The sequence below is a fragment of the Saccharothrix sabaoui genome, assembly GCF_051756985.1.
GTDB lineage: Bacteria > Actinomycetota > Actinomycetes > Mycobacteriales > Pseudonocardiaceae > Actinosynnema.
In genome coordinates this window covers 1-57671 of record NZ_JBPKJK010000036.1, presented here as the reverse complement: position 1 = coordinate 57671, position 57671 = coordinate 1, and the positions used below count along the sequence as shown (strand labels likewise).

The following is a 57671-nucleotide window of genomic DNA, read 5'->3' as shown; positions in this document are numbered from 1 at the left end:
TGACGTGGCCACGTTGGACGCCCGGCGCGGTGAAGTCGCCCTGGACGGCTGCCGCGTGTCCAGCGCGTCGTGGGCGGCGGTGCTGGCCCGGGCGCGGGGCAGGGTCTCGCTGCGCGGCTGCGCGCTCACCGCGACCGGGGGCGCGGGGCTGGTGGTCACCTCACCGGACCAGAGCAGCGCCGAGGACGTCGAGATCGCCGATGCCGCCTCCTCCGGCGTCGTCGTGACGGAACAGGGCGCGTTGGTGCTGCGCCGCGTCCAGGTCCTGCGCGCGGGCGGCAACGGCATCTGCGTCAACGGCAACGCCCGGGTGACCGTCGAGGACTGCGAGGTCACCGGTACGAGCAAGCCCGCGGTGGTCGTCGAGGGGGACGCCGACGCCGAGATCCGCAACCTGGTCGTCACCGGCAGCGGCAGCCTCGACCTCTACCTGACCAGTCGCGGCAGGGTGAGCGTGGTCGACTCCGGGTTCAGCGGCGCGGGAGCGCAGGCCGTCCACCTCGCGGGCGACACCAAGCCCGTGCTGCGCGGCTGCGGGTTCACCGGGGCCGGTCGCAACGCCGTCCAGGTCACCGGCTCCGCGGCACCGCACTTCGAGGACTGCCGCGTCGACGACAGCCCGATGGGCGTCGTCGTGGACGGCGAGGCCCGTCCCAGGTTCACCAAGCTGTGGGTCGGGGGGTCGACGCACGGCGCGGTGCTGCTGCGCGCCGACGCCCGCGCCGAGGTGCGGGGCCTGCGGGTCGAACCGGCGACCGGCCCCGTGGTCGTCCTCAAGGGGCGGTCCACGCTCGTGCTCGCCGACGCCGAGATCACCGCGGGCGACGGTGTCGGGCTCGACCTCGCCGAAGCGGTCAGCGCGGAGGTCACCGACCTGAGGCTCGCGGGCCGCGCCGAACACCTCGTCACGCTCTCCGGCGGTGCCCGCGGCACCTTCGCGTCCACGCTGCTGCGCGGCGGGGGCCTGTGCGTCGCCGCCGGCGGCGAGGCGGTCGTCCAGGACAGCGAGGTCGTCGCCGCGGCCGGCGACGGCCTGGAGGTCGCGGGCGGCGCGCTGCGCGCCACCCGGTGCAGGGTCCGCGACGCCCGTCGCCACGGCGTCCACGTGCACAGCGGCGGACGCGTCGAACTCCGGGAGAGCGAGGTGACGGGCAGTGCCGGCGACGGCGTCCTGCTGGACACCCACGAGGAAGCCGCCGTCGTCGGCTGCACGGTCACCGGGGCCGGCGGCGCGCCCGTGCACAAGCGCGTCGACCACGACCGGCTCACCGTCACCGACCTGGTCACCGACGAGCGCCGGCTCGCGGCCGGGGTCGGCGCCGCGCCCACGCGGTCCGGGTCGACGGGGCTGCCCGGCCTCCCGTCCCCGGGCGCCGAGGGCGGTGGGACCGGCGCGGTCGCGCTGGACGGCCCGTTGGCCGACCTCGACGGCCTGATCGGCCTGCACGGCGTCAAGCAGGAGGTCATCGGCCTGATCAACCTCATCAAGATGAGCCAGCGCCGCCAGAAACTCGGTCTGCCGATGCCGCCGATGAGCAGGCACCTCGTCTTCGCCGGACCGCCCGGGACCGGCAAGACGACCGTGGCGCGGCTGTACGGCTCGGTGCTCGCCGAACTGGGCATCCTCGCCAAGGGCCACATGGTCGAGGTCGCGCGGGCGGACCTGGTCGCCCAGTACATCGGCGCCACCGCCATCAAGACCGCCGAGGTGGTGAACAAGGCGATGGGGGGCGTGCTGTTCATCGACGAGGCGTACACGCTGAGCAGCCAGTCCGGCGGGAACGGGCCGGACTTCGGTCAGGAGGCCATCGACACGCTGATGAAGATGATGGAGGACCACCGCGACGAGATCGTGGTCATCGTCGCGGGCTACTCCGAGCTGATGGAGAAGTTCCTCGCGTCCAACCCCGGTCTGGCTTCCCGCTTCACCCGGACCATCGAGTTCCCCAACTACAGCGTCGAGGAACTCGTCACCATCACGGTCAACCTGTGCCGCAAGCACTACTACGAGCTGTCCGACGACGCCGTGGGAGCGCTGCACGACTACTTCGACCGCGTCCCGAAGAACGACACGTTCGGCAACGGGCGCGTGGCCCGCAAGCTGTTCGAGGCGATGGTCAACAACCAGGCGTCGCGCCTGGCGAACGAGCCGCCCGCCAAGGACTCCGACTTCAACCGCCTCACCGCCGCCGACCTGGCACCCGAGCTCGGCGCGCTGGGCCAGGCCGTGCCGTCCTCGGACGCCCCCGACGTGAACACCGACCCCGTCGCCGCCCTCGCCGCGAGCCGGGCGTGGGGGAGGCTGTCCGAGCTGTACGGCCTGGACGACGTGCGCGAGAGCCTGGGCCGCACAGCTCTGCGGCTGTGCGGCCTCAAGCAGCGGCGCAGGCCCGTCGCGCGCCAGGGCAGCGCGGTGCTGACCGGCCCGCGCGGCACGGGCCGCAGCGAAGTCGCCCGCCTCTACGCGCAGGCGCTGGCCGAGCTGGACCTCGTCGGCGCCGGGCACGTCGTCCGCGTGCGCGTCGGCACCGATCTGTGCCCGCGCTGGCCGGGGCAGGCGGCCAGCCTGGTCGGGCGGGCGTTCGAGGACGCGGCGGGCGGCGTCCTCGTGCTCGACGCGGACGCGGGGTGGCCGACCGACTCGGCCGAGCGCCGCGCGGAGACCGCGGAGGCACTGGTGCACGCCGTCCGCCGCGACGCGGACACCGTCGTCGTGCTGCTCGTGGGGGAGCGGCACGCCGTACGCGAGCTGATCGGCCTGGACCAGTCCCTGGCCGGCTGCTTCGCCGAGGCGTGGGAGTTCGCCGAGCCCTCGGTGGACGACCTGCTGCGGATGACCGTCCGCCACCTGTCGCGTCGCGGTCACGAGGTGCCCGACGACGCCGTGGTCGCACTTCGCGCCCGCATCGAGGGATCGGCGGACCGCACCGCGCACGGCGCGCACCGACTCGCCGAGCACCTCGCCGCCACCGCCGCCTCCCGCACCCTCACCGCGGCGGACCTGCGTTCCCCCGTGTCCGGCGGTCTCGCCGCGGTGGGCTGATCGTGCACGAGGCCGTGCGCCAACGGGTCTTCCGGACCGGTTGGCGTTGTCGGGGTGCCGTGCGCCGCTGCACATTCGGATCAAGGAGGTCACCATGTCCGACGCGCACACCGAGCAGCTCGGCCGACTGCTCGCGGAGTACCGGGAGCAGCAGCAGGCCTTGCTGGACGTCCAGAGCAGGCTCAAGGACATCCGCGCCACCGCCACCGCGCCCCGCAGGTCGGTGTCCGTCACCGCCGGGCACGGCGGTGGCGTCGAAGAGATCAAGTTTCCCACTGCCGCGTACAAGCGGATGGCCCCGGCGGAACTGGCCGCCGCCCTGGTCGACACCATCGCCGCCGCGCAGCGCAAGGCGGCGGACGAAGCCGCCGACCTGATGGCGCCCCACATGCCGCCGGGGTTCGACGCGAAGGCGGTGGTCGCCGGCGAACTCGACCCGGCGATGTTCGAGATACCCGAACTCGGGCCGAACCGGTCGCTGAACGACCTCTTGTCCGGCCCACCGAACTGAGGAGACGACCATGACGACACCGCGCCCCCAGAAGAACGGCGGCGGGAACGCAGGCCCGGACCGGCCGTCCACCAGTCCCGATCCCGGCAACGGGTACTCCGGCGCCGACGGGGAGTTGAGGGGCGACAGCCGCAAGCTGCGGGTGATCGCCGACAGGTACGACAACGCCGGGGAGAGCCTCGGCCAGTTCCACCTCGCCCAGCACCCGGTCCTCACCCACAAGCCGATCAAGGGCAGTGAGGCCGACGCCCTGAAGGACCAGGGCTACCGGATCATCTGGTCGGGGCTGAACAAGGTGAACACCGAGTTCTTCACCGTCCTCGAAGAACTCCGGAAAGCCGTCGGAACCATCGGGATCGGCCTCCGCGGGCTCGCCAAGGCCCAAGAGGTGACCGAGGAGAACAACATCAAGATCAGCCAGGGCATCACGGGCGAAGTGCCTCCCGTCGCTTAGCCCGGGCTGAACGGCCCCCGTCAAGAGCTCCGCGGTCGGAGGAGCACTGCCGGTCCCCGCTTCGCCCGACGATCATCTTTCCGCTTCCTGCCTGCTTGGAGTTGTTGGTGTCTTTCGAATCGGGTACCGGTGATTTCGAGACGGTGTTGTCGGTGTTGTTCGTGGGGCAGATCCCGCCGGAGTTGTCGGTGGGCGCGTGTCGTGCGTTGGCGGGGGCGTGGCGGGCGGCGGGGCGTGGGCTGACGGGGTGGGGGGAGCGGTTCGGGGGGTTGTCGGGTTCGGTGGAGGAGGCTGTCGGGGAGGGGGTGGCGGCGGCCTTCAAGGGTCGCGTGGGGCGGTTGGCCGGGGCCGCGGCGTCGTTGGCGGGTGTGGTCGAGAAGCCGGCGGGGATGTTGGAGCAGGCGGCCCTGCAGGTGGAGCAGGCCGAGTACGGGTTGTTGGTGGAGGTGTCGTTCTTCACGTCGGCGATCGTGTGGGCGATGGCGAGCCCGTTCACGGCGTCGTTGGTGCCGCAGATCGTGGCGGCGGGTCGGCTGCGGGTCGCGATGCGGTTGGCGAACCTGCACTGGGCGAACCGGTTGTTGGTGGAGGCGGCGCAGGAGGGTGTGGAGGAGGTCCTGCAGGACGCCCTGGTGCAGGTGGTGCAGTTCGGGGAGGGGAATCGCCAGGCTTGGGACGACCAGTCGTCGATGTTGTCGTTCGTGGGTGGCGGTGCGGCGGGCGGGTTGATCGGTGGTTCGAAGCAGCTGGGTGGTCGGTTCACGCCCGAGTTCTCGAAGACGCCGTGGTTCGACGGGTTGGCGGAGGGGGGTGCGGAAGGTGTTGTCGGCGCGGGTATGGCCGGTGCGATGGGCCAGGACATGGGGGATGTGTGGGCAGGTGTTGTCGGCGGGTTCTTCAGCGGGGTCGTGCAGAGCGCGGTGGATCAGGCGTTCGGTGAGGATTTGGAGGATGTCGAGGGGGCGGACCTGACCGGTCTGGACGACATCGAGGCTTTGGGCGATACCGGTGGTGCCGAGCCGGAGGCGTCGGTCGACGGCGGGGTGGTGGGCGAGGACGTGCCCGAGGACGGCGCTCCCGAGGACGTCCCCGAGGACGGCACCACCGAGGAGGTCCCGGTTCCGGTCGGCGTGGCCGGGGACGAGGTGGCGGACCAGGTGCCACCGGGCACGGAGGACACCACCGCCCCGCCGGCGCCGGCGGGCGAGGAGGGGGCCGCACCGGCCGAAGGGGGCGGCGGTGGCCAGGGGGAAGGGGGTTCCGGCGGTCTTGGCCGCGCCATCGGCACCGGCATCGGGATCGGCGCCGCCGCGGGGTTGACCGCGGGCGGTCTGGCCGCGGGTGGTGTCGCCCTGCACAACTCGTCCAGCTCCGGCACCACGCCTCCGGGCGGTGCCCCGTCCACCGGAGCGGTCACGTCACCCGACCCGTCCGGCCCGAACAGCCCTCAGCACGGTGGTCCGGCGCCCGAGCACCACGCGCCCGATCCCGAGGGGCAGAACCCACCGGGACCCGCTCCCCTGCACGGTGCCGACGACACACCGCGGACCGAGCAGCAACCGACCGACGAGGACCCCGGTCCGCTCCGCAGGTACGCGGAGGTGACGGGCCAGCAGCCGCAGCCGCAGCCGTTGCCCGTGTCCTCACCGGAAACGACCCGCATCCTGGCCGGCTGGGAGTCCTCCCACTCGGAAGGACCCGGATCCACCACCTCAGGCGCCACCTCGCCGGGCAGCGCACCGCCCGCGCCGTCCGCGCCCGCGCCCGCGCCGCTCGCACCGGCACCGGCACCTGCACCCCTCCAATCGACCTCACTCCAACCGCCCACCGCCCAGAACCCCCAACAGCCGGGCCCGACGAGTCCGGCATCCCGCGAGGGAACCGGTGTCGCGCCCGGGCAGTCCTCCCAGACCACCGGCCGGGTGGGCACCCACCCGGAGGTCGACGCGCCGCCGGTGGACCTGTCGTCGTACGGCGGTCAGTTCGGCGGCCGCGAGCCCGAGGACCTGTTCGACCCGGAGCACGTCCTGGACGAGGCACGGCAACAGGACCTGAGCCCGGCGGAGCCGGCCACCCTGCTGATGGGCGGACCGCTCTCGTCGCCGTCCGCTGTCGACGACCGGCTCGCCCCTGACGAGCGCTCGGCCGCCTCCACCACCGACGCCGCTGCGGCGCCGTGGACCCGTGCGTCGTTGCGGGACGGGGCGCGCGCGGCCGACGAAATCCTCGAGGGCCGTGGTCCGGGCGCGGTGGAGCAGGCGCGGGCGATCGTGGACGTGGAAGGGGTGACCGACGACGAGCTCTACGACGACCTGGTGTCGATCGTCGCGGTCGACCTCGTCAGGGGAGGGGACCCCGCCGCCGGTGGTGCCCGCGTCCGGCGCATCCTGGGCGACCTGGCCCGCGCGAACTCCTCCTCGGGGGGACGCGACGAGGCCGCGGAGAGCAGGCTGTCGGTCCCCCGACTGCCTTTCTACGCCCCCCCGACCGGACCGACCGGCCATGCGTTGGGCACCCCGTCGGACCTGCCGGTGGTCGATCACCCGATCACCTTCCCCGACCTGGTCGGCAAGGCACTGCCGGTACCGGGGAAGGACCCGTCAGGACCGCCGACCAGTGCGCGGGTCCACGGCAGTGGCGAACCCGGGCCCGACGGTGGTCGTCCGGGTGTCGTGCCTGCCGGCGTGGAGGTCGGTGGTGGTTCGGTGGCGTGGACGGTGGCGTTGGTGCGGGCTGATGCCCGGGTGGCCCGGTCTGCTGTGGATTCTTTGCCGCCGGCGGCTCGTGCGGAGGTGGTGGGGCGCGCGCGGGGGGTGGTGGTCGCGGGCTTGGTGGCGGATGACGTGCGTGATGACGTGGTGACGTTGGTCGCGGCGGAGTTGGCGGACAGCGAGGACCCGGTGGGCAGCGCGGCCCTGGCGCGCCGGATCGCGAACGACCTGGCGAACGACCTGGCGAATGACGTGCCGGGTGACCCGGGTCCACGGCCCGGCACGACGACCACCACGTCGGGGGTCGAACTCGACCGCCGTATCGCGCAGGTCCGGAACACCACGCCGCCCAGCGGCCGGGTCCGGAGCCGCGACTCGGTGGACGGGGGCGGCCTGATCGACCACGACGTCCGGCGGTTCGACGTCGACGGTGATCCCGTGCTCGACCTCACCGTGAGGTTGCACCTCCCGGGGAACGCCCGGATGCGCGACCGCGTGCGCCGAGGTGTCGCGAAGCTGTACAACCAGGGCAACCGGTTGCCCGGCGGTGAGCGCTTCCACGTCACCGTCGAGTTCACCGACCGCGCGGACGACGCCCACGGCTCGATCGACGTCCTCCCGTCCGGCGCGGAACCCAGCGGGCTCGGCTGGCCCGTCGACGCCGACGCGTCGGCGCTGGCCGCCTCCGTCGGCTCCCTCCTCGGCATCTCCGCCGGTCGTGACCTCCGGGGCGGGGTCCCGGCGCACGAGCTCCGGATGGTCGAGACCCGGGTGCTGACGTCGGAGCGGAGCGCCCGGTCCTCCGACGCGCTCGACCGCCGACAAGCGCCTCCCGGGGCCGTCGACCTGCCCCCGCAGGGCAACGCGACAGCCGGCCTGGTGTTCCGCTCGTCCCCCGAGGACGTCTCCCCCTGGTGGCACGACCACGGCTTGGTCGACCTGCCGAAGTCCTCACGGGCCTACTACGTCTTCGCCCGCACCACTCACGACGGCGGGTTCCTCGTCGCCGGCGAGCGGATCGGCGGTGCTGCGCTGGCCGCTCGAACGCGTGAGGCCGAGTGGTTCCGGGACGTCGGTCCCGAAGCGCGGGTGCTCCTGATCACCGACAGGCCGGGGGAAGCCCACCTCACCGAGGCCAGGGCGTTCGCCGAGGCGTTGCGGGACGCGGGCCCCCACCCCGCGGTGCTCACCAGGACAGGGCACGACCGGACCGCGGCCTCGTACGAACTCGTGTCCGACCCGGACCCGGCCGAACTGGTCTGGCAGCCGTTGGTCGACGTGCACGGTCGTGAGTACGGCATGGCCTTCGCGAGCGACGACCAGCGGGCGGCGGCGTGGAGGGAGGTCGCGCGCAACGCCAGTGCGCACACGCACGGGGTCGTCGCCACGCGGGACTCCGGTCGACCGGACCACCGGGACGGCAAGAGGCAGGAAGCCGCGTTGTGGTCCCGCAGCGTCAGGTCGGGCGGGACGCAGCCGGTCCACCTGGCGCTCCAGGGCCAGGACCGGCGGTTCACCCTCCGCACGACCACCGGCTGGCGGTCGCGCCCCACTCCGGAGCAGCTCGCCCGGTTGCTCGTGCGGCACGAGCCCTTCCAACGGATGACCGGTGGAACGATTCGCCCCCCGTTGGCGCTCCTGACCGACGACCCGATCGGTGGCGGTGACGCGAACCGCCGGCTGCTGGCGGAGCTGCGCGACCTCACCGGGCCGCGCGCGACCTTCGAGCACTCCGGACCGGTGACGTTCGCCAGGAGCGGGTTCGGGCTCCCCGTCCTGGCCGAGGGCGCCCGGTACCGGCAGGGTCCCGGCCTGGAACCGGGCGACCTCGAACTGACCGGCCACGGCGACGTGTTCGGCTTCCCGACCGACGAGCGCGCCGCCGCGGCCGTCAACGCGTTCGCGGACGCGGTGGGCCGAGGGGGCGCCCCTGCCGGGGCGTGGTCCGAGCCTCCCCTGTTCGTGGTGGTGGACGGTGGGCCGGGGAGCGCCACCGTGGCCACGGCGGACGGTGCCCGCCTGAAGGTCGACGGTCGCGCACTGGCGGAGTACCTCCTGCGCGACCCCCGGTTCCGCCGCGCGGTCGGGACCGGGAAAGAACGCCCGGTCGTGCTGGTCGGCGACCACGGCGCGCAGCGGGTCGACGTCGGAGGGTTCGGTTTCGACTTCGCCGGGGCACTGCACGCCGAGAACGACTTCAGGGACGTCTACGCGACCGCCGGAGGCTCCTGGCCCGAACCGGACGGGACGGTCCGGCACCCGGACACCCCGTTCACGAAGGTCTCCCGCCTGCGCGGCGACGACGTCCGGACGAGCCGGCTGGCCGCGGCCGACGGCAGCATGACCCTGCTCGTGGTGCGCGCACCCGGTGACGAGGTGGAGTTCCGCCGGTTGGAGGAGTGGGCGGCCAACACCAGCCGGACCGCCCTGCTCCGCGTCAACCGGGTCGACGGTGGCACGTGGCCCCGGCTGTGGGTGCCGGAGGCGATGCCGGTCGGGATCGTGGTCACCCGGAGCGGGGGCGACCTCCACCAGGTGCTGCGCCGCGACGGCGCGGAACTCGCGGTGGGCCCGGAGGTCCTGGCGCAGGTGCTCCGCGAGAACCGGGACCTGCGCGCGGCGGCGGGGCACAACCCCTACGTGCCGATCTTGTTCGGCACGCTCGACGGGCCGACGACCGGCTTGCGCGAGCTGGCCGAAGGCATGGCGGAAGGCGGCTACTCCCGTCGCTTCTTCTCACCGGTCGACAGCCTGCGGTTCGACCCGGACGGCGGGATCACCGTCGGTGAAACCGGGTTCCGCCACGTGAAGCCGATCCCACCCCGCCCCGATCAGCTGATCGGCCACCCGCACGTGCACCCCGCGACGGGCGAGGTCTACGGGCAGTTCTTCCCCGCCAAGGACTTCGACGCGGCGATCCTGGCCGTCGTGGGCGTCCGCGAGGCGGAAACCGGTCGAGACCACTACTTCCGGGGGGAGACCGCCAGCGCGCGCACCACGGCCGCGGTCCGCTCCCCCTGGCACGGCACACTGCCCTGGTTCGTCGACGGTCACGGCAGCACCGACGCCCTGCACTTCCGGATGGCCACCAACGACCCGGACGTCCCGGGTGACGTCGTCCGCCTGGACGGGGACTCCGCCGCGGACGCCATCCACGGCAGCGCCGTCTTCCAGAGCGCCGGCGTCGACCCGAGCCGGCCGATCGTGCTCAGCCACTGCCGCGTCAACGGCGTCGACCCGGGCAGCAAGGTGGCCACCACCACGGCCTACCGCCTGCGGCGCAGGTTGGAGGACCTGCGAGGAGGCCCGGCCACGGTGTACGCGGCGGACGGAGATGTCTCCCGGTCCGTGTCCGACGGCGCACGGGCAGTGCACGACGGCGGGCGCTACGGTGAAGCGCTCGGCCCGGGGGAGCAGCAGCGGCCGGTCGAGACCTTGTTCGAGCGCCGCCGCACCGGCACCGCCGGCGCGGCGATCACCATGTCGGCTCCCGCTGCCGGCTCCGCGCCCGATCCGACCGGCACGCCGGACACCGCGCCGGTCGTCTTCACCTCGCGGAACATGCCGGACTACTTCCAGCGCGGTGAGGCGCTGGGCGCCGTCGCGGCCGTCGAGGCGCGCGGGGTCGCGCACGTCATCGCGGCCCTCGGGAACCTGCTGCCCGCCACCGGGCCCGTCACGGGCACCGACCGGGTGGAACGCGCCATCACCACCCGGTTCGAGTCCCTGATGGGCACCGGCCGCACGTTCCCGGTCCAGGTGGGGAAGTCCTGGTACGAGGCGCACGTCAAGGCGGTCCTCGAACGACCCGACGACGAGTCCCGGGCGCTCACCGTCCCCTCCGCGCCGCTGAACTCGGACACGCGCTTCCAGAACGACCTGACCTCGACGAGCGTCACCGCCGAGGGCACCGCCGCGGACCTCACGGTGGCCGTGATGGTGAGCCAGGGCGCGGGCGCCTACGGAACCGTGGCGGTGCGGGTCCCCCGCGCCCACCCGCACGTCTACACCACCGCTGCGGCGGGCGTGCAGGACCAGCACTACCTGCGGTCCGGGTCGTTGACCGACGCGGTGGTCCCGGTGGTCTACACCATCACGCTCAAGGACGCGACCGGGGCCGTCGTCGGCCGGGACGTGGTGGACAGCACCACCACCGGTGGCGAGCCGGTCGACGTGCTCCTCGGAGTGCCGGACGACCTGAGCACGTTCGTCGACTCCGTCGCCCGCAGCGGACCGGTGGTGCCGGCAGACCCGGAGTGGGGGGAGAAGGTCGAGCACCCCTTCCCGGAAGCGGTCACCGGGTACGACCTCGACCGCGTCTTCGACGACGTCGCGAGCAGGCTCCACCCGTCGATCACCAAACCGGGCGCCGACGGCCGCACCGCGCTGCACGACTTCCTCAACCACACGACCATCCGCGACAACCTCATCACCATGCTCGGCGGCTGGGTCACCTCCCCGGAGCTGACCAGTCCGCACGGCGCCCACTCGGACGCGGTGCGGATGCGGGTGAGGTTGTCCGACGTCGAGTTGGTCGGGACCCACAGCGGGGGACGGCTGCGCAGCCGCGGCCAGGTGACGCACGACAGCAGAACCGCCGCGGGCATCGACTCGGGCGTCGCCCTCCGCGTGACGGCGGGGGGCGGGCTGGGTGTGCCCGTGCCGGTCGTCGCCCAAGCGGGCCTTGTCACCGGGTACTCGGCGCGCACGGTCGACAGCTCGTCGGCCGGCACTTCGGCCACCACCCGCAACGGCGTCGAGGTCACCGAGGACATCGGGCTCTACGAGGTCGGGGCCGAGGTCCTGGTGCGGCCCCCGACGGGCGACGACCTGGTCGTCCCGGTGACGACCTACCTGCGCATCCCGCTGGGCGAGGCCGCGGCCCGCGGCCTGCCCGTGCCCGCGGGCACCACCCCGTCGCCCACCACACCGGGCACTGCCGGCACCCGCTTCGAACTGCCGCACATCGCGCACGGCCTGGCCTCGGGCAGCGCCCTCGTCGGCGAGTTCGCCCTGGCGAGCCGGGTGCAGCCGCAGGTCGAGGAGGCGCTGCGCGCGTTGCCGGACTTCGAGCACTTCCTGCCCACCTGGAACCAGGAGGGCGTGCACCCGCTCAAGAGCGGGCGGAGGTTCGTCGACTTGGCCGAACAGCTGAACAACCTGCGCGAGCTGACCGCCAGGCTGTCACCCACGGCGTTGCGGGCGAGCATCGAAGAGCTCCAGGGACCCGGTGTGGCGGTCCAGCTCAAGCGGCGGGGCCTGTTCTCGACCGACTACGTCAGCGTCGTCGTCACGATCGCCCTGGGCTCCGGGGAGCACCTGGGCGAGGCAGCGGCGCACCACGTCCGCCACTACACGGCGGCCGGTCCGAAGCTGGGCACGTCGACGTCCACGACCAAGTCCGGGAGCGTCGGGTTGGAGGGGCGGTTCGGCCTCCTGCGGCGGTCGGCGGCCAGCGTCACCTCCACCTTCCAGGCCGCCGCGAGGCTGCACCGCACCAAGGGGGTGCGGACCGGGGCCGGACCGGTCGTGGAGAGCACCTCGCTGAACATCGGCCACCCGGTCGCGCAGGTGTTCCGCCACGACGCCGCCTTCCACATCACCGTCACCTCGTTCAGCCGTCCGCGTTCGTGGGTGCGCGGTGTCACCTTCGGCCTGCCCGGCCACCAAGCGCCCGAACCCCGGCTCGTCGCCCGGACCGCGCCGCCCCGCGCCGAGCACCCGGCGGGGAGCGGCGCCGCCACCGGCGGTGTGTCGGACCTGGCGCCGATCGACGGTCCCCTGCACCTGTGGCTGGAGGACGGGGCCACGACCCCGGTCGACCCGGCGGCGTTCGCACCGGGCACCCCCGAGGGAGGGCCGCTGGGAGCGACCACGACCATCGCCTCGATGCTCAACCCGGCCTCGCCGCCCCCGGCGTCCTTCGACTGGCTGCACGTCGAGGCCGTGGCGCACAACCGCGAGCTCCAGGACACCGCCCGGCGGCTGCTCGACCAAGCCGCCGGCGGTGACGCCTCGCTGACCGTGCGCGGCACCGATGCGCGCCGGCAGCTCGACCTGCTGCTCAGCCCGTCGAACGTCAAGGCCAACCTGCACCGCATGGCAGAGCGGGCCCTGGTGCACAACCAGTTGCACTACGGCCGCAGGGTCAAGGACCGGATCGGCGCCCTCGGTGTCTCGGTCGGGCTGAGCAACCCGCGCCTGGTGTCCGTGTCCGACAGCACCGCGTCGGAGAACTCGGTGACCGGCGGCTCCTACGCCGGCAGCCTCCAGGTCATCACCAGGGCACTGGACTTCGTCCTCGCCGTCGGGGGCACCGCACGTCCCAACAACTCGTCACCCAAGGGGCTGGGCGGAGCCAACCTGCTGGTCAGGGTCGTGCCGTGGCTGCGATCGCGGTTCAGCGCCACGCGGCTGGTCGGCGTGGTCGACCGCAACCGGCTCACCCCCGGCGACGCGCGCACCGTCCTGGTCCAAGCGGACGCCGAGTTCACCCTGGTGGCGGAGAGCCGGAACGTGAACACGTTCTCCCGGGGGGTGCTGGGCCGCGCGGGCGAGTACCTGCGCGTACCGGGGGGCGTGTTCGTGCGCGTCACCGAGCAGACCGCGGTCGAGATGGGGCTGCTGCCGGACCCGGAACCGGAACCCGTCGTCCACCCGCACCGCGACACCGATCCCTCCGGCGAGCCGGAGGGGGGCACGCTCGGGCCGTCCCCGCTGCTGGCACCCGGCAGGCCGGGTGCGCTGGGGTTCGACGTGCTCGAACCAGGCGGGCAGACCGACTTGGTCGACGTCGTGCGGAACCTGGTGGAGGAGACCAACAGGAAGACCGCCGGCTTCCTGAAGTCCCCCGTCATCCCCGACTCGGTCCTGGACGACCTGATGAACAACCTCCAGCGCCTGGTCGACTTCTCCTCGCCGACCAGCGTGAAAGCGCTGGTCGACGGTGCGCTCGACGGTGGTGTGCAGCTGCTGCTGCACCGCCCCGGCCGACTGGTGGGCAAGGACGTCTACCAGGTGACGTTGAGGGCGCGGCTCGTCGGCGAGCCCGAGTTGGTCGACGTCGTCAACGACGGCGTGGGCATCGAGCACCTCGTCATGGGCGTGCGCAGCACCGTCAAGGGAACCAGCAGGGGATCGAGCTGGAACGTGGTGCTGCGCACGCCCGCCGCCCACGCCTTCGACCCCGAACGGGGCGGGCCGGCCAACTCGCTGGGGGTCCTGCCCACCGCGGGTCTCGGTGGCGGTTCCGTCGAGAGCGCTTACCGGACCACCACCGACACGGTGATGCACCTGCGCGGCATGAAAGGCCCGATGGCCCGTCGCACGGTGCCCCTCCGGTTCGAACTGGTGGTGGAGAAGGGCGGCAAGGGCGTCGCGAGCGCGACGAGCGAGCGGGTGGAACTGCTGCTGCGCGGACCCGCCGGCCTCCTCCGGGCACACGCCGCGGACCGCCCGGAGCACCGTGCCGGCACCGGGAACCCGTCCGAGGCCGCACCCGATCGCCTCGAGGAGTGGCGGTCGGACGCGGTCGCCGCACCGCCCAAGGCGTCGGTGGCCGGCGTGGTCGGTGTGGACGACCTCAGGAAAGCCGCGATCGACGCGTTGCGCGCAGCGGCGGTCGCCGGACCGGGTGATCCGGACGCGGCACCCGCCGACGTGCGCGCGACGCTCCTGCCGGGGCTGACGGGGAAGGGCACCGCACCGCTCAACGCGCTGCTGTCCGGGCTGGGCAAGGAGCAGTTGCAGGCCGCCCTCCCGGTGCTGAGCCGGGGCGGGGAGTGGGAGGTGCCCGGCCTGCACGAGGCGTCGGTGGGGCCGTCCGACGACGCGAGCGTGAAGGTGTACGCCAAGTTGCGCGAGCCGCGGCTGGGCAGCCTGGTCGACGGCATGTACGACGTCGACATCAGCAGCGGAGCGGAGACCACCGGGAACACCGTCGTCCGCCTGGAGTCGGGCGAGACCTCCGTCGGCATCGGCTTCGGCAACTACTACCAGGTGGAGCGCAACGCCGACGGCGGCCTCGACCCCCAGCAGTCGCTGCACGTGCTGGGCAACGGGGTGGACGTCCGCGGGGTCGTCGAGGCCCTGGGCGTGTCCGCCGGCGAGGTGGGCGACCACAGGCAGTCCGACATGATCAAGCTGGGCCGCAGCGCCCTGGTCGGCTTCGACGTGGAGTACCGGGTCGTCGCGGACCTCGGCGGCGGTCGCACGGCTGTCGAGGACGTGGCCGTCCCGGGCGGCGCGGAGCTGGTCATGCCCGTCCAGGAGGCCGAGGCGCTCCTGGGCAAGCCGGTGGGCGGTCCCCTGGCGGAGGCCCAGGACGTCCTGCGCGCCGCCGCCGCGTCGTGGCGGACCGCCGAGCAGGCCGCGGACCGGGTCCGGCACCGCGCCCAGGACCTGATCCTCGAAGAAGACCGGACGAAGCAGGACGTCGAGGCGGGCGAGCGCACGCTGGCCGCGGCCGAACTGGAGCACGTGGCCGACGTGGCGGCGGTGTCGTCGTCCGCGGACGACCTCGCCGCCCGGCGGGAGCACCACGCCGAGGCCCACGCCGAGCTGGCGCGCCGACGTACCGCCTACGCCGTCGCCCTGCGGACCTGGACCAGTCGGCAGGACGCGTTGACCGATGCCCGCCGGGACCTGCCGCAGGCCCGGCAGGCCCTCGCCGACGCGCGGCAGCGGGTCGACGAGCAGCGCACCCGGGTGACCGACGTCGAGCAAGGGGTGTCGGACGTCGAGCGAGCACTGGCCGAGCAGCAGGACGAGGCCGTGCGCGTCCCGCTGCTCGCGGACCGGCACCAGCAGGAGCAGGACGCGGAAGAGGCGCGCGAAGAGCTCCGCCGACGGGAAACCCGCCTGACCGCCGCCCAGGACCGGCTGCGGGACGCCGAGAACGCGGCGCACGCGTCGGAGCAGGAGGTCGGTGCGGCGGCGCAGGTGCTCGCGGACGCCCGCGGGTTCCTCGACGCCGCCCGGGAAGCCGAGGCGTCGGCCGAGTCGGTGTCGATCGGCGCCGAGCGGACCGCGCGCGAGGCCGAGGACGCGGCCGAGCGGTCCAGGCACGAGTGGTCCCGCGCGAGGGAGGCGCACGAGGCCGCCGTGCACCGCATCGAGGACCTGCGCGCCCGGATCGACGCGGCGAAGGACGAACTGCGGCGGGCCCGGGAGGCGGCTCGGCACGAGCAGCGCACGTGGTGGTCGGCCAAGGCGGCGGTGGACCGCGCGATCGACGGGTACAACGCCCGCCCCGTGACGGCGGTCGACACGCCTGCCGTCAGCCTGACCGGTGCCGAGGACGAGCCGGTCGGCGTCGGCTTCCCGGCACCGGCCACCCACCTGGCGGACCGGCTGCCGCTCTACCGGCCACCCGCCCACGACGGCGACCGCGCCCTGGGCGTCCCCGACGTCCGACCGGGCACCACGCCTGGCGGTCCGCCGGCGCAGTGGCGCCCGTCCGTTCCCGCGCCCAGGGCACCCCGGCGCGCCCCGGCCCCGACCGATTTCAACCCCGGCCCCACCTCGGCCGGTGGCACCGCCTTCCCCGGAACGGGAACCGATACAGGGCTCTGGCAAGCGCACTACGGCACCCTGCCGGTGCCGGGCACGTCCGTGCCGCCCTACTACGTCTACGTGCGAGGCACGCCGGACGGCGCGTTCGTCACGGGTGGTGGAAGGGTCGACGGGGCGGCACTGGCCCGGTCGCTGCGCGCCCGGCCCGCGTTCCAACGGATCGATCCCCGGGTGCCGGTGCTCCTGGTGGTCGACCGGAGCCCCGACGCGCAGACGTCCCCCTTGCCGGGGGGCACCGGCCGGGTGCACGACTCCGAGGCGCACCACGTCGAGGCGCGGGCGTTCGCCGAGGAACTGCGCGGCGGTGGTCCGGCACGTCTGGTGATCACCAACTCCGAGGCCGGTCTCACCGGTGCGGAGTACGAGGTGGTGTCCGGGGTGGGACCGGGAGACATCGCGCCGCTGGTGCTGCGGGACGCGGAGAACCGGGTGTTCCTCGTCGGTTTCCCGGGGGACCTCGAACAAACCCGCCACGTCGACCACTACGCGCGTCACACCAACGTGCAAGGTCATCGCGTGACCGCCGGTGCGGACCCCCGCACCGGGCAGGTGCGGTGGAGGGACGCGCCGTGGGCCGACAGCACGGACGACGACAGGGCGCTGCCGCTCCAGGTGGTCATGCACAGCCGTCGGGGCAGGTACACCGCCCTGATCAACAGCGGCTGGAAGGCCCGCTTCGACCCCGACCCGCTCTCGCCGCTCGTGCTCGCCGCCGCCGCGCAGATCCGGCAGTGGGATGGAGCTGTGCGCAGGCCGCTGGTGGTCTTCACCGACGACCCCCTGGGCGACTACGGCCTGAACCAGCGCTTCCTGTCCTCGCTGCGCCGGTCGGAAGGTGTGCGCCGGACGTTCGAGTACTCCGGTCCCTTCACGTTCGACAGCGCCCACTTCGGCTTTCCCGTCCTGAGGGGCGGGGGCGGCTTCCGCACCGGGCCGCCCCTGAACCCGGGCGACGTCGACCACGTGGTGCACGGGGACGTCATCGGGTTCCCGACCAACCGGGCCGACATCGCGCCGATGACCGAGTTCGCCGTGGCGGTCAACACCGGCGTGGTCGAGGTCGACGGGCCGTGGCGCGGTCTGCGGCCGATCTACCTGGTGGTCCCGGCAGGCGGCGAAGGACACGCCCTGGTGCGGGAGAGCGGCGGCGGGGTCCTGGAACTCAACGGGCACGAGGTCGCGGCCTACCTCGACCACGTTCCCGAGGCGCGCGCGCTGCTCGCCACCGATCCCGACCGGCCCCTGGTGCTCATCGGACCGGGTTCCAGGAGGGTGGGCACCGGCGCGTTCGGCTACGACGTGGCGAGCGCGAGGCACCGGCAGCACGACTTCCGGCCGGTCTACACGTCCACGGCACGATCGTGGGTCGGCCGCCACGGCGTCCACCTGGAACCGGGTGCGGAGTTCGTCCCGGTCTCGGACCTGCGCGCGGGAGACGTCCGGATCACCCCCCTCACCTCCGCCAATGGTCAACCCTTCATGTTCCTGCTGCGCAAGACGGGTGACGAGGCGCTGTTCGAACAGCTTTCGGCATGGGCTTCGCAGGTCACCCCGCAATCCCTGCGGGAAGTGTCCTGGGCGGACGGCCGCTCCAGCCTCACCCCGTGGCTGCCGGGCCGGTTGCCCGTCGTCGTCCTCGGCCACCGGAACGCGGACGGCTTCCACACCGAGCGCGTCGACGGGCTCGTCCTCGACCCGGTCTCGGGCACGCGGCTCTCGGACTTCCTCGCCGACGACCCGCGGTTGCGGGCCGCCGCAGGAAGCGATCCCACCCGTCCGGTGGTGCTGTCGGCGTTGGACGGCTCGACGGTCGGCCTGCGGGACTTCGCGACCGGCATGGCCAGAGGGGGCTACTCGCGCGAGTTCTACCAGTCCGACGGCCCGCTGAACTTCCTCGCGAACGGGCGGCTGGGCGTCGGCGGTGTGGGTTTCCACCGCATGGCCCCGGTCCCGCCCGGCGCTGACGACGTGCAGGTCATCCCGATCGTCCACCCGGTGACCGGTGTCGTCGAGGGACAGATGTACCCGGCCGACGACTCGGACGCCTACAAGTTCACCGTCACCAGTCGAGCGGAGACCGCGAGGCGAGGGGGCCACTACTTCCAGATCGCGAGAACCGGTGACGGAGGCTCTGCGCTCCGGGCGCTCCAGAACCCGTGGGACACCCTCTCCTGGCGATTCCTGGGGCACGGCACTCCCGACGGCTTCGTCGTCCGACTGCGCACCGGCCATCCCCACCGAGGCGGTGACACCTTGCAGGTGCCCGGCGAGGGGGCGGCGGTGCTGTTCCGCGGCGCGTCGGTCTTCCAGACCGCGCGACCCGCGCCGGAAGGCCCCTTCCTGCTGACGCACTGCTCCATCGACCGCCGCACGAACGAATCGTTCAGCCATGCCTACCGGTTGCGGCAGAAGTGGGAGCAGGACAGCGGGACCCGGACGACCTTCTTCGCCGCCGACGCCGCCACCGCCATGTGGAGCAACGGGTGGCGCGGGGTGGACGACCCCGGGCATTACAGGGAAGTGCTGCACCCCGATGACGAGCTACCCCCCGTCGTGCCCCTGCCCCACTTCGACACCGCGACAGTCGGCAGCCTCCTGCCCCGCGTGACCAGCTCGGTCGACCCGAACCCCCGGGCGCAGGACGACGGGCCGCGGACCGCACAACCGGTCCCGGCGGACGCCGATCGGGCGTCCTCCGGCACGAGCCCGTCGCCGGTCCCCGCATCCGGGGAGTGGACGGCGGAGCGACTGCGCTCCCTCGCGGACAACGTGGACGAGGCGCTGGGCGGCACGTCCACCGAGTTCCGCGACCGCGTGTACCGGCAGGCGCAGGACGTCCTGGCGAGCGTCCTGGACCCGGCCGTGCTCGAACCGGACCTGCTCGCCACCGTCGTCGACGTCGTCGCGGCCACGATCGGCCTGCACAGCGCGGAAACGGGTCCCGACCGGGAGACCGGGGACCTCCCGTCCGAGCCGCGCGAGGAGGGCAGTGCCCGCCTGGAAGCCCTGCGGGTGGCCAGGGAGATCGCCCACGACCTCGGTGTGGCGTCCCTCGCCCCGCTGACCGACGTCTCCGAGCGGACGCCCGGACCGGAACTGTCACTGACCCACGAGCCCGGTGGCGTGCTGGAGCGGGAGCAGTTGAGGGAGGTGAACGCCCTCGCAGACCGCTTGGCGGAAGCCGCCCGAACCCGTTCCGGCCGGTACCGGGCGCCGGTGGTCCACGTGTCCGGTGACCGTGTCGTGGCCCGCTTGGTGGGGCACGTCCTGAGCGTTCGCGCGAACCGCCGAGCCGAGGCCGCCGGGGAGGTCGAGGTGGGCTTCGGTCCCGCCGCGGCGACCGGACGGGTGGACGTGCGCGTGGACTGGTCGCTGCGCCGGCTCGACACGACCTCGCGGGACCTCGGTCCGGCAGCTGTGGAGCAGGCCGGTGGCGGGGACCGCGTCGCGAGGAGCCCGCTGACCCCGGAGCGCCTCGGCCGGGACCGGGCGCTGGAGCGGGCCCGGTTGATCCTGGACGACGAGGGCTGGAGGCACAGCCGGGAATCCGACGCCGACTGGTTCACCTCCGTCGCCCCGGTGCCGACGGAGTCCGTCCGCACCGCGGTCGCCCACGCCGACGCCGCCGAGCAGGTACGAGGCGAGGACCCCTACGTCCTCGACTCGTCGACGCTCACCCCCCGCGGCATCGAGCTGCGCGCGGGCAGCGCGCGCATCGCCTACGAGACCACCGCCGTCGACGTAGGCGGTGTGCCGGTCCGCGACTTCACGGTGAAGCTGCACCTGGACCCGGCGGACGCGCAGGACCGAACGCGGGTCCACGCGAGCCCGACCCAGGTCGAGGAGGTGCGTCGTCGCGTGGAAGAGGGCGTCGCCGAGCTGTTCGGCCGGGGCAACCGCCTGCCCGGTGGGGAGCAGTTCCACGTCACGGTCCTCTTCACCGACGGGACGACCCCGGCGCACGGCCGCATCGGGGTCGTCCCGGCCGGTGAGCGGGCCGACCAGACGACCTGGCCGGTCGACATCACCCCGCAGCTCGCCGCCCACGAGATCGGCCACTTCCTCGGCCTGCGCGACGAGTACGTCGAGCACGACGACGTGAAACCCGTCTTCCAACGCCGCGAGGGTCGCGGCGCGGTCGTCTCGGACGAAGGGCTGATGGGAGAGGCGGTGCTCGACTCCTCGGCCGTCCTCAAACCCCGGCACCTCTGGCGGGTCGAGAACACCAGGCTCCAACTGGGCGCCACCCGGTTGGAGCAGGACGCGGACGACCTGCCGGCACCGCACGCGCCGGCGTCCGGCGGGTTGCAGCGCCGAGGCGCGGTAGTGCGCCGTCCACCCGGCTCCCGGGAGCGCGCCCAGGACGGGGCGCCGTCCGGGGTGCCCGATCTGGTGGTGTCGCCTGATTCCCATCAGGTCGTCATGTTCGTGGCGGGCAACGACGACGCCCTCGTGTGGGGGGCGTTGTCCGGCCGGTGGGCGGGCGTCGCCGCGTTGGCCGGAAAGATCGTCGTGTTCGTGCACGTCGCCGGCGGTAGCTTCCAGCTCGACGGCACATGGGTCGAACCGTCGAGGCTGGCTGCGGCATTGGTCGGAACCGCCGCGTACCGCGACGCGGGGCCAGGCGCACCCGTGGTGCTCGTCGTGGACAACCCGACGCGGGCGACCGACCTCCTCCGCACCTCGACGGCGTTCGCTGCCGCGCTGCACGACGGCGACGGCCCGTTCCCGGAGGTCTACTTCAACCCGGCACGGGTGAACATCGCGGACAACATGGGCGATACCCCGGTCTCCACCCAATTCGGGAGAGTGCCGAGCCCGACCGATTCGCGGTATGAAGCTCTCCCCGTCCTCACGGTGTCGACCTCCCCGGCTCCGTCGGGTGAAGTGCGTCGCAGGAATGCGGTGCGTCATCCTGGAAGACGTTCGATCTCGCCGCTGCGGCAGCGGTCCGAAGACTTGCCGGAGGTTGCGAGTCCAACGCTCTGGGGAATGCCCCAGGTGGTCAGCACGTCGTTGGGGAACGCGCCACAACTCGTGATCCCGCCGTTCGGCGATTCCCTCCAAGTGGTCGGCTCGCCGTTCGGCGACGCGCCTGAAGCAGGGCAGCCGCCGACGTGGGGGTCGTCCGGGAACGCCAACTCCCCGTCCCCGGGAGGGGGCAGCTCGCCGCACCTCGAGGTCGTGCCGCAGATCGACTACCCGTCAGGGGGGCGGCAACGGGAACGTTGGTGGCATCGCCAGATCGCCCAGTTGCGTCGTGGGTTGGGTATCCGCCAAGCGCCGCTCCAGGCACCTCCCCGTGCTGAGGGCGGTTACGGCGCCGAGTTGCCCGCCGAGATGCAGGCCGGGTACGCGAACACCGCCTTCACGTCGGGTGTGCGAGGTGAGCTGGAAGGCGCGCCGGAGCGGCACGAGTTGGCGGCCTGGAACACCGGCACTGGCACCGGGGCGAACGCGAACGTGGTGAGCGAACTGCCCACGGGGACCGATCCGACGCGCACGGGGTGGACCGAGGAGCAGGTCCACCGCGAAGCAGCTGTCGCTCGTAACCGGATGAGGTCGGCGGTAGCTCAGGACGAAGGCTGGAGAACGGCACAACAACAGGCCGAGTGGATCGTGGATCTCGTCAGCGACCACCGTTTGGCCGGCAGGTCCGCCCTGCGTGCCGACGTGGGGTACCTGGTGGCCGACCAGTTCGTGGGTACCGGTGGCTATGCCGGCGCGGTCGCGCTCGCCCGCAGGCTGGCGAACGAACTGGGCTTCGCCTCCGCGGAAGAACACGGGCGGCACGAGGTGAACGAACTGCCTTCGCCTGCTGCGCCGGACCGCTCGGGCCGCTGGACCCTGGAATCGCTCAACCACCGTGCCCTGCGCGACTTTCCCCGGCTGGGCAGGATTTCCCCCGCCCAGGCGAATGCGCTTCTGGAATCGGGCACCAACCTGCTGCGCTCTGTCGTCGATTACCGCGCGGTCTCTTCCGCCGTCGATGAGCAGATCGTGCGTTCCGCCCACGAACAAGGGCGTCAGCCGACGGACCTGTTGATGTTCCGGGTGCTCGTGGTCGTCATGGCCGAGATCGAACGCCAAGGTGACGAGCGGTCGGCGCTGCTGCTGGCGTACGGCATCGCCAAGGACCTGGGCATCGCGTTGCCGGAACCACGAGCTTTGCGCGAGGCCGAGATCAGCATCACCTACGCCCCCGGGGCCGCGGAGATGTCGGCGCAGCAGGGCGCGATGGTGCGTGCACGGTTGTCCGACCTGGTGAGGGAGGTCAACGTACGTGCACGACGCGGACCTCTCGATCTGGTGGTCAGGGTGGGCGGCCACCCCTCGGGGGTGAAGGTCGTGCTCGACCTGCTGAACCGCGACGCCCCGCACCTCGACGTCCGGCTGGTCCTGGGTCGGCCCGACGGTTTCGACGTGCACGTGGAGCGGCCTTCGAGGCTGACGCCCACCCCTTCCCCGGTGAGCGCCCGACCGGGCACGCCGTTGGCCGAACCGGACTTCGTCACCCTGGTGGGACCGGCTGGTGACGCAATCGGTGTCGGGTTCCTCTCCGGGCCGGATGCGGGAATCGTGCGCGATTCCTTCGAGGCCGGGGTCGCAGGACACCTCGTGAACGCGGCCCGGCGCGACGCGAAGTACTTCGTCGCGGTACACCACGACGCGCGCGGGTTCCATGTCCCCGATCGAACCGGGGGAGGCGGGCAGTGGCTGGACGAGGCGGGCATCGCTCGTCTGGTCACGACGCTCGTCACGACTCCGCAAACATCGGTGATGTTCGTCGCGTGCCTGTTGTCCGAACCCCGCAGACTCGAAGAAGCAATGCGTGGTTACGGCCACCAAGGAATGGTCGTGACTTTCTCGCAGAAGATCGAGTTGTCGCGCGCGGGCACCCTGAGGTTCTGGTCGGAGGATTCTGAGACACCGCCGGTGTATGACTCGGTGTTCCTGGGCGGGGAGCCGCTCGGGATCGACCTCGGGCCGAACGCCGCTTCGGCCGGCGGTATCGCCTTCTACCCCGGGTTCGCCGTCGCGGCGGGATGGAATCAGATGCACTCGCGCATGACGCCGCGCGTGTCCGGACCGAATCCCGTTCACGTGTACGCGTCGACCCGACAGGGCAGGTTCAACGTTCTCGGGAGCCCGTTCACCGGAGCCGACGTGGCCTCGGCGGTCAGTCGGTCGACCGGCGTGCTCGCGGCGGACCTGCGGACACCCGTCGTGCTGGTGGTCGTCCGGTCGGACGACGCGGACCACCTCCCGGTGGCGAGCGAGTTCGCCGGGACGCTCCGCGCACTCGGGTACGAGGGCCGGATCGAGATGACCACCACGGCGTTGCCGACCGGACTCGACCCGATCGACGTCGACGTCGACGACCGCGACCTGGTCGTCCTGTCGGCCGGTGCGGAGCCGGACGACGACGTCATGGACTACGACGACGTCATGGACTACGACGACGTCATGGACTACGACGACGTCATGGACTACGACGACGTCATGGACTACGACGACGTCATGGACTACGGCGCCGTCATGGACTACGGCGACCTGCTCGCGGATCTGGACGGCTTCCGCGCCTGGGGTGTGGAGGGCGCCGCGCCCGTCGTGGGCCTGGGGGACGGGTTCGGTCGTGGCTTCGGGCTGAGGCTGGTAGCTGATCCGGCGCTGGCCGCGCTGGTGGAGGAGTCGGCGTTGTCGTCGACCGATCACACGTTCCGCTACCTGGGTTCGGTGGCGGGCGACGGTTCGGTGTCGACGGTGTTGGCGCCGTGGGCCGCTTCGCTGGACGGCGAGGGGCCTCGGCCGTTCGTGCTGTACCTCTCGACCGAAGGCGGGATCTTCTCGGTCGGGGGAGCGTGGCTCACACCGGAGGAGGCGGCCGACGTCGTGGTGGCCCGGCCTGAGTTCGCCGCTCTGGCGAACGCGGCGGTGCGCCCCCCGCTGGTGTGGGCGTTGTCCGGTGACGCGGACGAGGCGACCGTGGTCCGGTTGCTCGACGCGGTCGTCACGTCGAGCGACGGCCTGTGGGACATGTACTGGTTCGCGGGTGACATCGGCGTCCGCCCGGGGCACGCGTTGTTGGACATCCCGGCGGGTGGGTTCTTCCGGCGCCGGTCTCCCGAAGCACTGGGGGAAGTGCTCCACATGGTCTCCGACGCGGGTGACGCCTTCGTCTTCCCCCGGTTCGGGTTGAGCGCCGAGCACGAGCGGCTCATCGGACTCCTCGTGGGCGGTGCCGGGTTGACCGACTCGTGGCTGCGCTCGCGGCCGGTGGTCGTCGTCGTCCCGACGGTGGGCGGGCGTGGCGTGATCCACGGGTTCGACGGCTCGGGGGTGGAGGTGGACGGCGCCGATCTCGCGAAGTTGCTCCTCGGGGCGGGCGGTTTCCAGGCCGGGTTGAGGGACTTGGACAGGCCCGTGGTGGTCGTGGGGGACGGGATGCGCTCCCGCCTCGATTTCGGCGGGTTCGGGTTCGACTTCGCCGGTGTGCTGCGCGAGCGAAACGATTTCCGCGATGTTTTCGTGGCGGACCTCGCCGACCTGGTCGGCGGTCCGGCCGGCGTGCGGTGGTCGCCGCAGCACAGGCCGGTGCTGGCGTCGGTGACGCGGGCCGGCGATCTTCAGACCACGGTGCTGGTCGGCGCCGACGGCGAGGCCATCGGCCTGCTGCTGCGCTCGTCCGATGACGACGAGCACGTGCGGCAGGTCGAGCAGTGGGCCGCCCGGGTAACTCCTGGGTCGTTGCGATCGTGGGTTCGGATGGTGGACAGCGCACAGGTCGACGCGCCGTGGTCGGGCGACACCGCACCCGTAGTCGTCATCCTGCCGAAGAAGGACGCGGACAAGAACCGCTTCAGCGCCGTTCTCCGGAACGGCGATCACTTCCAGGCGTCCGGGGAGGAGGTCGCCGCCGCGTTGAGCGGCGATCTCCGTTTGCGCGAAATCGCGGATTCGAATCCCCGGTCGCCACTGCTGCTCCTGGACACCGCCGTCGGGTTCGTCCACTACGAGTCCTTCGTCAAAGAGATCCGTGCCGGGGGTTATGCGCGACCGATCATCTCGCGGAACGAACCCGCCCACCTGTTGCCAGGCGGCTTGCTCGGCTTCAGCGGTCTGGACGACTGGTCGGTCACGACCTCGGAGGGCAGTTACCACTCGCGCATGATCGTGACCTACCCGCACATCGACCCCGGCACGGGGAAGGCGCACGGGCAGATCATCCCCGACCGGTTGGAGGACGTTCCGGTGCGCGCCAGTGCGCAGTCGAACGCCCTCAGGTTCCAGGTGGACCACTACGTGGAAGTGGACTTCGTGCCGGACGAGCGGGGTGTTCCCACCCGCCGGGAGCGGCAGGTCGAACTTCCCTGGAAGGGGTCGTTGCGCCAACCGTGGCAAGTGACCGTGCGGATGGACGCCGACTCCGTGTCGGCAGTTTATCGAACTCGCCGACCGCACATCTTCGGTGACAGGGTCGAAATTAACGCAGGAGGCCTGTCCGGGCTCTTCTTTCAAAATGAGCACTATCGGGGGACCGGCCCGTCGGACAAGAGGGGGCCGATCGTCTTCGACGCGTCCTGGGATGGGAGAACCGGCACGGGTAGAAACCCGCACGTCCGCCTGTCGGACAGAAAGAAAGTGCCGGTCTGGATTGTCCGGGGAGAGAGAAGCGTCGATCCGCTGACCGGGGTGTGGACGCTGGGGAGAAGCGCTGCCTTCATGCTTGGGGGCAAGCAGTATTTGACGGAAGCGGAGTCCGTGGAATTGACGGACGAGCAGGGCGCACTGATCGGTGTCGGCTATCTGGCAGGCCCTGCGGCTGCCGTGGTGAAACCTGCGTTCAGCGCCGGTGTCGCGTCGCGGATTCCGAACTTGGACGGCGCCGCCAATTTCTTCGTCGTGGTAGCGGACCACGACGAGGACGGCTTCCGCCTGCCCGTGAAAACGGGTGGTGAGGTGGTGTTGAGCGATGCCGATTTCCTCAAATTCGCCGTGAGGAGGGGAATCGCTCCGGATGCGAGGTTGGTGTTGCTGAGCTGTTCGATCGCGGATGGCGCTCCGCTGCGCGCGACGGTGCGGGGTCTCGGCCGCCGTGGCGGGTTCGTACCGTTCCCGGGCGAGGCGGAGTTGACGGCCTCAGGCGGCTTCCGCGTGCTGGAGCCCGCCTGGTCTCCACTGCGGCCCGCCGACGCGCTGGTGCTCGCCGACGCCCCTCCGGACATGGCCTCCCAGGAGGCGTCACCGGCGCACGACTCGATGTTCTTCGACGACGAGCCCATCGCGGTTGCCCCGAGGTCGAACGCCGCTTCGGCCGGACGCGATCACCGCGGCTCGTCGGGATCGACGGAACCCGGGATCGACTTGAGCGACCTGGCCGCCTCAAGTGGTCGGCACGACCCGGGCGTGTTCGACGATGTGGCTGAGCTGGTCGCCCCCGGTGTCGTCGATGTGCAGGGTCCGATGTTGGTGGACGGTTTTGGTCGTGGGTTCGGCTTGAACTTCGTGGTCGATCCGACCTTGGCCGGTTTGATCGCGGGCATGGCGGGATCGGCGACTGTCCACACGTTGCGTTATGTGGGTTCGGTGGCGGTCGACGGTTCGGTGTCGGCGACGGTGGCACCGTGGGCTGCGTCGTTGGACGACGGGCGGTCCAAGCCTTTTGTGGTGTTCGCCTCGGTGGAGGGCGGGAGTTTCCTCGTCCGAGGGCCGGAGGGGGCGACGAGGGTCTCGGCCGAGGAGATGTCCGGGCTGGTGGTGTCGCGGCCTGAGTTCGAGGCGGTGTCGGGTGCGGCGGTGCGCGGCCCGTTGGTGTGGGTGTTGTCCGGGGACGCGGACCGCGGTCTGGTGGATCGCTTGTTGGACGAGGTCGTGCGCCTGACCGGTGGCCCGTGGGACATGTACTGGTTCGCGGGTGATGTCGACGTCCGCCCGGGCCGCGTGGTGGCGGACATCCCGGAGGGTGCGGAGTTCCACCGCAGCGTGTTCCTGGACCTGGCGCACGTCGATCATCACGCGTCGGACACCGGTGATATCTTCACCTTTTCCACGCCGAGTGCCGATGAAGCTCATCGACAGCGGATGGCGACCGTGCTGGGCGCTGTCGCGGAGAGGCCGCTCAGGAATGGGGAAAAGCCGATCATCCTGAGCATCCCGACGGCGGAGCGATATGGTTTCGCCTACTCGCTCGAAGGGCGGGGCGGCGAGTTCGGCGGGGCGGACTTCGTCGATCTGATGTTCCAGTCGGAGGTTTTCCGGGAAAAGATGTCGTCACCTGGTCGACCGGTGGTCATCGTGGGTGCGAAGGCGGCGGACCTGATCGATTTCGGCGGGTTCGGGTTCGATTTCGCCGGCGCCTTGCGGACGCGTGGTGATTTCCGGAACGTCTACGTGGTCGACCCCGGCCGCCTGGTCGAAACGCCGACAGGGTTCGACTGGATGTCGGTGCTGGTATCGGTGTGGCGGGCAGGTGACCTCCGGACCGAGGCGCTGGTCAACGCCGCGGGAACGATCCGTGCCCTGCTCATGCGCTCACCAGGTGACGACGAGTACGCCCAGCAGGTGCGGGACTGGGTCGCCGGGGCCACCCCCCGCTCGCTGCAGGCATCGATCCGGGAAGCGGGCGGAATCAGAGACGACGAGCAGCGGCTCGACAACCCGCCCATCACCGTTTTCCTGTCGCCCCTGCTGGTCGGGCAGGTGAACTTCGACGTGATCGGTCGGGACGGCGAGCAGAAGAGAGTCCACAGGGTCGATGTCGCCACGGTGTTGAGCGGTGACCGGGACTTGCGCGCAATGGCTGACGCTGCCATGCGGTCGCCACTCCTGTTCGTGGGGCCCGCTCGTTTCACCCTGAACCCCGCTTTCATGGAACCTTTGCGTCGCGGTGGTTATATGCGTCGATTGTTCTCGCGAGTCGACTCCCCGGATTGGCTGCTGCAAGGGCGTCCGACCCGTGGTCGGGACAGGTGGACGGTCAGTAATGCCCGGCTGTCCGTGTACGTCGATAAGATCATGACTTATGCGCATGTCAACCATCGTGATGGCAACGTGTACGGGCAGATCGTCACCAGTCGTCCGGGTGATGCGGCGGAGTTTGCCAGTGCGCAATTGAACGCGGCTCGTTCGGGGGTCGAACACTACGTCGTGGTGGATTCTGTCCCCGATGGCCGGGAGGGCTCCTCCGAGTCTGTCGTGACATTCGATTCGCTCTGGATGCGGTCATCCGGGAGGAGATGGTTCGTCGACGGTCAGGGAGGCACCGGTCACGTCTTGGCCACTGTTCGCACTCGTTATCCGCACGTTCCGGGCGATCTGGTGGAGCTGAAGGGGGATTCGCTGGCCAATCTCATCAACATTGATGTCGATTACCGCTCGGTCGCGTCGTCCGGTGAAGATTTCTCCATCATCTTCGGTTCGTCCGCGAGCGCAATGCGAAGCGAAACGAATGGTCACAGCGTGCTCAACGTGATCGCCCACCGTCTGGCTGTTCCAGCATGGGGAGCCCGGGGCGATGTGGTGAAGGACCCGCTGACCGGGATCATGACCGTGAGGAACGGCACAGGTTTCACCGTCGCCGGGGCCCACTGGGCCAGCAGCCCATCCCGACCGGCCGATCCGTTGCCGGACGCCGCACCACCGCCGGGGACCAGGCCGGGGGACGTGGTGTTCGTCGACCTGAAGGACCACGAGGGAAACGGGGTGGGGATCGGTTTCCTGGCCGCCGAGGAGGGCGTGATCGCCCGACAGGCATTTGACCGGGGCGCAGGCCGCGGGTTTTCCGGGGGTGCGGCTGCGCCCGACTTCTTCGTGGCGGTCCACCACGACGCGGAGGGCTTCCGCGTACCGCTGAAGTCGGGCGGCACGGCCTTGATGGGACCTGCTTCGTTCACGCGGCTGCTGGCGTCCCTCGACGTGGTCGAGAACGGCGCGCCGTTGGTCTTCCTGAGCTGCGACATCACCGATGATCAAGCTGGTGAGTTGCGCCTCTGGGGGCAGAGGCACCTCCCCCGCAATTCCGTGCGCACTCTTCCGGGCAGGGTCGAACTGAACCGGTCGGGTGATGTACGGATCTGGTCTGCGGAGGAGGTGCCGCCGCTGTCGGAGGGGTCCGTGCTGCTCTTCGGCGGGATGGCCCCGCTCGCCTTCGGCGCGAATGCGGCTGTGGCCGGGGGGATCGTGTTCCCCAGTGGTCCGGAGGATGCCGTCCGGTGGCGGAACGTCCATGACGGTCTGCTGCCGATGTGGACGTCGTCCCCACGGGTGTGCGTGTACGTGACGTTCGAGGACGGGGCGTTCACGGTGCGCGGGAACCGGGTGGACGGGGCCCGGTTGGCGGCCGAGGTGGCGGCGTCACCCGGACACCCGCTCGGAACCCCCGGAATGCAGGTCGTGCTGGTCGTGGACCGGCGGGGAACGGGCGATCACGTGGTCGCGGCGCGGGAGTTCGCCGTCGCGCTGCACCGCGCCGGTCTGCACCGGTACGCCATGGTCACCGATCGACCGGTGGTGGTGGACGAGCACGGACGGGTTGACCTCCACCGTGGTGAACTGATTTCCCTTGTGCCGCCGCGGACCGAGGACATCTTCTGGGAGCCTCTCCACGACGGGCACAACCGGGAGTACGGCATGCAGTTCCCCGTCGATCGGGATCTGAGTTTTGAACTTTCGGACAGCGTCCGAGTGGCCACCGACCACTCGCTGCGCGTCGTGGCGTCGCCGACGGGCTCGGGGAGTATTTCGGTTTCCCCGGCTCCCTGGGCTGCTGCTGCGGACGGGAACCGTGCCAGGCCTTTCATGTTGCACCTGAACGCGCGGAATGGGGAAGTCCTGCTCTTGGTGGGCACTCGCCTGTTCGCCGTGACACCCGAAAAGGCGGCCCACCACGTCGCGGAGCACGAGTTCTTCCGGCGCTTCGCGGACGGAGCGGTACGACGTCCTCTCGTGGTGACCATGTTCAGCGAGCAAGCGGACGACTCGGGTCAGAGGCTGCTGACCGAGTTGATCCGCCTGATCGGGCCGCGCCCCTCCTTCGAGTACACCGGGCCGGTCAACTACATGGAGGGGTTCGGTGTACTCATCCCGTCTGGCCGCGCCTACCGGCCGGGAGTGCCGTTGTCGATGGGCGATGTGGTGCACGTGGTGTCGGACGATGGTTCAGTGGTGGTGTTTCCCGACCCCGGTCCCGGCCTGGTGGCGCAGAACCAACTCGTCACGGCCTTGTTGAGCGGTGTTCCGGTGGCGGGCCCGTGGGGCGATGCGGCGTTGTTCGTAGTTCTGCCTTCCGCCCAGCGCCACATGACGGTGTACCCGGTAGATGGCGGCGGTGTGGAGCTGAGCGGTGCGGAGTTCGGGCGCATGTGGCTGGGTGACCTGCGTCTCGCCGCCCTCCTGGGGAGCCGGTCGGGTCCGCTGGTGCTGATGGGTGACCACGCGGATCTGCGTGTGGGCTTCGGCGGGTTCGAGTTCGACTTCGCCGGCGCATTGCGGGAGACGGGTGACTTCCGCGATGTGTACGCCCTCTCCGGAGGCAGGGCACGAGTGGCCGACGGTGCGATTCGACCGGTGGAAGCCCGGTTCGAACTGGTGTCGGTGTGGCGCGCGGGCGACCTGAGCAAGATCGCGGTGCGCGGCGCGGACAATCGGGTGATCGGCTTCCTCATGCGTTCACCGGGGGACGACGAGCTGCTGCGGCAGTTGTCCGAGTGGGCTGCCGGGGTGACGCCGGAAAGCCTGCGGCGACTGCTCGTATCGGACGGCTCGGAGGAAGAGCCGCCGTGGGGCGGCGCCTCGACGCCGCTAATGATCTTCGTGACGCGGGGGCCGCACGGGTACGTCGGCTTGAACGCGGCCAACGTGCCGGTGGTGTACTCCGGAGCGGACCTGGGCGCGGTCACCTACAACGACCCCGATGTGCGCTCGGCGGCGGGTACGAAACCGGTGAAGCCGTTCCTGCTGGTTGCGCTCAACGGCGAGGTGGTCGACGGGGATGGTTTCGCGCGGGAACTGCCGAGAGGCGGCTACCACCGCTCGGTGCACTACTCGACCGGGTCGTTGAACTTCGGTGACGGCGGCCGCTTGGTGCTCCCCGGCGCCGATCGCCTCATCACGCGGAAACCGCCCGAGGACCCGGAGTACGCGGAATACCTGACGACCGAGGCGGGCACCGGCAGGGTGGTCAGGCAGTTCCTGCCGTTCTTCGAGTACGACCTGGTGGCGATGGCGGCCAGGGGGATTGCCAGGACCGCGTACCCCAGCGACTACTTCACCGTCCACGACACCCCGGCCGAAGGCGTGGCTGTGTCCGATCGGAGGTTCAGGGTGCCGTGGGCGGGGTCAGTGCCGCCGCCCTGGGAGGTCCAGGCGCACGGAACCGGAACCCAGATGGGTTTCCGGGTTCGGACCGACGTCCCGTACTTGCTGGGTGATCAGGTCTTGGTGAAAGGCGACCGGATCGCGAAGATCGTCCTAGCCAGGAAGGTGCAGGTATCGCCCGCAGGAACCCCGGTGGTACTTCTGAGCTGCTTCGCCGGCCTCGTGTCGAAGCAGGGCGTTCCCTCGTTGAACACCGAGGTGCGCCAGGCGCTCGAGGATGCGGAGGGGACCCCCGTGCTCGTGTGGGCGCCGACCGGAGCCGTGTACGAGGAAGGGGCCACAGGACTGCTTTCCTTCCGCCGTGCGGGGAACTTCGTCGAAGGGCTGTCTACGAGGAACGCGGTGCGGACGTCGGCGGTGAGGTTGCCGGATATCCGGCCGGACGTCGTAGTGTACGAAACTCTCGCCGACAACGACGGCCGTGCGGTCGGCGTGAGTTTCATGACCGGCAGCGAGGCGGAGACGCTTCGGGAAGCCGTGCGCAACGGCGCCGCCCGGAACCTCCCACTTCCTGCGGATCCCCGTCGGCGTTACGTGATGGCACCCCGCAGCGGAAAAGGGCTTGGCGTTCGGCTCAAGACCGGGCAAACCGAGTGGGTTGACGGACATTCCCTCTTGGTCCTGTTGTTCGCCATGGGGTTCGCTCCTCCCGGTACGAAGCTCACCTTTTTCAGCTGCTCGACCGCGGATGCGGTGAGCATGAGGCACTGGGGGAGGCTCGACAACCGGTCGGTGTTGGTGGAGACCGTCCCAGGTGAGGTGGAGATGTTCCGGTCGGGTGCGACCCGGGTCTGGCCGGCGGGAACGGCGCCGAGTCCTTCGGCCGATTCTGTGGTGTTCTTCGACAGGGGATGAGCCGACCGTGCCGCGGCCCCCGTCGAATGCCCGTCCCCTGGCCACTGGGGAAGACTCGGGTGCCCGATGGGGCCCGCTGGGTGGGCGCTGCGGACCGGAGCGCTCGACGATCCGCTGAACTGGCCCTGCGGGTTCCGGGGGTGGAACCGGGGAACGATCGGCCGCCGAATCCCGGCGCGCCGCGACGAAGGAGGAGTGGGATGGTCGCCGCAGACGCGGACACCGAGAACTGGTTCCTGTTGATGGACCCGACCTGGCAGCCGGAGAGCGAGGACGAGGCGCCGCCCCTGGAGGCGGTGGTGGGGTTGTGGCCGGTCGAGCCCGAGGGACAAGTGGGACGTTTCCGGGCGAACCCGTCGTACGTGCCGTCCGACCCCGATTCGCCGACCGACCCGCTGGACGCGGTGCTCCGCCTGTTGATGAAGGGCGAGGCCGAAGCGGAACAGCTCCAGTTGCTGCTGCGCGACTCGCTGTTCGACGTCGCGATGAACGGTGACGAGCGCCCGTTGGTCATGCGCTCCCCGGATGACGTGCCGTGCGTGGTGATCGCGACCTCCGAGGTGAACCGGCGCCGGGTGTTCTCCCCCGAGTGGCAGCGGATCGACCTGTCGGACCTGGTGGTCATGTTGGCCGACGGGGTGGACGTGCTGTTCAACCCCGGTGGTCCCGCCTCGGCGCGCCTGCTGGGCGACTTCATGCGGCGCACCCACGTCATGACGGAGGAGGACGTCGCCGCGGCCTACGAGAAGTTCCGCGACGGCCGCACCCTGGAGGTGGTGCCCTGGGACGTGCCGCCGGCGAGTGCGGCTGCGGACGACGTCGCGGGCACCGCGGTGGACGACACCGTGGGCACCGCGGACGACGTCGCGGGCACCGCCGACAGGGGTCCGGTCGTCACCGAGGTGGAAATTCCGGAGGTTCCTGCTGGTCAGGACCGTTCTTCATCTTCGTGAGGACTCTGGAGAACGCGTGTAGATCGGCTTCAGACGGCATGTGGTGACCATCGCGCAGACTCTCCCCAGGACAACAGGAGTCATTCGGAGGCAGCAGTGCGCAAGGTCAAAGTGGCTGTTCAGGCGGCGGACCCGTTGAGCTTGGCGGGGCTGGTCGGCCACCTCGAGGCACACCCGCAGGTGGTGCTGCTGCCCGGTGAGCAGCGCCACCTCGCGGAGGTGGCCGTGGTCGCCGTGGACCGGTTGACCGCGGAGGTGGTCGCCGGGATGCGGCGGGCGGCGGCCGAGATCGGCACGCCGGTCGTGCTGGTCGTGGCCGACCTGGAGGAGTCGGAGCTGCCGACGGCGCTGGAGTGCCGCGTGGTGGCCGTCCTGCCCAAGGCCGCGGCCACCAGCGAACGCCTGATCCACAGCGTGATGACCGCGGCGGCCGGTGACGGGCTCATGCCACCCAACCTGATCGGCGTGCTGCTCAAGGACCTGGAGCGGTTGCAGTGCCAGTTGCTGGAGGCGGACGGCGGTACGCCGCGCAACCGGCTCACGCCGCGCGAGGAGCAGGTGATGCGGATGATGGCGGAGGGCTTGGACACCGCGGAGATCGCGGTGAGGCTGTCCTACTCGGAGCGCACCGTGAAGAACGTCATCCACGGCGTGACCACCCGCTTCAACCTGCGCAACAGGCCGCACGCGGTGGCGTACGCCGTCCGCTCCGGCCTCATCTGATCCGGTGAGCCGCGCCCGCGTGCGGCGTGGGCGGCGCGAACACCGCCCACGCCCGGGTCGGATCACCCGGTCAACGCCCTGACCAGCCTCTCCTCCGCCCGGCGTGCGTCGAGCACCGCTCCGAGCGCCCGGTAGCCCGCCACCGCCTCCCGACAGGCGGCCTCGGCGTCGGCGCGTTCACCGACACCGACGAGCACCACCGCCAAGTCCTCCAGCGCCTCGGCCAGCTCCACCGGACGCCCGGCCAGCCGGTACCGGGTCACCGCGGTCCGCAGCGGCTCGGGGTCGCCGCGCAGCAACCCCCGGCAGCGCGCCTCGGCCGCGAACGCCCGCGCGGGCACCCGTTCCCGCGCCGCCTCGGTCGCGCACACCCGGTAGGCGAGTTCGGCGAGCTCCCGCGCACCGGCCGAGACGGCCGACCGCACGGCGTTGGGCATCCACTGGTGCCGCAGCGTCAGGTGCCCCGGCCGGTCGCACAGCAGCGGCTCCAGGTGCGCGAACACCTCCGCCACGTCCGCGCCCCCGCACTCGGCGACGTACGCCCGCGCGGCCAGCAGGAAGTCCGCGTGCTCCTGGTCCGCGACGAGCACCACCGGCTGGTCCGGCACCGCGGCCAGGTGGGCCCGCGCCTCGTCGAGCCGGTCCCGGCGTGCCTCGACCAGTGCCGCGATGCCCGGCACCAGCAGAGCCGGGCCGTGCCCCTGCGCACCGAGGTGGCCGACCACGTCCGCCGCGTGGCCGAGGCCGGTCAGGGCCTCGTCCCAGCGGCCCGTCCAGAACTCGTGCACCGCGGTGTACACGCGCAGGAACGTCGCGCTGGGGCCCCTGCGCGCCCTGGCGCGCGCGCTCCGCAGCGCCTGCGCGGCCTCGTCCAGCCGGTCCAGCTGCTGGAGCGTGAACGCCCGGTTCTCCAGCAGCACCGGCCGCAGCTCGTGCACGTCCTGCGGGTCGCCGATCATGGTCAGCGCCAGGTCGACCTGGGCCAGCGCCTCCACGTGGTCGCGCCGGGCCGTGCTGATCTGCCACAGCACGCGCAGCGAGTGGCTCATCGCGAACCCGTCGGCCGACTGCTCGGCCCGGCTGATGGCGTCGTGCGCGTGCCGCTCGGCGGTCTCCAGGTCGGCGAACCCGGACCGGTGGACGTCCGCCAGCAGCGCTTGCTGGCGCGTCCGGCACGGCTCGGGTGTCGCCTCGTTCTCCACGGCGACCCGCAGCGTGCCGGCCGCGGCTTCGACCCGGCCCTCACCGAGGTAGAGCATCGCCAGCACGCAGCGCATCTCCGCGGCCAGGTGGGCGTCCTTGGTCCGGGCGAGCACGGCCTTGGCCTCGCTCTCCGGCCGCTTGCCCTGCCAGAACTTCAACCACGCCGTCCACGAGGTCAGCCGGTCGCGTTGCGCCTCGCTCAAGGACGGCCGATCGGCCGCCGCGTCGACCAGCGCGACGGTCAGCTCCTGGTCCACCAGCATGATCTCGCGGACGTTGTCGGCCACCCATGCCGCGCTCCAGGCGTCCATGGTGGCGGAGGCCAGGTGGCGGGCGACCTGCAACGCCGGGGCGCCCGCGGAGTCCAGCGCCTGGGCGGCCTGCCGGTGCAGTGCGGCGCGCACCGGGTGCAGCATGCCCCCGTACAGGCTGTCCCGCACCAGCGGGTGCCGGAAGGCGAACTCCGGGCCCGCTTCGACCAGCACGCCCGCCGACATCGCCTCCTCGACCGGGGCGACCAGCTCGGACACCGGTCGGTCCACCAAGACCGCGACGTCACCGATGGCGAACTCCACGCCGAACAGCGATCCCGCGCGCAGCACCTCGATCGCGTCGGCGGACAGGAAGTCCAACCGGTCGGCGGGCACCGCACCCGCCCGCCACGTCGCGTCGTCCTCCTCCACCGCCACCTCGGCGACGCCCGAGCGCACCCGGATCGCATCGCGCCCCAGCAGGTTGTCCACGGCCCCGATCACGTACGACGGGTTGCCGCCGGCCTGGTCGACCAGGGCGAGCAGGCCCTCCGACGGCGTCGCCGCCAGGTGGCGGGTGACGAGTTCGACCACCGCCTCCTGCGGCAGCGGGGCGAGCCGCAGGACCTGGCCGCCCGATCCGCGCACGGCCTCCCGGAGCCGGTCCAGGTCATCCCGGCAGTGCACGGGGCGGTACGTGGCGACCAGCAGCAGCGGCAGCCGGCGGGTCGACCGGACGAGCCGGTCCCACACCAACGCGCTGCACTCGTCGGCCCACTGGAGGTCGTCCACGGCGAGGACCAGTGGGCCGCTCCGGCACAGCTCGGTCACCAGGTCGACCAACCTGCCGACCGCCTCCAGTTCCGGATCAGCGACACCGCTCTCCAGCAACGCCTCGGCCACCGCCGCGCGACGCGGGTCGGTCGACGTCGTGGTCACCTCCAGGCAGTCCAGCAGCAGGCGCAGCGGGAACCGCGCACCCAGCTCGTCGCCCTCGGCCCAGGCGATCGGCCGGTCCTGCCCGACCGCCTCGGCGAGCAGCGCGGCCACCAGGGCCGACTTGCCGATCCCGGGCTCGCCCTCGACCCACACGCTGCCGCCGCGCCCTTCGCCGAGGTCGGCCAGCGCGCCGCGCAGCACCGCCAGCTCGCGCTGCCGACCGGCCACGTTCGGCGGCGACGGCGGCTTGCGCACCGGGATGGTGGCGCGCAGCGGGGCGGCCGGCGCGATGATCCCGTGCAACAGCCGCTGGTACACCTCGAGCAGTTCGGCGCCGGGTTCGATGCCCAACTGGTCCGCGAGCACCCTGCGGGTGTTCCGGAACACCTCCAGCGCCTCGGCGTGCCGGCCCGCGGCGTGCAGGGCGGTCATCAACAGCGCTTGCAGCCCTTCCCGCAGCGGGTGCTCGACGACCAGCGGTGTCAGCGCGGTCACGACCTCGGTGTGCCTGCCCAGCCCCAGCGCCAGCTCGGCGCGCCGTTCCGCGGTCACCAGCCGCAACTCGGAGAGCCGGGCGCGCTGGGCCTGGGCGAACGGACCGGGCACACCGGACAGCGCCTCACCGCGCCACAGGGACAGCGCCTCGTCCAGTTCCTTCACCGCCGCGCCGGCGGCCAGCGAGTCGGCCCGCCCGCGGTGCGCCTCGAACCGCGCCACGTCCGTCGCCTCAGGCCCCAGGCGCAGTGCGTAGCCGGCCCCCGTGGAGACGAGGACCTCGGGTGCCGAGCGGGCGGACCGGTGCGGTTCCAGGAGCTTCCGCAGGCCCGAGACGTAGGTGTAGACGGACGCCTCGGCGTTGGCCGGTGGCCGGTCGCCCCACACGTCGGCGACCAGGTCGTCCAGGGCCACCGGTTGGTCGGCGCGCAGGGCGAGGACGGTGAAGACGGCTCGGCGGCGGGCGGCTCCCAGGTCGACCTCGGTCCCGCCGAGGAGCGCGCGCACCGGGCCGAGGAATTCTGCGGACAGCCGTTCGACAGCAGGCATGATTCGTCCAGGGGGCTCGACGGCGGACGACGGTTCGGTGCAGGGGAATCTCGGAGCTTAATGGTCGGCCGGGGTGGAAGCATTAACGGGAGATATCGACTTTGGCACCCGCGGTGAACTCGACAAAACGAGGAGACCGGTTCAGTGGCCCGGCACACCCCCGGACGGCGCGGCGGGGCACGGCGACCTGCCCGAGGAGGCAGCCCGTCCGACGTCGCGTTGTACTCCTCCGGGCGGGGTGCGTTCATTCGGTCCGACGCCTGAAGCCGACCGCGGTGAACCACCCCCTCGCCGTCGAGGTGTGACCAGGTGTCCGAAATGCCCGGTGGCGACCCGTGTTCCGGATCGCCACCGGGCATCGGCGTACCGGGGCCGCGCCGCCGGACCGACCGGCCCCCCGCTCCGCGGGTGTCGAAGACGGTGCCTTTCGGGCAACCGGGTGCGGCACAAGGCGCACCTACCGGGTTTGTTCCTTGTCGCCCCGGGCCGGGTGGGAAAAAGTCTGCGTTGTTCCGTCCGGAGTTGTTCTCGACCCGGAGTTGTTCTCGACCAAGGAGTCCGCCGCACATGACGTTCTCGAAGCGAATCAAGTCGACCGCCGTGGCCCTCGCCGCCGGGGTGGTGCTCAGTCTCCTCTCGATGGTGGGTGTGACCGGCACTGCGAACGCGGCGTCGACCGCGTTCAAGCTGTGCAACTACGGTTCCGGCTACTCGGCGGCCGCGGTGTTCCCGTGGCGCGGCGACATGTCGACCTACGCGGTGGCGCCCGGTGAGTGCGTGGAGATCGCCGCGGTCACCGACGAGCCGTTCTACGTGTCCTACGAAACGTGGACCGGCTACCGGTTCTCCAGCACCCTCGACCGCACCTACCCCTCCGGCCGCACGCTGGTCCAGACCTGGGCCGACGCCTCCTACGCCGTCTACGGCAAGCTGCCCTACTGACGGTGGTCCGTCCCGACGGCAAGCAGGGTCGCCCGCACCCCGGTGGGCGGCCCTGCGCGTCTGCGGTCCACACAGGAGTGTGGTCACGCGTGGCTCGTCTCGTTCGGGCAGGCGCGCACAACCCAACGTGCAACGAGCACCCGGACGGGTTGAAGGTTCGCCGCAGCAGTCGTGAAGGTGGTCGGTGCACGGCTTCACGCCCACCGACAGGAGCACGCCGAGGCGCTGTACCGGAACACGCTGATCGAGAGCTGGAACGGGTTCCCGCTGCGCCTCGCGTCACCGGCTCAAGGAGTGAACTGAAGATGTCTTTGTCCAGGCGCGTCGCCTCGATCGCGGTGGCTCTCGTGTTGAGCCTCGCCGGCGTGGTCGGTCCGACCGGCACGGCCAACGCCGAGGAGAGCACCATGTTCATGGTGTGCAACGACGGCGACTACTCAGTGCAGGTCACGTTCCTCGACCCCTACTACATCAGCCCGACCGTGCGGTTCGGGGGGTGCTTCGAATTCCCCGCCGAGCACGGTGAGCACCTCTACCTCACCTTCTTCCGCGAGAACAGCGAGATCCTGCTGTACTCGCCGGTGATCACCATGCTCCCGTCCCCCCACAAGACGCTCGTCCAGACCGGGCCCGACTTCGGTTCCCACAGCGTCACGCCCTACTGACGGGGTGCGCTGGGGCGAGGTGCCGCGCAGGCTCGGCGCGCGTCCCGAGCACGTCACCACCGGCATGTGGGTGCAGCCGCTCGCGTGGTCGGACAACACCGCCAAGACAGTCGCCGCGAGAGGAGCGCCACTCCGTGAAAGTCCTCGTCGCGGGCGGTGGCGTCGGTGGGCTCGCCGCCGCGATCAGCCTGCACGCCGCAGGGATCACCGATGTCCGCGTGGTAGAAGCGGGGGATCGAACCGGGAGCACCGGCGCGGGGCTCGTCCTGCGCCCCGCCGCGGTCCGCGAGCTGATCGAACTCGACCTGTTCGACCAGGTCGTGACCGGTGCGGTGACACCCGGCAGCGTCAAGCACTACAGCCCATCCGGCGAGCTGGTCCGGCAGGAGCCGCTCGGCCGCTCGGCGGGCTTCCCGTGGCCGCAGCTCTCGGTGCGGCGCGAGCACTTGGTCAGCGTCCTCGCCGACGCGGTGCGTGCCCGGCTGGGGCCGGACGCGCTCACCACGTCCGCCGAGGTGGTCGCGTGCGCATCCCGGCTGGACGGGCCCGCCGAAGTGGCCCTGTCGCACACGGACCGCGGTGTCACCGAGGTGGCCTGCGCCGACCTGGTGATCGGCGCGGACGGCGTCGGGTCGGTCGTGCGGCGGGCTGTCGCGCCGGGGGCGTGCCGCCCCGGTTCCAACGGCGTGGTCACCTGGCACGGGACGGCCGTGGTCGAGAACCTCCCGACCGGGGACTCGCTCGTCGTCCTGGGGGACCGCCACCGCGGCGTCACGCTGTTCCCGATCGCCCCCGCCGGTGCGGGGCGCGCACTCGTCGCGTGGATCGCACGGCGAAAGTTCGAGGCGGGTGAGCACGTGGGCGGTTCGGGCTGGCACCAGCGCGTCAGCGCCGTCGGCGTCCAACGCGACTTCGGCGACCTGGGCCTCGACTCGCTGGACCTGACGGAAACCTTCCGGGCCTCGCCGCACGTGCACAGGTACGCCGGAACGGAATCCGACCCGCTGCCCCGGTGGAGCACGCACAACGCGACCCTCCTCGGCGATGCCGCCCACGCGTTGTGCCCCAGCACGGGCCGAGGGCCGACGGAGGCGGTCGTGGACGCCCGCGTGCTCGCCGTGGCGCTGGCCTCCGGCTCCGATGTCACCGCTGCGCTCGCCTGGTACGAACAGGAGCGGCGAACCGCCGCTGTCCGCCTGCACGCCCGTGCCAGGCGCCACGACGCCGCCTTCGCCCGACGAGTGCCCGGCATGTAGGGGCAGACCTGGCACGACTGATGGGCACGCTCTGTCGCGGACGCTCGTCGCACCGTGCTCTTGATCTAGGTTCGACCTCGATCCGCAAAGTACCGGTTCCACGTCGTCGAGCGGTGGAGCCGGCTGTCCGTCCAGGAGAACAGATGCCCAGAACTGCCGTGCGGCCAGCGGACGCCTGCCGGTTACGAGCAGTTGTCGGCCACTCCGCGCCGGGCGCCACCCGCGGGGACGCGGCGTGATCGGAGCCGGCCCGAGGCGCGGTCCGGGTGAGCTGTTGGCCGACCTGCTGCGGTGCGCGCTGTCGGCGGTGGAGCCCGAAGTCGTCGCCGAACGGGTCGGTGCGGTGGTCGTGATCCGGTCCGCCCGGCACGAGGACCCGTCGGTGCGCGATTTCGCCCGGGACCTGCCGCCCGGCCCCGCGTCCGTCGTGGTCGGCCTCGGGGACGTGTCGCTCGCCGCCGTGGTCGACCGGCTGGCCGAGGTGCTGGCGGCGAGGCAGGAGCCGGGGGAAGTCAGGGTGCTGGCACCGGAGGGCTTGGCGGCGGTCGACGTGGCCGTGTGGCGCCGCCTCGCGGAGCGGACAGGGGTGACGCTCCTCGTTCCCGCCGGTCCGGTCCTGGTCGCGGGGGAGACCCTGTTCGCCTGCGACGGGGGTGAGGGCGTTCCCGGCCGGTGGGTGCGGTGCGCCCCTGGCGAGCCCGAGCAGTGGGCAGGACCCCGCCACCCGGCGCCGGGGTGGCAGGAAGGCTCGATCGGGGCCTGGCAGGAGGTCCCCGGGGGCGTGGTCGTCGAGCACCTCCCGCTGGGGATCGTGCTGCGCCCGCAGGGGGCGTTCCCCCCCTCCGAGTGGTACGCGGCCGCGCCGGAGCCTCACCACCTGACCGTCGTGGTCGGTGTACCGGACGGGCCGCCGGTGTGCGCCGAGGACGTGGCGGCCTACCTGTCGACGTTGCCGTCGGACCTGTGCGCGACGGCCCGCCTGGTGAGCGGGGACGGTCGGGACGTGGTGACCACGGGGCGGCGGGTCGCCGAGGTCCTGGGTGTCGGCGTCACCGTGGTCGACGGCGCGCCGCTCGTGCGCGAGGGCTGCCTCGACTTCGTGCTGCGCGACCAGGACGACAGGCCCACCTGGATGCCCTACCTGCGGGAGATCCGCTGCCTGCCCGGCGAAGTGCCGGCCCTCCCCTGGAGGTGGCGCGCGCCGCACCCCGGACTGGTGGAGCACGCCCCCGGCGTGTTCCGGGTGACCGAGCACTGGGTGCTGGGGGTGATGCGCAGCGGTCTGTGGCTGCGCGCGGCCGGTCGGCCGCACCAGCCGGTGCCGGTCGGTGCGCCGGTCGACCCGGCAGTGGTGACCGTCGCCGTCGGTGATCCCGGTTCGGTGCTGCCGGACGGGGTGTGGACCGTGCTGCTCGACCTGCTCGACCGCCTTGAACCGTCCGTGCTGCGTCGGGTGCGGTTGTCGGTGCTGGGAGTGCCGAGCGAACGGGGACGGGAGACCGCGTGCGCGATGGCCCGCGAACGCGGCGCCGAGATCCGCCTGTCCACCTCGGCCGGTCGCACCCCGGGATGAGCCGGTCGACGGCGTCCGGTGGCGACCGGGACCCCCGTGGGGAGACCACCGGGTCGTCAGGACCGGGGTCGGCTTCCGCCGGGGTCGAAACCGAAGTTCTGCGTCCACCAGTGGCCCGCGGCGTCGAGCACCAGCCCCACGCCGATCCGGGCGAAGTCGGGGAAGAGGATGTTGGCGCGGTGGTGCCGGCTGCGCATCCAGGCCGCCACCACCTGGACCGCGGATTCCTGGCCGAAGGCGACGTTCTCACCGCCGGGCTCCTCGTAGCCCTCGGACAGCATTCGCTCGAACGGGTCCGGTTCCCCGGCGAGCTGGTGGGCGAGCACCCGCCGGCGGGCCATGTCACCGCTGTGCCGGCGCGCGGAGCGCCGCAACCTCTCGTCCGCGACCAGCCGGGGCAGCCCGCGCCGTGAACGTTCCAGGTTGACCAGCGAGACGACCCGGTCCTCCGCCGCCTCGCGGGCCGGTTCACGCAGGGAGGCCACGGCGAGAAGGTAGGTCACCGCCGCTCCCCGGCGCGACGCCGTCGGCCGGACCGTGCCCGACCGCGCACCCCTGCCGGCCCGATCGTCCCGGAGGAGGGTCATCCCGCCGGGAACCGGGTGGTGCAGGCGTCGGCCGAGCCGGACAGGAAGCCCGTTCGGAACGCTGCCACCCGGGCGAACCCGGCCGGGATCACCGAGCCACGTGCATCACCGGCGATCAGGCTGCTCCGACCCAGCAGTTCGCGCATCACCTCGTCCACATCACCCGGTGACAGTTCCAGCCCCGCACTGCGCCCCCTCGCGATCGAGGACGCCCACCAGCCGGTCATGCAGGCGGTCCGCTGCCCTGCCACCAGTCCCGTGACCGGTAGTCCCAGGGACTCCTGCACCACCACCGCGTACCGCGACGCCACCGCGCCCAACGCGGCGAAGTCGCCGAGCCGCCCCACCTCCACCAGCGCCCCCGCGTCGATGCCGACGGCGCCGGCACAGGCCGCGGAGGGCGAGGTCCCCCGGCATCCCCGGTCGAACCCCACGGCCACGCCGGGGAACGCCGCCACCAGGCTGGCCCGCAGGTCGGCGAGCACCCGCGGGTCGCCTACGTCCGAGTCGTCCGGCCCGGAGTCCGGGTCCACGCGGTCCGGGCCGAGGAGTTCGCGCGTGCCGAGGTCCTCGGCCTGCTCGGCGTCGACGGCGGCGCAGCGGCCGGACCCCTCGGTGAACCCGAGCCGGAAAGCGGCGACCCGGCCGAACGCCGTACTGCGCGCCCTGCCGGTGCCGGAGTCGGCGCCCGCGGCGCCCCGGGTGGCGAGCAACGTGGTCAGGACCTGGTTGAGGCCGGGGCCCGTCGATACCCGGAACCGATCCGAGCGGCCCTCGGCGACCCAGCGGAAGTAGTCGCCGGTGTAGCAGTCGGCCCGCTGGACCTCCACGGCAGGCGGCACCCGCCCGCGGGTGCCCGCCCGGGACTGCACGGCTTGCCCGATCGCGTGAGCCAGTGCCGCGATCACCGGGATGTCGTCGGGCGAGCGCGACAGCTCGCCCCTGTCCCACGCGACGAGGTCGTTCTCCGGGCAGTAGGAGGCGTGTGCCGAGCCGGCGGTACCCGTCCCGCACGGCCGAGCGGCCGTGTTCCGCGAGTCGTAGGACACCAGCCGCCGCACCGGGGTGAACTCCCCGCCGAAGACGCTCGGGTACCGCTGCCGCCAGAACCGCTCGACGTCCGCGACCGCCGACGCGGCGAGCAGGTCGGTCCGTTGGCCGTCGGTGTCCTCCGGTTGCCGTTCGGGCGCGGGGGCGCCGGGTTTGACACCGCTGTCCCCGGTGGTGACGGGCATGCCCGCCACCGTCGTCGGGTCGAGGGCCTCCGCCCCGGACACCGGGCCCCGAGTCGTGCACCCGGCCAGCACCAAGGCCGCCACCAGCGTCGCGGTCCTCACATCAGCCCAGCGCAACGGACCGGGGCCCCTCGGGGAAGCCGATGGCCGCCAGGTCGCGCACATCGCCCACCGTCACCTCGCTCGTCCCGCGGCAGCCGGGTTCCGACCACAGCCTCACCCGACCTGCGGGCACCGCGGACAGGAACGTGCCGCGCACGTCCTTGCACCCCGGCCCGGCGATCGCGGTGGAGGACTTGCCGCCGGAATCGTCGAAGTCCTTGCCGGAGAACAGGGTTATCACCCGACCGGTCGCCTCGCCGAGGGGGACGAAGGTGGTGCCGGTGGGTGGCCGGTCACCGGGAACCGCCTTCCGCCCGTCCGGCGCCACGGCCGACCACATGCCGTCGACCCCGTGGCCCACCGCGTCTCCCGGGTCGCGATCACCCGCGTACCGGTAGACCGGCCGGCCGTCCACGGTTACCTGCGACCGGCCGTCCTCGCGCTCGACCACACCGACCTCCGTCCGGGGGACACCCGTGAAGAACACGCTGCCGCCCGCGCCGACGGTGACCGGCGGCCACGTGGCGGAGCAGCCACCGCCGCAGGTCGACCCCGGCGGACTCGCGGTGTCCCCGTCGAAGCGGTACAACGTCATACCGGCCCCGTCCACCACCACCGGGTCCAGCTCAGCCGCCCGTGTCACGCGCAGCTGGACCCAGCGTTCCTTGAGGTCCCGAGGCGCGGAGTCCGGTGCGAGATCACCGGTTCGCAAGTCGGCCCGGTTGGAGCGGGCGGTCCCCGGCAGCAGCGAGACGCCGCTGCCGTCCGCGCCCTCCTGCCGGCGCGCGCCGTCGGTGCCCGCCGCCCCCGAGCCACAGGCGGCCAGGGCGAGCGCGCCGACGGCCACGAGGCCGACAAGGGATGCGACATGCCTGCACGACACCGTTTCTCCTCGATTCGTCGATGGTGACCCGGGGCCGGTCGTCGTGGTCCGCAGCAGGGGCGCATGGTCCGGCCCGGTACGGCCAGCCTCATGGAGCCGTTCCCGGCCGACAAGCCGCGTGCGCGGCGACTGCCCGAAGGCCCGCGGCTCCTTGCACGAACCACCGCCGCGGTGTGCGGATCAGCAGGAACCCGTCAGCGGACGACGTTCCCGATCGCGGTCCCGGTGGTGCGGCACTCGACCGCACCACCGGGACGGTCGTCAACCGCGGTGCCCCGTCAACGCCCTCGCCTGGGCCTCCAGTGACCCGGACGGCACCGTGCCCACCCCGCCGTCCACGGGGACGTCCGGGCGCGGCGCGCCGGCGCAGGTGGCCCCCGGTGCCGGCAGGGTGCCCTTGATCAGGTAGTCGTCGACCCGCTGCGTGACGCAGGCGTTGCGGCCGTACATCCCGTGGCCGCCCTGGTCGGTGACGGTCAGCAGGCGGTCGCGGAGCCTGTGGGCCATCGCCGGACCGCCCTCGTACTGGGTCTTCAGGTCGAAGTCGGCCTGCACGACCAGTCCCGTGGGGTAGCCAGCACGCCTGAGGGGCACCGCCTTCTCCAGCGGGGTGAAGCTGCGGAACGCGCAGACGCTGGGCGCGGCGGCCATGGCACCCGGCCCGTAGGGGTAGTGCTCGCGGTAGAAGCGCATGGTGCGGTAGTACACGTTCAGGTCGGTCGGCCAGTCGACCTCGCAGGTGATGGCCTGGTAGCTGCCGTTGACCCGGACGGTGTCCTGCCGGTCGAGCACGATCCCCAGGGCGGCGGCGGCGTCGTCCGACAGCGCACCGGACTCCGACGCCTTGCGGAACTCCAGGACCATCATCGTGGTGACGTGCCAGTTCGGCCGGACCGTGGTGTTGCTGCCGAGGACCTGGTCCAGGACGTTGCGGTCCACGACCGGGAACTGCCCCGGACCGCCCACCCACGGCACCGGCTCCTCGGCCAGGCGCGCTCCGAGGGCATCGGTGGACGACTCCACCTCGGCGGCGGTGCGGCCGAGGCCGTAGGTGTCGTTGCGCTGCGCGACCCACGCGGCCCAGGCGTCGAAGTTCTGCCGCGACGCGACGGCCTGCTGCTTGGTGGCCTCGTAGTAGAGCCAGTCGGGGTGCATCGCCGAGTCGAGCACGCTGCGGTTCAGGCGACCCGGGAACAGGCTCCCGTAGACCGCGCCCAGGTAGGTGCCGTAGGAGATCCCCAGGTAGTTGATCTTCCTTTCGCCGATGACGGCGCGGATGACGTCCATGTCCCGGGCGGTGTTCGCCGTGCTGATGTACTTGCGCAGGTCGCCACCGGCTTCCCGGCACCGCTGCTCGTCGTGGCGCGCTTCTTCGGCGATGACGGCGATCTGCTCGTCGGTCGGCCTGGTCGACGCCGTCCACGTGGTCGGCAGGTCGCACCACAGGCGGGTGGAGAGCCCGCTGCCCCGCGGCGAGAAACCGACCAGGTCGAAGTGCTTGACGAGCACCTGGTCACGCAGGTCGCCGGGCATGTAGATGCCGTCCTGGCCGGGACCCCCGGGGTTGAGCAGCAGCGAGCCCTGCCGCTCGGACGAGTCCTTGGCCCGGCGCCTGCTGACCGCGATGTCCAGCGTTCCGTCCTGCGGTCGCCGGTAGTCCTTCGGCACCAGGATCTTCGCGCATTCCGTGTACGCCGGGACGAGGGGCGGGTCCGGGACGGGATCCGCGGCATCGCCCCCGGTGTCGACGGCGGACGCCTGGGGGAAGACGTTGTTGCAGTCCTGCCACACCGCCTGCTGCTCGTAGAACCGGTCGAGCCCTCGACCCGGCTCCCCGCCGTGGGCGATCGGGGCGAGCGGCACCACCGCCCCGAGCGCCAGGACGAACGGGAGCACTCGTTTCTTCATCTGATCCGCCTTTCTGGGTTCACCCGGCCGCGACGTGCCGCGGCCGGCCGTCGAGGCGGGGCGGCAGCACCGCTTCGACTGGAAATCGTTTCCCGCTCCGCTGTCCGCGGTCCGTCCGGGCCTTCCGCCGATGCGCCTCACGCCGGTGGGACGGCCGGCACCGCCGCGGCGATCACCGCGGGACGCGGGGTCACCTACCGCCCGCCGGGGGTGCGGCGGGGATCCCGCCGGACGGCCCGCACTCGGACAAGGCGTCCTGGAGCGTCTTGTCGTCCACTCCCGCCTCGTCCACCGGGACGCGTCCTCCGGCATCCGGGTCGGGAACGTCCACCCCGTTCTCCCGCATGCACCTGGCGAACGCGAGGCGTTCCTCGCCCGCCTTCGGGTCGGACGGGTCGAAGCGGGCCTCGGGCCGGTGCTCCTCGCACGCCCTGCGGGCTGTCGCGTGGGTGGCGGGGTCGTCCTCCGGGCCGATGGCCGGCGTGCCGATGCGGATCGAACCGTCCTCTCCGAACTGCGGGTCCGACATGTCCACACCGTTGTCGCGCATGCACTGCGAGTACTTCAACGCCTTGTTCTTCTCGTCCTCGGACAAGGAGGAGCGCTCCCCGCCGCCGGCATCGCCGCACCCGGCCACCACTGCGGCGACCAGCAGGGCCAGTGCTCCTGAGAGCCTTTTCACGTCGTTCTCCTCATGTGTGGACCCATCAGTGGTCAGGTCTACCGAGGGGGGTGTTTCAGGCTGGTTTCCCGGTGGCGTCCCGGCCGGCCTTATGGCGGGGAAACCCGGGACGGGGCATGCTCTGGTCCGAGCGCGAGCGGAGGCGGACATGAGGGTGTTGGTGGCGGAGGACGAACGGGTCCTCGCGGACCTGGTGGCCGATGGGCTGCGCGCCGAGGGGATGGCGGTCGACGTCGCCTACGGCGGGCTGTCCGCGCACGAGCGGCTGGCCGTGCACGACTACGACGTGGTGGTGCTCGACCGGGACCTGCCCGGGATGCACGGCGACGACATCTGCCGCGAGCTGATCGCCTCGGGCGCCCGCACCAAGGTGTTGATGCTGACCGCGGCCGGCACCCTGGAGGACCGGGTGGCGGGCCTCGACCTCGGCGCGGACGACTACCTGGGCAAGCCGTTCGAGTACGCGGAGCTGGTCGCCCGGCTGCGGGCACTCGCCCGGCGCGCCGAGCCGGCGCTGCCGCCGGTGCTGGTGGCGCGGGGTCTGGAGCTGGACCCGGCGCGGCGCGTCGTGACCCGCGACGGCCGCCGGGTCGAGCTGCGCCCCAAGGAGTTCGCCGTACTGGAGGTGCTGCTGCGGGCGCGTGGCGCGGCGGTCAGCGCCGAGCAGCTGCTGGAACGGGCGTGGGACGAGTTCGCCGACCCGATGACCAACGCGGTGAAGGTGACGATGTCGAAGCTGCGCGCCAAGCTCGGTGAGCCCGCGGTGATCGAGACCGTACCCGGCGCCGGCTACCGCATCCCGTGATGGCCGGGTTCGTGTCCCCGCGGCTCACCGTGAGGGTGAAGATGACCCTGCTCCACGCGGCGGTGCTGCTGGTGTCCGGCGCGGTCCTCCTCGCCGCTGTCTACCTGCTGATGGCCCGCACGGTCGGCGACAGGATCGAGGCAGCGCTGTCCACCCCCGCCGTGGCTCCGCTGCCCACCCTGTCCGGTGAGGAACCCCGGGTGGCGCAGGCCACCGACGGCCTGGTGGTGACCAGCACGAACGCCGCACTGGGGGCGCTGCTGCTGTACTCGGCGCTCGGCTTGCTCGTGGTGACGGTGCTGTCGGTGGTCGTCGGCTGGTGGCTGGCCGGGCGGATGCTCAGGCCGCTCCACCACATCACGGCCACCGCCCGGCAGCTGTCCTCGGAGAACCTGCACGAACGCATCGCCCTCGACGGCCCGCCCGACGAGCTGACCGAACTGGCGGCCACGTTCGACGTGATGCTCGACCGGCTGGAGCGGTCGTTCGACAGCCAGCGCCGGTTCATCGCCGACGTTTCCCACGAACTGCGCACCCCGCTCGCGATCCAGCGCGCCGCCATCCAGATCGGCCTGCGCGATCCCGACGAACGGCGCCTGGCACGGGTCCGCGAGCAGATGCTGGACGCCAACCGCCGTACCGAGCAGCTCATCGACAGCCTGCTGGTGCTGGCCCGCAGCGATCAGGGACTGGCCGACCGCGTTCCCGTCCCGCTGCACGAGGTGGTGTCCTCGGTCGTGGAGCAGCACACCGCGACCGCCGCCGCCCGCTCGATCAGCGTGGAGGTCGTCACCGAGCCGGTCGTGGTCCTGGGCGACCGCGTGCTGCTCGCCCAACTCGTGACCAACCTGGTCACCAATGCCGTCCGCCACAACGTGGACGGCGGCTCCCTCGCCGTGCGCCTCGACCACGAGGGCCTGGTGGTGGTGAACACCGGGCCGGTCATCGACGCCGACGTGCTGCCTTCGCTGTTCGAGCCCTTCCGGAGAGGGCCGCGCCGCAGCGAGTCCTCCGACGGCGGTCTGGGGTTGGGCCTGGCGATCCTCACGTCCATCACCCGGGCCCACGACGGCGAGGTGAGCGCCCGCGCCCGTCCGGACGGCGGCCTCGAAGTGCGGGTCCGCATCCCGGTGTCGCGCCTGTCGCCGGTGTGACACCGGTCCCGTCGGGCGCGCGCTCCCCGCTTGCACCGGACCCCGCCGGAGGACCTCGTCGTGGTGCTGGTGCCGCGTGGGCGCGCGGCACGAGCACTCCGCTCGGCACCGGGTGCGCGGCACCTCGGGACGAAGCCCCCGGCTACCGGTGGGCGTGGGCCTTGACGGCCGGGCTCCAGTAGCTGCCGTAGGTGTGGAAGACGTCGTTGGAGACGTCCGTGGTGTAGTACGGCGTGCTCCGGGCCGAGTCCTCGGGGTTGTTGGAGCTGATCACGATGCCCACCACCTCGCCGCCGGAGTGCGTGGTGACGATGCACTGGTTGCCCCAGGCGACCGTGCTGTAGATGTCGCGCGCCGGGAAGTAGGCGTAGGAGTGGTAGTCGCTGCCGTAGTTGCACAGGGTGAAGCTGTAGCCGACGGCGGAGGCGGTGCCGGCGCCGGCGATGACGCTGCCGGCGGCCACCGCGGCGACAGCGGCCGACGCGAGGACGTTTCGAACACCACGGGCAATGCGCATGACACTCCTCGAAGGTCGTACGGGTTGGTTCCGGACGACAGTGTGGGCAAGGCGCGACCACCGGAGCGCACGGGAAGCGCCGCGCCGGCCTGAACGGGCACCCGACGCTGCCTCGACGCCCAACCGGGCGCACCGGTCGGGTCGCGTTCTGCTGCCCACCGGGGCCGATGTCCACCCGGGCGACACACCGGACCCGAGCCGGAGGTGGCGGTCCCCGGGCGGGTGCGGGTGGTCCGCGTGCCCGAAGGGGACGTTCCTCCTCGACCGGCGGTCACAACCACGACTCGCGCATTGCCCTGGTCCACGTCACCCGGTGACCGTCGTCCAGACCGGCCCGCACGAGGAGGGACAGGGACATGGTGCTGCCGCCCAAGTGGTTCTGGAGGTTGCGGAGGCGGGTGACGAAGCTGTCGCCGCCCCGCTTCCCCCTGCTGGGGAGGCGGCGGTCAGGAGCCTCGCCGTCGCCGGCCAAGCCGCCCGGACGCCCGCTCCCGCGGTTCTCGCCGGCCCGGTTCTCCCTCCCCCGGGTCCCGCTGTCGCGGTTCCCGCTGATCCTGCCGGTCGTGGTCGTGGTGGTGGCGGTCGCCGCCGCCGTGATCGCACTGGGCACCGGCGACCGGGGCACCGGTGCGGCCTCCACCGGCTCGTCCACGGCCGTCACCACCAGGACGGCGCCCGGCGCGGCCTCGCTGCCGAGCTCCCCGCCACCGTCCGGTTCGGCGTCGTCGACCGCCCCGGCCCAGGAACCGCCCGTCGCCCGGGCACCGGGGCAGCCCGTCCCCGCACCCGTGCCCTGCGGCCGGTTCTTCGACGACTTCCGCTACTCCTCCAGCCGGGACGGACGGCTGGGCGAGGCCGGGTGGACGGCGCGCGGCGACGCCGGTGGCCCCGGTCCCCAGGGCGCGGCGTGGTCCGCGGACAACATCACGTTCCCGGTCGTGGACGGGGAGCAGGTCGCGCAGCTCAGCGCCTCCACCGACGGTACTGCGGCCGGCACCAGCCAGGCCGAGCTGTTCCAGGGCGAGCGGCGGTTCCGAGAGGGGACCTACGCAACCCGTGTCCGGTTCGCCGACGCGCCGGTCGACGGCGAGGACGGTGATCACATCATGCAGGCGTACCTGGCCCTCTCGCCCGCGAAGGGGGACTACGACCCCCTCTACAGCCAACTCAGCTTCACCGAGTACACGCCCAACGGCGCCTGGGGCGGCAACGAGCCGCTGCGCAGCCACGCGAGCTTCTACACGCTGAGGGCCGACCCGTACGACGCCAAGCAGGCCGTGGACTCCGTCCCCGGCAGCGCGGCCGGCTGGCACACGCTGGTGGTGCAGGCGGGAGGCGGTCACGTGCGCTACCACCTCGACGGCGTCCTGGTCGCGGACCACACCGTCGACCAGGAGGGGCACTCCGTGCTCCCCCGGCAGGACATGGCGCTGCACTACAACTCGTGGTTCGTGGACCTCGCCGGGCACCGGGGCGGCCGCAGCACGTACGTGCAGCAGGTCGACTGGACCTACTACGCCCAGGACGCCGTCCTCTCGCCGGCCGACGTCGTGCAGCAGGCCGCCGGCTTCCGGTCCGGTGGTGTCGAACGCCTCGACACGCTGCGCGGGGCCCCGAGCCCGTGCACCGGCTGAGCCCGGCGGTCGGCGCGCGGGCGGAACGCGCGGCGTCGAGTGGACGCGCGGAAGAGGATCGCGTGGTCCGGACGGGCAGGTGCCCGTGCGGCGGTGATCACCGGAAGCGCACCACGTGGTCAGCTCGGCGGAGACACCAAGGACGGAGATGGACCATGGCGTTCCACACCCGGCGCACCGAGCCCGTGCCGGCCGCGCACGACCTCGTGACGTCCTCGACGGGACCTGCCGCCGCGCGGTGCCGATCCCGGCCGGACGTGTCGTCGAAGGTCCGGCGCGCGCTGACGACCACACGGCGGCTGGGCCGCGCGAGTCCGCGCGCCGCAGCCCCGCGCGGGACGTCGCACCGGTCCCCGGCACCTGCGGGGCACCTGCCGCTCGCACGCCGCCTGCCCGCCTGATGGCGTCGGGTGAAGGGGGCCCGGTGGACGTCCGGGACGTGGAGTTCGCAGGTGACCTGTTCCTGCGCCTCGCCGAGGACGGCCGGCTCGTGCTGGAGCCGGCCGAGGCCGACAGGGTCATCGCCGGGTTGAAGCACACGCTCGACGTGGTCGCCGACCGCCTGCGCGTGGTCGACCTGCTGCACGGCACGTCACTGGACGGCCTCCGCCGCGCGCACCCGGAGGTCGAGCGCGCCGTCGTGGACGCGGTGTTCCTGGAACAGGTCACCGGCGGGCGCCTGAGGCGGACGGTGGAGGAGCTGCCCAAGTACATCAAGGCGCTCGAAAGGGCCAAGAGCCCCGTGCCACCGCGGGCGGACCGGTAGGACCCCTCGTCACCGAGGAGCACGGCCGAGCGCCGTCCGCACCGGTGTCCCGCACCGGCCCCGGTCGGCCTGGTGGAGCCGCGACGACCACGTGGACGTGCCCGGCGACCGCTCGATCGCTCGATCGCGGTCGCCGGGCACGCGGTGCCCACCCGGGTGGTCGCGTCAGGCGGCGTTCAGCGCCTCGGTGGGCGACAGCCGGGCGGCACGGGCGGCGGGGAACCAGCCGGCGACGGAGCCGATCAGGACCGACGAGCCGACGCCCACCGCCACCGCCACCGCCGGGACGGTGATCGGCCAGCCGCTGTGCAGGGCCCACCCGGCGGCGGTCGCCAGGCCGAGCAGGACGCCGGTGAGGCCGCCGAGGAGGGACAGCAGCACCGCCTCGGTGAGGAACTGGGTCCTGATCTGCCTCCTGCCCGCGCCCAGGGCCCGGCGGAGGCCGATCTCGGCTCGGCGCTCGACCACGGACACCACCATCGTGTTGGCCACGCCGATGCCGCCGACCACCAGCGCGACCGCGCCGAGCCCCAGGTAGGCGGTGGCGAAGGTGGTCTGCGCGGCCATCTTCGCCTGGAGCGCGTCGGACGGGCGGCTGACCTCGACCTCGTTCGGGTTCTGCGGGTTGACCGTGCCCGGCAGCAGTTCGGCGATCCGCCGCACGGCGTCGTCGTCGGAGCGCTCGTAGACGGTGGTGGGGTGGCCGTCGAAGCCGAGCAGCGCTTCGGCGGCCTCCCAGCCGATCAGGGCGGCCCGGTCCAGTTCGGCCGCCAGCTCCACCGGGGCCAGCACGCCGAGGACGGTGAACCAGCGGCCACCCAGCCACACCTGCGTGCCGGGCGCGTCCACGCCCAGGTGCTCGGCCGCGGCCGAGCCCAGGACCACGCTCGGGTACCGGCCGGTGGCGGTGTTGAGCCACGTGCCGGTGCGCACCCGCGCGCCCACCACGTCCGGCAGGTCCGGGTGCGCCGCGAGCACCTGGACGGCGCCGGTGGACCGCGGGTCGGTCAGGTCGGTGCGGTGCACGGTGGCGCCGCGCACCTCGCCCGTGCCGCCGGCCCGGTGCACGCCGGGCACCCTGGCGACCATCGCGACGACCTCGCGGGGCAACCGGCTCGTCTCGCCGGTGAACGTCTTGCCCGCGCTCACGCGGAGCAGGTTCGTGCCCAGCGCGTCGAGCTTCGCGGCCAGTTCCGCCTGCCCGGCCGCGCCGATGCCGAGCAGGGCCACCAACGCGGCCACGCCGATCGCGATGCCCAGCGCCGACAGCGCGGCCCTGCCCGGTCGGCCGGCCACGCCCACCAGGCCGACCCGGATCAGCTGGAGGAACCGGACGCGGGCCGGGTGGGGGAGCGGGGCGCTCACCACGACGTCAACGCGCTGTCGTGGCGGACCCGGCCGTCGAGCAGCTCGACCCGGCGCGGCAGCGAGGCCGCGATGCCGAGGTCGTGGGTGATCACGACGATCGTGGTGCCCTCGTCGTTGAGCTGCCGGAGCAGGTCGAGCACGCCCGCGCCGGTGGCCGAGTCCAGCGCGCCGGTCGGCTCGTCGGCCAGCACGACCGCCGGGCCGGAGACCAGCGCGCGGGCGATGGCGACCCGTTGCTTCTCGCCGCCGGAGAGCTGCGAGGGCCGGTGCGCGACGCGGTGGCCGAGACCGACCCGTTCCAGCGCCTCGGTCGACCGCCGCATCTGCTCGGAGTGGCCCACGCCGTGGTAGAGCAGGCCGGTGGCGACGTTCTGGGCCGCGGTGAGGTGCGCGGTCAGCAGGAACTGCTGGAACACGAACCCGATCCGCTTCGCCCGCACGGCCGCGAGCTGCCGGTCGTCCAGCTGCGCCACGTCGTGGCCGAGCAGCCGCACCACGCCCTCGGTCGGCCGGTCGAGGGTGCCCATGAGCTGGAGCATCGTGGACTTGCCCGATCCCGACGGGCCGACCACCGCCAGCAGCTCACCCGCGTGCACGCTCAGCGACACGCCCCGCAGCGCGTGCACGCGCCCGGGGTAGGTCCGGCTGACCCGGTCCAGTTCGATCACCGGCGGGGTCACGACGTGGCCACCCTGACCTCCGCGCCCTCGGCCACGCCGGTGACCTCGACCCGCCCGTTGCCGAACAGGCCCAGCTCCACCGGGGTGAGGTCCACCCCGCCCGGCCGCACGACCTCGACGCCGTAGCCGCCGCCGGGCAGCGCCAGCAGCGCGTTGACCGGGACGGTGATCACGCCTTCGCGCCGTTCGGTGGTGAAGTGCACGGTGGCCGGAGCGCCGTCCAGACCGCCCGCCGTCGCCGGGTCGACCAGGGTGACCAGCACGTCGATCACCGCCGTGCCGTCGTCGCGGTTCCTCGCGACCGTCCCCACCGAGGCGACCGCGCCCTTCGTCCGGACGCCCCCGGGCAACCGGACCTCCACCTCCGCGCCCTGGCGGGCGATGGCCTGCTTGGCGACCGGCATCTCCACCGTCACCAGCCGCCCGGTGCCGCTGGCCCGCAGCACCGGTCCACCCGCGCCCGCGCCGAGCACCGAGGTCACCTCGGTGACCCGGATCTCGCCGGGCAGCACCACCACGTCGCCCACGTCGAGCGCGCCGGTGCGCTCCAGGCCCTTCACCCGCTGCCACTCGCGCAGCGCCGCCGCCGTGGTCCAGGTGAACGCGTCGTCGGGCGTGCCGGGGAACAGGCCCAGGTCCTTGAGGTTCTGCTCGACCAGGGTCACGTCCGACCCCTTGCCCACACCGGCCTCGACTCGCCGCCACAGCGGCTTGTCGCCGCGCCACAGCGGGACGGGCCGGTCGTCCACCGCGAACACCCGCTCGTCGTGCCGCACGACCGAGCCCGGCGCGGGCAGCCAGGTGAACACCCCGCCGGCCCGCGCGGTCACCTGGTACGAGCCCGCGTAGCCGAGCGTGCCGCCGACCTGCTCCTGCTGCACCAGGTCCCCCCGGTCCGCGGTGGCCGTCCCGCCGGGCGGGTCCGGCACGACCTCCGCGACCCGCTCCTGCCCGGTGACCGCGACCGCGGCCACCCCACCCGCGCCGGCGACCAGCACCGCCGCCGCGACCACCACCGGGAGCCGCTTCACCGGCCGCCTTCCGCGGGTGCGGCGGGAACGGAACCGGCCTTGCCGCACGCGGTCAGGGCGTCCTGGAGCGTCTTGTCGTCCACGCCGCCCTCGTCGATCGCCATGCCCTTCCCGGCCTGGGGGTCGGGCACGTCCACGCCGTGCTCGCGCATGCACCGCGCGAACTCCAGCCGTTCCTCCATGACCTTCGGGTCGTTCGGGTCGAAGTGGGTGGAGGACCGGAACTCCTCGCACGCCTTCTGGGCCTTGGTGAACGCGGTCGGGTCGTCGTCCTTGCCCAGGGCCGTCACGCCGCCCCGGACGGACCCGTCCTCCCCGAACGTCGGGTCGGGCATGTCGACGCCGTTGTCGCGCATGCACTGCGCGTACTTCAACGCCTTGGTCTTCTCGTCGGTCGCGGCGTTCCCGCCGCCGCTCCCGGTCGTGTCGCCGCAGCCGACCACCAGCGCGGCGAACAGCAGCACCAGTGCTCCCAGGCGTGTACCCACGTCGTTCCTCCTCGGTTCGCAGGTCCGTCGGGAGCAGGTCTACCGAGGGGGGTGTTTCCAGGCGGTTTCCGCCGCGGGCGCCCGGTCCTCCCGGGACCGCGGCGGAAGTGCTGCTCGCGGTGCCGGTACGGGCGCACGCGGTGCGACGTACCTCACTCCGTCGCGTGCGTCCGCAGGGGACGAGGACGACGGCAGGTCGGCGGGCAGGAGTGCGGACCACGGCCCACCAACGGCATGAGGTCCGACCGGTCCGACCTCTGGTGGCACGGCGTGGACGGCACGTTCGCCGGCTCCCGGGTGGAGATCGCCGGGCACGTCGCGGCCGAACCCGGCGTGTCCGAGGACGGCACCACCCGGGAGGAAGCCCGCCCGCGGACCGCCTCGGCCGCCGCCGAGTGCACCTGGTCGACCGTCGTGCCGGACGGGCACCATCCACAACGGACCACCTGCCGCCGAACAGGGCGGAAGACGGCAGGCGGCACTCCGGTCCGGGTGCCACGTGGACGGGCCGGCGGTGCAGCGGCGACCGCCACGGGGCGGTACCGGAGGGACGGTCGGGTGCGTCGTCGGCCGGACTTGTGGGCAAAGGTGGCGGGACGGGTGGGCAAACGCCCGGCCCGCCACCGCATCACGCCACCGATCGCGTGGTGTGCTTGGCGCAGGAAACCCGGAAGGCGGTAGACGTGGTCCTTCACCCACAGCGTGCCGGTACGGCGTCGACGGTGGCGGACTCGGCCCCGCCCCGGAAGACGCAGTGCGCCGTCTGGTACCGCACCCGCCTGGGCTGGCCGGTCGAGGTCGTGGACGGGGATGTGCAGCTGTCCCTCACCGCGGGGCTCACCGCGTTCGAAGTACCCGCTCACCTCGCGCCCCGGGTTCTCGGGCGGTTGAGGTCGATCGGGACCGGCGGCCCGGCCCTGCGCACCGGCCACGGGCGCGTGGCGTTCCTGTGCGATGCCGACGACCTGGTGCTCGTTCGGTCCGACATGCCGCTGGGGGTCGCCCAGTTGCGGGCTTCGGCACGACTGGTGCTGCCGCGGCCCGACGACGCGGGCGCCTGGGTCGTTTCGCCCGAACTGGACCGCGGGGTGCTGCCCTCGGCGAGGGCGGTGCTCCACGCGATCACCCACGTGACCGCCGCAGCGGCGTGTGAGGTGTCACGACGGGCACCGGTCCACGTGAGCCGCTCCCGGCGCCTTCGCCGGTGAGTTGTTCCTGCGTCTCGCCGCGGACGCGGTGTTCGAGGAACAGGTCACCGGGGGACACCTGCGGCGGACGCCGCACGAACTGCCCGGGTACACCGAAGCGCTCGAAACGGCCAAGCGGCCCGTGCGACCCGAACAGACCCCGAACGGGCGGGTCCCGAACGGGCAGACCCCACCTGAGACATCCGGAGGCCGCTCGCGGGGCGAGCTCGACGGTCCCGCGGGCACCGCTGCGACGTGATCGCGCCGGGAGCCGTCCGACGGGGAACGCGACTCGTCGATCCGATGCGGTCACCGACCACCGCGGAAGCCCGCCCCGAGGTCGGCACGGGAAGTCGGCGTTCCCGTTCAGGCACTCTTGCGGGGGATTGCCGAAGTGCCGTTCGCGACGCGCGCCATGATGACGCCGCGCGTGCGTTCCACCACCGACACGGAGGCCGTCCACCCATGACCGGAGCAAACCGCGGCGTCGTCGCCGACACGACCGAGGTGGTCCGCTTGTCCGGGCAGGTCGATGGGCGGCAGGCCGCGCCGGCCGCCGACTGGGCGACCGGT

General features: G+C 72.3%; 26 protein-coding genes (1 of these 26 running past the window's edge). 15 read left to right on the top strand and 11 right to left on the bottom strand.

Features of this window, described 5'->3' with window-relative positions:
* The 6 genes from ACR807_RS14065 to ACR807_RS14040 form a co-directional block, all read left to right on the top strand.
* A protein-coding gene (locus ACR807_RS14065) for a right-handed parallel beta-helix repeat-containing protein (RefSeq protein WP_438921735.1) crosses the window boundary here: on the top strand, nucleotides 1-3043 show its 3' portion. Its footprint begins 266 nt before the window's first position; 3043 of the gene's 3309 nt are visible here — the last part of the coding sequence; the start codon falls outside the window, past its left edge; its stop codon occupies nucleotides 3041-3043.
* A 94-nt stretch (nucleotides 3044-3137) separates the two neighbouring features.
* Nucleotides 3138-3554 carry a YbaB/EbfC family nucleoid-associated protein gene (locus ACR807_RS14060; RefSeq protein ID WP_438921734.1) on the top strand — a complete coding sequence of 139 codons (417 nt, stop codon included), beginning with the start codon at nucleotides 3138-3140 and terminating at the stop codon, nucleotides 3552-3554.
* 10 nt (nucleotides 3555-3564) lie between these two features.
* Nucleotides 3565-4008 (top strand): hypothetical protein, encoded by a 444-nt coding sequence (locus ACR807_RS14055; protein WP_438921733.1) that lies wholly within the window; start codon nucleotides 3565-3567, stop codon nucleotides 4006-4008.
* 107 nt (nucleotides 4009-4115) lie between these two features.
* A complete protein-coding gene (locus tag ACR807_RS14050; protein WP_498371968.1) occupies nucleotides 4116-32522 on the top strand; it encodes a WXG100-like domain-containing protein in 28407 nt (9468 codons plus the stop codon).
* A 200-nt stretch (nucleotides 32523-32722) separates the two neighbouring features.
* Nucleotides 32723-33475 carry a type VII secretion system-associated protein gene (locus ACR807_RS14045; RefSeq protein ID WP_438921731.1) on the top strand — a complete coding sequence of 251 codons (753 nt, stop codon included), beginning with the start codon at nucleotides 32723-32725 and terminating at the stop codon, nucleotides 33473-33475.
* A 96-nt stretch (nucleotides 33476-33571) separates the two neighbouring features.
* Nucleotides 33572-34198 (top strand): helix-turn-helix transcriptional regulator, encoded by a 627-nt coding sequence (locus ACR807_RS14040; protein WP_438921730.1) that lies wholly within the window; start codon nucleotides 33572-33574, stop codon nucleotides 34196-34198.
* A 62-nt stretch (nucleotides 34199-34260) separates the two neighbouring features.
* On the opposite strand, the gene ACR807_RS14035 is transcribed toward ACR807_RS14040, so the two are convergent.
* A complete protein-coding gene (locus ACR807_RS14035; RefSeq protein ID WP_438921729.1) occupies nucleotides 34261-37635 on the bottom strand; it encodes an ATP-binding protein in 3375 nt (1124 codons plus the stop codon).
* A 567-nt stretch (nucleotides 37636-38202) separates the two neighbouring features.
* Between ACR807_RS14035 and ACR807_RS14030 the strand changes: the two genes are divergently transcribed.
* The 4 genes from ACR807_RS14030 to ACR807_RS14015 all read left to right on the top strand — a co-directional run bounded on the left by ACR807_RS14030 (nucleotide 38203) and on the right by ACR807_RS14015 (nucleotide 42071).
* Nucleotides 38203-38577, top strand: a complete 375-nt coding sequence (locus ACR807_RS14030) for a hypothetical protein (RefSeq protein ID WP_438921728.1) — start codon at nucleotides 38203-38205, stop codon at nucleotides 38575-38577.
* A 305-nt stretch (nucleotides 38578-38882) separates the two neighbouring features.
* Nucleotides 38883-39242, top strand: a complete 360-nt coding sequence (locus ACR807_RS14025) for a hypothetical protein (protein WP_438921727.1) — start codon at nucleotides 38883-38885, stop codon at nucleotides 39240-39242.
* Nucleotides 39243-39376: 134 nt separating this feature from the next.
* The gene (locus ACR807_RS14020) at nucleotides 39377-40498 is read left to right on the top strand and encodes an FAD-dependent monooxygenase (RefSeq protein ID WP_438921726.1); all 1122 of its coding nucleotides are present in this window, start codon (nucleotides 39377-39379) and stop codon (nucleotides 40496-40498) included.
* Nucleotides 40499-40733: 235 nt separating this feature from the next.
* Complete coding sequence (locus ACR807_RS14015) at nucleotides 40734-42071, top strand: serine/threonine-protein kinase (RefSeq protein ID WP_438921725.1); 1338 nt, start codon at nucleotides 40734-40736, stop codon at nucleotides 42069-42071.
* Between the two features lie 56 nt (nucleotides 42072-42127).
* Here ACR807_RS14015 and ACR807_RS14010 read toward each other — a convergent pair whose 3' ends face one another.
* The 5 genes from ACR807_RS14010 to ACR807_RS13990 all read right to left on the bottom strand — a co-directional run bounded on the left by ACR807_RS14010 (nucleotide 42128) and on the right by ACR807_RS13990 (nucleotide 47468).
* Nucleotides 42128-42574 carry a CAP domain-containing protein gene (locus ACR807_RS14010; protein WP_438921724.1) on the bottom strand — a complete coding sequence of 149 codons (447 nt, stop codon included), beginning with the start codon at nucleotides 42572-42574 and terminating at the stop codon, nucleotides 42128-42130.
* Between the two features lie 80 nt (nucleotides 42575-42654).
* Nucleotides 42655-43995 (bottom strand): neutral zinc metallopeptidase, encoded by a 1341-nt coding sequence (locus ACR807_RS14005; RefSeq protein ID WP_438921723.1) that lies wholly within the window; start codon nucleotides 43993-43995, stop codon nucleotides 42655-42657.
* 1 nt (nucleotide 43996) lies between these two features.
* Nucleotides 43997-44878, bottom strand: a complete 882-nt coding sequence (locus ACR807_RS14000) for a COG4315 family predicted lipoprotein (protein WP_438921722.1) — start codon at nucleotides 44876-44878, stop codon at nucleotides 43997-43999.
* 261 nt (nucleotides 44879-45139) lie between these two features.
* Complete coding sequence (locus ACR807_RS13995; RefSeq protein ID WP_438921721.1) at nucleotides 45140-46786, bottom strand: alpha/beta fold hydrolase; 1647 nt, start codon at nucleotides 46784-46786, stop codon at nucleotides 45140-45142.
* A gap of 190 nt (nucleotides 46787-46976) precedes the next feature.
* The gene (locus ACR807_RS13990; protein WP_438921720.1) at nucleotides 46977-47468 is read right to left on the bottom strand and encodes a hypothetical protein; all 492 of its coding nucleotides are present in this window, start codon (nucleotides 47466-47468) and stop codon (nucleotides 46977-46979) included.
* A gap of 148 nt (nucleotides 47469-47616) precedes the next feature.
* Between ACR807_RS13990 and ACR807_RS13985 the strand changes: the two genes are divergently transcribed.
* Together ACR807_RS13985 and ACR807_RS13980 are read left to right on the top strand one after the other, a co-directional pair.
* On the top strand, nucleotides 47617-48273 hold the full coding sequence (locus ACR807_RS13985) for a response regulator transcription factor (protein ID WP_438921719.1): 657 nt from the start codon (nucleotides 47617-47619) through the stop codon (nucleotides 48271-48273).
* A gap of 41 nt (nucleotides 48274-48314) precedes the next feature.
* Nucleotides 48315-49427, top strand: a complete 1113-nt coding sequence (locus tag ACR807_RS13980) for a sensor histidine kinase (protein WP_438921718.1) — start codon at nucleotides 48315-48317, stop codon at nucleotides 49425-49427.
* A gap of 142 nt (nucleotides 49428-49569) precedes the next feature.
* Here ACR807_RS13980 and ACR807_RS13975 read toward each other — a convergent pair whose 3' ends face one another.
* Complete coding sequence (locus ACR807_RS13975) at nucleotides 49570-49944, bottom strand: hypothetical protein (protein WP_438921717.1); 375 nt, start codon at nucleotides 49942-49944, stop codon at nucleotides 49570-49572.
* 356 nt (nucleotides 49945-50300) lie between these two features.
* Here ACR807_RS13975 and ACR807_RS13970 point away from each other — a divergent pair, with 356 nt between their 5' ends.
* Both ACR807_RS13970 and ACR807_RS13965 read left to right on the top strand, forming a co-directional pair.
* Nucleotides 50301-51578 carry a glycoside hydrolase family 16 protein gene (locus ACR807_RS13970; protein ID WP_438921716.1) on the top strand — a complete coding sequence of 426 codons (1278 nt, stop codon included), beginning with the start codon at nucleotides 50301-50303 and terminating at the stop codon, nucleotides 51576-51578.
* A gap of 424 nt (nucleotides 51579-52002) precedes the next feature.
* Nucleotides 52003-52344 carry a hypothetical protein gene (locus ACR807_RS13965; RefSeq protein WP_438921715.1) on the top strand — a complete coding sequence of 114 codons (342 nt, stop codon included), beginning with the start codon at nucleotides 52003-52005 and terminating at the stop codon, nucleotides 52342-52344.
* A gap of 165 nt (nucleotides 52345-52509) precedes the next feature.
* On the opposite strand, the gene ACR807_RS13960 is transcribed toward ACR807_RS13965, so the two are convergent.
* The 4 genes from ACR807_RS13960 to ACR807_RS13945 are packed head-to-tail and all read right to left on the bottom strand — an operon-like array spanning nucleotide 52510 to nucleotide 55911.
* Entirely contained in the window at nucleotides 52510-53709 is a 1200-nt protein-coding gene (locus ACR807_RS13960) for an ABC transporter permease (protein ID WP_438921714.1), read from the bottom strand.
* Nucleotides 53706-54392, bottom strand: a complete 687-nt coding sequence (locus ACR807_RS13955; RefSeq protein ID WP_438921713.1) for an ABC transporter ATP-binding protein — start codon at nucleotides 54390-54392, stop codon at nucleotides 53706-53708. The genes ACR807_RS13960 and ACR807_RS13955 overlap by 4 nt, the downstream gene beginning before the upstream one ends.
* Complete coding sequence (locus ACR807_RS13950) at nucleotides 54389-55423, bottom strand: peptidoglycan-binding protein (RefSeq protein WP_438921712.1); 1035 nt, start codon at nucleotides 55421-55423, stop codon at nucleotides 54389-54391. Before ACR807_RS13950 ends, ACR807_RS13955 begins: the two co-directional genes overlap by 4 nt.
* Complete coding sequence (locus tag ACR807_RS13945; protein ID WP_438921711.1) at nucleotides 55420-55911, bottom strand: hypothetical protein; 492 nt, start codon at nucleotides 55909-55911, stop codon at nucleotides 55420-55422. The genes ACR807_RS13950 and ACR807_RS13945 overlap by 4 nt, the downstream gene beginning before the upstream one ends.
* Nucleotides 55912-56633: 722 nt before the next feature.
* Here ACR807_RS13945 and ACR807_RS13940 point away from each other — a divergent pair.
* Nucleotides 56634-57119 carry a hypothetical protein gene (locus ACR807_RS13940; protein WP_438921710.1) on the top strand — a complete coding sequence of 162 codons (486 nt, stop codon included), beginning with the start codon at nucleotides 56634-56636 and terminating at the stop codon, nucleotides 57117-57119.
* The last annotated feature ends 552 nt before the right edge of the window (nucleotides 57120-57671 follow it).

Excerpts from the sequence above, each read along its gene's own strand:
- ACR807_RS14055 (WP_438921733.1), top strand. The coding sequence starts at position 3,565 with ATGACGACACCGCGCCCCCAGAAGAACGGCGGCGGGAACGCAGGCCCG.
- ACR807_RS14025 (WP_438921727.1), top strand. The coding sequence starts at position 38,883 with ATGTCTTTGTCCAGGCGCGTCGCCTCGATCGCGGTGGCTCTCGTGTTG.
- ACR807_RS13995 (WP_438921721.1), bottom strand. The coding sequence starts at position 46,786 with ATGAAGAAACGAGTGCTCCCGTTCGTCCTGGCGCTCGGGGCGGTGGTG.
- ACR807_RS13970 (WP_438921716.1), top strand. The coding sequence starts at position 50,301 with ATGGTGCTGCCGCCCAAGTGGTTCTGGAGGTTGCGGAGGCGGGTGACG.
- ACR807_RS14045 (WP_438921731.1), top strand. The coding sequence starts at position 32,723 with ATGGTCGCCGCAGACGCGGACACCGAGAACTGGTTCCTGTTGATGGAC.
- ACR807_RS13985 (WP_438921719.1), top strand. The coding sequence starts at position 47,617 with ATGAGGGTGTTGGTGGCGGAGGACGAACGGGTCCTCGCGGACCTGGTG.
- ACR807_RS14060 (WP_438921734.1), top strand. The coding sequence starts at position 3,138 with ATGTCCGACGCGCACACCGAGCAGCTCGGCCGACTGCTCGCGGAGTAC.
- ACR807_RS13980 (WP_438921718.1), top strand. The coding sequence starts at position 48,315 with ATGACCCTGCTCCACGCGGCGGTGCTGCTGGTGTCCGGCGCGGTCCTC.
- ACR807_RS14030 (WP_438921728.1), top strand. The coding sequence starts at position 38,203 with ATGACGTTCTCGAAGCGAATCAAGTCGACCGCCGTGGCCCTCGCCGCC.
- ACR807_RS13975 (WP_438921717.1), bottom strand. The coding sequence starts at position 49,944 with ATGCGCATTGCCCGTGGTGTTCGAAACGTCCTCGCGTCGGCCGCTGTC.
- ACR807_RS14035 (WP_438921729.1), bottom strand. The coding sequence starts at position 37,635 with ATGCCTGCTGTCGAACGGCTGTCCGCAGAATTCCTCGGCCCGGTGCGC.